Below are 57,671 nucleotides of genomic sequence, written 5' to 3'. Positions count from 1 at the left end.
TTGATACAATCAATAAAAACGTATAAAAAAGTCAACCATCAGGCAGCTATTAGCTGCATCTTGATGATTGACCTAAATATTATCTATCAGTACGGGTTGACGTAAAGCCTAAAAAAAAGAGGCTGTGACATAAGTCAGGCAACCTCTTTTAAAATCGAACAGCGCAGTAATCAAATGGGCTCGCAACGTCGGAAATCCGAACGCTGCGAGCCCTATTTTCGCTTCATTTTTAATGATATCGACGTGGTAACCGACTAGCAAAGCCCGTTAACACTTCATAATTAATCGTCTTTAGTTGATCAGCTAAATCGGTGGCCGTGATTTGTTCATCACCATCAACCCCCATTAGCGTCACCGGGGTGCCAACTGGTAATGATTCCGGCAAACGAATCATCATTTGATCCATGCAGATCCGCCCTAAGATGTCACAACGTTGGCCATTAACTAACACTTGGTAGCCGGTTAACCCACGAGCATAACCATCCGCATACCCAATCGGTAAGGTCGCCACCCATTCATCAGCTGCCGCTGTATAAGTAGCGCCATAACTCACCGATTCCCCGGCATGCAATTGTTTCACAAACGACACCGCCGTCTTAACACTCATCGCTGGATGCAGGGGCCGTGGTAATGATAAGCCCCGTCCGGATGGATTTAAACCATACATTGAAATCCCCATCCGAACCGTATTCGCCGTAATCGTCTCTGGATGCCACAACGCCGTGGCAGAGTTCGCCATATGCAAATATGGTGGTTGCTCCGTTAACGATGCCACCAATTGATTCCAGTGGTTCACTTGGCGTTCGAAGTAACTCGGATCCGCTTCATCGGCCGTCGCGAAATGCGTAAACATACCTTCAAATACAAACCCTGAATCTGCCAAGCAATCAACCATCGCCTGTAATTCAGCCGGCGTCCGAGCACCGAGCCGGCCCATTCCTGAATCAACGGCCACATGGACGGCTAATGGGCTCTTTACTAATGGCGCAATTTGGGTGGCATAAGCTTGCAACCATCCTGCGTCACTAACTGTTAATGATACTTGATGTTCAGCTGCCACCCCGGCTACTTCCACTGGGGTAACCCCAAGCACGAGGATTAGTTCTGTAATCCCCGCGGCGCGCAATTCAAGCGCTTCATCAAGGGTGGCCACACAAAAACCAGCCACTGGCACTTGCCGCAACGCTTGCGCCACTGCCACCGCGCCATGACCATAAGCATTTGCTTTCACCACGGCTAAAATCCGACTCTGGGCCGGTAATTGAGCTTGTTGTTCTTTGACATTTTGTTGGATCGCCGCTAGGTCAACTTCAACCCACGACGGTCGTAGATTAGCAATTACCATCTTCATCCTCCAAAATAATCTCAGTCATCACCAACGTCGCCGTATGACTAACACTGGCATGAGCATTGCCCGCAAAGACTGTTTGGGTCACTTCGGGTTTACCTAATTCATTATTGACGACACTGACATCTTGAAAATTAACTTGCGAACCGATTCCCGTGCCAAACGCTTGGCAAACGATTCTTTCAATGAAAACCGACTACTTAGATATTCCCAGTAGCGTTGTCCCGTTAATGCGGCCAGTTGTTGTTGTTCCGCCGGCGTTAACACTTTGGTAATAAACTGCGGATGCTTTTGAGCCGCCGTTTTGACCCGCTCAATTTCGGTTATATCAATCCCGATTCCCGCAATCATCGTTTATTCCCCCTTGTGATTAACCTTAAACCGCCGTTTGGCACCACCATTACTGCGGCGATTCCGATCACCACGGCCTTGGCCTTGCCCATGGCGCCGATTACCATTGCCACGATAGTTGCCATTCCGCTTGCCACGATGGAAGTTACCGCCATTGCTCCGACCAGACCGTTTCCGGCGTGGTAATGGTCGTTCTGGCGCAATTTTAACTGGCACTTCACTTGCATCAGCCTTCGTTAATTCATCTAACAAGGCTGCTACTAAATCAACGGCTTCATGCGTCGCTAATAATTCTTCCGCCGCCGCTAAGTACCGGGTTTGGCTGCCCGTCGCTAATTTAGCTTGGACATCACTAACGGCACTGGCTACTTGCCCCTTGAAGGCTTCTTCGGCCGTTGGTGGCTTGAGTGGTAGCATCCGCACCTTCGTTAACTTTTCAATTTCGTGTAAGTATTCCATTTCATTTGGCGTCACAAAGGTTAAGGATACCCCATGATGACCGGCCCGGCCTGTCCGACCAATCCGGTGCACGTAGCTTTCCGGATCTTGTGGAATATCGTAATTGTAAACGTGCGTCACTCCAGAAATATCAATTCCTCGGGCTGCCACATCCGTCGCAACTAAGATGTCCAACTGCCCATCTTTGAACCGTTTCATAATCTTAGAACGCCGATCTTGCGTTAAATCACCATGAATCCCGGCCGCATTGTAACCGCGAGCTAATAATCCCCGCGTTAATTCATCCACACGCCGCTTGGTCCGGCCAAAGACAATCGTCAAGTCCGGATCTTGCACGTCTAAGAGGCGCGTCATGTGATCAAACTTTTCGTAATCCTTAGCTCGAATGTAGTATTGATCCACTAAATCAGTGGTCAATTCCTTCGCCTTAATCTTCACGGTTTGTGGGTCTTGCATAAATTGCAACCCAATCCGCTTAATTTCCGGTGGCATCGTCGCTGAGAACAGCAATGTTTGACGACTGGCAGGCGTTTCATTAATGATGGCTTCAATATCATCTAAAAAGCCCATGTTTAACATTTCATCGGCTTCATCCAAGACTAAGGTTTGGAGCCGGTTTAATTGTAACGTGCCCCGTTGAATGTGATCGCGCAACCGACCTGGAGTTCCGACAATAATTTGGGGATTATTCTTTAATGACCGGATTTGCCGGCGAATGTCCGCCCCACCATACACGGCGTTCACCCGCACATGCTTTTCTTTCCCTAATTTGTATAATTCTTCTTGGGTTTGGATAGCTAATTCCCGCGTTGGTGAAATCACTAAGACTTGCACCGACCCGGATTGCGTATCTACCCGATCCAAACTTGGTAACCCAAAAGCAGCGGTCTTCCCAGTCCCCGTTTGCGCTTGACCAATCACATCGTGGCCCGCTAACACTAACGGAATCGTTTGTTCTTGAATCGGAGTTGCTTCTTCATACCCACTCCGTTGGACCGCCTTTAATAAGGGCTTTGATAAACCTAATTCACTAAAATACACTTTTTTTACCTCTATTCCGGGGTCGTTAAGTTAGCCAAAACGGTTTCTAAATGAATCCCATGACTAGCTTTTAAGACCACCATATCATCCGCTTGTAACACGGATTGCAGTTCTTGCGTCAAGGACGCTAAATCATCTTTGGCATACCAATGAACGCGCTCCATTGGATAACCATTGGTTTGCAGTTGTGCTTGCAAGGCACGCATTTCATCACCAACTAAATAAATTGCGTGGAATTTAATTGGATCAATCGCCGTAGCTAAACTCGCATGTAACGCCGCGGAAGCCGTTCCTAACTCGAGCATATCCCCGAGAACGGCAATTCGGTTCCCAGCAGTTGGTAACTGACTCACCGTTTGTAAGACTTCGCGCGCCGCCGTTGGATTGGAATTATAAACATCACTTAAAATGCGGGTTCCATTGGGAGCTGTCAGCCATTCTGACCGGTTCGCTGTCATCGCCGACGTTGCTAAGCCGTGCGCAATTTGTTCCCCACTAATTTGGAAGGCTTGACCAATTGTAACGGCCGCTAAGGCATTGCTGACGTTGTATTCACCAACCAACGGCACGGTCATGGTTAACTCCGGCCACGTATTCGTCGTAAACGATAACTGGGTTGGTTGCACCGTAACTTGGGTGGCATAAACGTCATTCGTAGCTTGGCGACCAAATTGTTTAACCGTTTGGCTCAGCGTGGCGGCCCGGCTAGTTAATAGTGGTTCATCACCATTAATGACTAACGTACCGGTCGCGGGCATGCCCGCCACAATTTCCATTTTGGCGTCAGCAATTTTATCCCGCGTGCCGAAGAATTCAATATGGGCTTCCCCAATCATGGTAATTACCGCAAAATCTGGGTGCACCAACTGACTTAATTGTTCTAATTGCCCAAAGCGATCCATCCCCATTTCAACCACGAGCACTTCGGTCCCGTCATCCATGCCAAAAATGGTTAACGGTACCCCCAGTTCGTTGTTAAAGTTTTCGGGGGTTTTAGTAACCTTAAACTTGGTAGCTAATACCGCCGCAATCAAATCTTTTGTCGTTGTTTTACCATTACTCCCCGTCACCGCCACCACTTGGGGCTTGACTTGGGCTAAGTAGGCTTTCGCAATTGTTTGCATCGCTTCCAACGGATCTGCTACTTCTAACACCGGCAGCGTCGTTGGGACCCCCGCATGCCCACGTTGCCAGAGCGTGGCTTGAGCCCCATTTTCAATGGCGGCGTCAATAAAATCATGACCATCCCGCGCTCCCGTCAAGGGCACAAATAAACTCCCGGCCGTTAATTGGCGAGTATCAAACGCCACATCGGTAATAATGATTTGTTCCCACTCCGGCGTGGCGACTGGAATTTGTAATGCGGTCGCAATGGCCGCCAACGTCATTTTCATCGTTTTATCTCCCGTCTGCATCAACTTGCTAAGCTTTCATTATACACGCATTCGCGCCTTAACGATAGGTTAAACAAAAACCGTGATTATTAAACAAGAATAATCACGGCCATATTTACATCTGTTTTAACCGGTCAATCCTGGCCTCTAGTGGCGGGTGCGTCGCAAATAAATCACTAAACTTCCGCTTCCGGCCGGCTGGATTCGTAATATACAAGGCCGCTGAATTTTGATCATAGGCTTGCATTGCGGGCGCGGTTTTTAACTTTTCCAACGCACTAATCATCCCTTGGGGGTTCCGCGTTAATTCCACGGCCCCGGCATCCGCTAAGTATTCACGGTTCCGCGACAGTGCCATTTGGGCAATTGTCGCCGCGAGGGGAGCTAAAATCACCAATAAAATGGAACCAAAAATCGCAATGACATTCACCCCATCGCGGTCGTCATCATCATCACGACCCCCGAGCCACCAAAAGTTGCTAAAGAAATTCACTAACACCGAAATGACCGTTGCTAGAGCTAAGGCAATCGTTTGCAACCGAATATCATAATTCCGTACGTGCGTCATTTCGTGGGCCATCACCCCTTCTAACTCGGAGCGGTCCATGATTTGTAATAATCCGGTGGTGGCCGCCACCGCCGCGTGAGCCGGATCATTACCCGTCGCAAAGGCATTTGGACTCGGATCATCAATAATAAAGACCCGTGGCATCGGCACTTTAGCAACCAGCGCCATATCTTCAACGATATGCCATAATTCCGGTGCTTGCTCAGCGGATTTAATTTCATGGGCGTGATTCATACTCATCACACATCCGTCGATTGCCCAATCATCATCACAATATAAATCAGGCTAACACCAAGGAAATGATAATCCCGCCCATGGCACTGCCAGCCCACAAATAACCAACGGCCGCGCCGACTAACGCCACTAACAAACTAAAACCAATAATGACATAAATCGTCCGTCGTTTATTTTGCGCAATTTGTTGATATAACATTCCTCATTCACCAACTAGTCAAAGGAAACCTTTGGCGCTTCCTTCGCACTTTCCGGCACTTGTAAGAATTCCATTGGCATGAAGTGATGGAACTTAGCCACAATATTAGCTGGGAAGGATTGAATCCGCGCATTTAAAATTGAGACCGTGCTGTTGTAAAGTTGGCGCGCGTAAGCAATCTTATTTTCCGTATTGCTCAATTCTTCCATTAATCGTGAGTATTCTTCACTCGCCTTTAAGTCAGGATAATTTTCCGCTACCGCATATAAATTGTTCAAAGCCCCGGATAATTGATCGGCGGCTGCCATTTTGGCTTGGTGGTCGGTCGTCGTCTCCACTTGTTGCCGCAATTCCGTCACAGCAGTTAACGTGGACGCTTCGTACTTTCCGTACCCCTTCACCGTTTCTAACAGGTTCGGAATTAAATCGTTGCGCCGTTGTAATTGAACATCAATTTGACTCCACGATTCTTGTCCTTGCATCCGTAGCTTCACTAACCCGTTGTAGGCCGCAATATACCAAATTACAATCACCGCAACTACGACGGCAATAATTATCATCGTCATTTTTGATTCTCCTTAAAATTCTATTTGATTAATTATACCATTGCCAGAAAACTTGCTATACTAATATTTCATAATTTAAAATAGTCTTAAGAATTTTAACCGGAGGCATTTATCATGCACGTTATTTTTGTTTGCTTAGGCAATATTTGTCGTTCCCCGATGGCCGAAGCAATGTTTCTCAAGGAATTGCAACAGCACCAATTAACCGATCAAGTTACCGTCGCCTCCGCGGCTACAAGTACGTATGAAATTGGGAATCGGCCCCACCCGTTCCCAAGCCATTATGCAAAAGTATGACCTCGATGATCGTGGGCACACCGCCCGCCAAATCAATTCAATCGACTTTGACCACGCTGATTTAATTATTGGCATGGATGATCAAAATTTAGTCGATTTAAAGCGGATGGCGCCCCAACAAGACCAACACAAAATCCATGGTATTAACGAACTCGTCGCTGGCAAGGAACATGAACCAATTCCTGACCCTTGGTACACCCACCGGTTCCAAGATACGTATGATGATTTAGCTCTCGCGATTCCAACGTGGATTGAATATGTTAAACAACAATTAAATCAATAGCAAAAGACCGTTCAGCATTTACTGAGCGGTCTTTTTAGGTATGCTACGGTTACCAAACCACCATTTAAGTTTTGAAGTTCTAAGGCAACTTAGTAACTTCGTTCGGCGGACAACCGCCTACGGCAGCATTGTAACTTCGTTCGCCGAGCAAGCTACTAGGACTAACTGAAAACACCCCTCGACGTGTTATCACGTCAAGGGACATTTCCAAGTTAGCCTAACGTCGCTTTTAACGCTCGGCTCACGACCTGGATGTAACTACGTTCGCCACGCGGAAGCCTAGTGCCTAACTATGACAAAGGCGCTGACTCTAGCATAGCTAGCGCCAACGCCTTGTCTACGTTAGTCCACGGCTTCCTTAATGCGTGGCTCACGACCTATTTATTCGTATAATTACTATCCAACGCCTTTTTCACCGCTGTTGGGGCATCGTTAATTGGATAGGACTTTTCATAGTTCCCACGAATCATCAACCGGCGTGAACCATCGCTATTACACGTGATTAACGTGATAATCTTTTCCGGCGTATCATTAACGACCTCCACCTTCGTAGCGGGAATAAAGGTCCGTTCTGACACTTCGTATTGATAAACTTTATCCATATCCGTTAAATAAATCTTTTGCCCGACCTTGGCGTGATAATACAACGGTGAGAATAAAATTTTACTCCCGTGTGCCATGTTATGACCAGCTAAGGCATAATTTCCTTGCCCCATTTGTTGATCCGGGCGCATCGTCCCGGCTGCTAAGGCCAGCGTGGTATTATCAACCCCCTTGGCAATCGGAATCGTCATGTTAATTTCAGGCATCGTAATGACCCCGATTACCTTCACGGCGGATTTATTGGCCCGAGCTTTCGCTACTGTTTGTAAGTTTAAATCATTAACATCTTTAAAATCAAAATTTGCATCCTTTGTTTGATTTTGCTTAATCGTTTGTTTCGTGACTGTTGGATGATAGTCATGCACTAAATAATCTTTGACCTGTTGATTAAAGATTAAGACTAAACTCACGGCTAATAAAATCACCACCATGACCCAACGTAAAATTTCGCGTCCCTTCATCAAATTACTCCTCATTCATTATATTAACTTGATTGTACAAAAAAAACTGGGCCAACGCCCAGTTTTGTTTGAAGTATGACTACTTGAGACCGTACTTCTTGTTGAACTTGTCCACAGCCCCATCGACTTGCGTAAACTTTTGCTTACCAGTGTAGAATGGGTGTGAGTCTGACGTAATTTCAACCCGGATTAATGGGTATTCGTTACCATCTTCCCACTTCACCGTTTCCTTTGAAGTGGCCGTAGAACCTGAGATAAATTGCTTACCAGTAGCCGTGTCTTGGAACACAACGTAGTGGTAATCTGGATGAATTCCTTGCTTCATAATAAATACTCTCCTTTGCCATGAATCATCGGCTGAATCATAGTTAATTTAACCGTTTAAGTTTATCATTTTTGGACTTAAAGCGCAAGCACTAATCGTCTTCTTCAATGGCGACGTTTGCGTTCAAGCGATTCAGTTTCCAAACAATCCGGTCATAGCCGCGTAAAATATGGTCAGCGTTATGAATAATCGTTGTCCCGTCGGCCATTAATCCAGTAATCATTAACGAAGCTCCGGCCCGAATTTCACTAGCTTGGACTTCAGCACCGGTAAAGTTAGCGGAATGATTAATTAAAATTTCCCCGTCACCAGCTTCAATTTGCATCCCGAGCTTTTGTAATTCTGGAATGTGCTTAACCCGCTTTGGATAAATTGTATCCACGACTTTACTTTGCCCATTAGCTAACGCCATCAACGGGGTTAATGGTTGTTGTAAATCAGTCGCAAACCCTGGATATGGCATCGTTTTAACAATCGTTGGTTGTAATTGACCGATGGCCGGTACATAAATCCGATCCACCCCGATTTGTAAATCAACGCCCATATCCATCATCTTACTCGTGAAGGCTTCCATGTGTTCCGGAATGACATTATTAATCATCACCCCATCACCCATCGCCGCTGCCAACGACAAGTAGGTCCCCGTTTCAATTCGGTCGGGGATAATCGTGTGCGTGTTCATCGATTGTAAGGTTTGAACCCCCGTAATCCGAATCACGTCCGTCCCAGCGCCACGAATCTTAGCCCCCATATTGTTTAAGAAGGTGGCTAAATCGACAATTTCTGGTTCCCGAGCTGCATTTTCAATCGTCGTGACCCCCTCAGCGCGAACGGCTGCCAAAATGGCATTAATCGTCCCCCCAACTGAGACCATGTCCATGAAAATCCGGGCCCCATGTAGCCCTTCCGGCGCATTCATATGGACGGTTCCATTTTCCTCGGTCACCGTCGCCCCAAGCGCCCGGAAGGCTTTGATATGTTGATCAATTGGCCGTGGTCCAATGTTATCCCCACCTGGGAATGTCACCACCGCCCGATGGAAACGACCTAACAAGGCTCCCATAAAGTAATATGAAGCCCGCAAACTCTTAATGGCTTGACTTGGTAATTCGGCTTCCACAATTTGGGTTGGATCAATATCTAATACCCCATGGGTAAAAGTCGATTTTACATTCATCGACTCCAAAATAATCATCAAATTGTGAACATCCAAAATATCTGGCACCGTATCAAATTGGACGGGCGTATCCGCTAAAATCGCCGCTGGAATTAATGCGACCGTACTGTTCTTTGCCCCACCAATCGTGACTTCACCAGCGAGTCGGTTGCCTCCTTTAATAATCATTTTTTTTCATGGTTGTATCCTCATTCCTAATTAAGCGTTACGTTAAAACGCCGAATTTAACTCAAGAATAATAATAAAGAAAAAACGGCCAAATTACAAGTTATATTTCGCCGTTTTAACTTTGTTAAATTATTCAGTTACCGCTGCCTTAACAAATGCCGCAAAGAGGCCTTCTGGACGGTTCGGCCGGGATAAAAATTCAGGGTGATATTGGGCCGCCACGAAGAACCGATTTTCCGGAATTTCTACGACTTCAACCAAGTTTCGTTCTGGGTTAACCCCTGAAATTACTAACCCGTTGGCTTCTAATTCTTCCCGGAAGGCGTTATTAAATTCATACCGGTGGCGATGGCGTTCGCTAATCATCGTTTGGTTATCATAAGCCGCTGCCGCCTTCGTACCAGGGACTAATTGACACTTGTAAGCCCCCAACCGTTGCGTCCCACCAAGATCATCTAAGTTTTGGTCCGCCATCAAGTCAATTAAATTGTGTTCCGTATTTGGATCAAATTCCGTGGAGTTAGCATCCGCATACCCAAGCACGTTACGAGCATATTCAATCACGGCCGTTTGCATCCCTAAACAAATCCCCATGTAAGGCACATCATGCGTCCGGGCATACTTGATTGTTGTAATCATTCCTTCAACCCCTCGGGAACCGAACCCACCAGGCACTAAGATACCATCATAGGCCCCTAAGATCCGTTCAGCGGCTGCATCGTCAACGATTTCTTCAGCGTTAAAGTGATCAATCTTAACTTTGGCATCAACTAAGAATCCAGCATGACGGAGAGATTCGTTAACCGAAATGTAAGCATCTTGTAAGTCAGTGTATTTGCCGACCATCGCAATCTTAACTTCCTTCGTTAAGCCGTGCTTAATGTGGTCAACCATGTTCGTCCATTCGCGCATATCTGCTTGTGGCACGTCTAAGCCAAAGTGATCAACAACTAATTGATCCATCTTTTGTGCTTGGAGCATCATTGGCACTTCGTACAATACCGGTGCATCCATGGATTCAATCACTGCTTCTGGTTCAACGTCACAGAAGTCAGCAATCTTAGCCCGCATTTCATCCGTAATATGTGCTTCAGTCCGTACGACTAAGATATTTGGTTGAATCCCTAAGCCCCGTAATTCCCGCACACTGTGTTGGGTTGGCTTCGTCTTCATTTCACCGGCCGCCCGTAACATTGGGACTAAAGTCGTGTGGATGTAAAGGACATTTTCAGCCCCCATATCCTTCTTCATTTGCCGAATGGCTTCCATGAATGGTTGTGATTCGATATCACCAACCGTTCCCCCAATTTCCGTGATAACCACTTCAGCGTCCGTACTTTCGCCGGCCCGTTGAATCTTTTCCTTAATCATGTTCGTGATGTGCGGAATCACTTGCACCGTCCGGCCAAGATAATCCCCACGCCGTTCTTTACGTAAGACTTCTGAGTAAATCTTCCCCGTGGTTACGTTGGAGTACTTGTTTAAATTGTTATCAATAAACCGTTCGTAGTGTCCCAAGTCAAGGTCCGTTTCCGTCCCATCATCCGTCACAAACACTTCCCCGTGTTGATATGGACTCATCGTCCCGGGATCGACGTTGATGTATGGATCGAATTTTTGAATGGCAATCTTTAAGCCCCGGTTCTTTAATAACCGACCTAAGGATGCGGCCACAATCCCTTTTCCTAAAGATGAAACAACCCCACCAGTTACAAAAATATACTTCGTCATGCGCTTATCTCCTTCGTTTTTTAAATGCAGCAAGGGGAAAATCAAAATAAGAAAGCTCCCTATTACTAAGAATAGGGAGCTTAAATTTGATTATTTAATCGTTGTTCCCAAGAATGGGAGCCCAATAAAAATAATACCGAGTCAACCCTTACTCGTCAAGTAAGAATTAACTAATTTTCTTCGTCTTCCAAGCTATCATCACGAAATTCAGATAATTGGTCTTCGATGTTGTGATCTTGATCATCATCTTCATCGGGGTTATCTTCATCGTAATCATCGCCGGTCGGATCCGTGTCTTCTAAATCATCATCTTCCGGATCGTCGTTATCGTAATCAATCACATCATCGTCATCACCTTCGGCTTCAGCGATAAAGGCGTTAACCTTACGTGACTTCTTAACTGGACGATCTTCTTCGTCATCGGCTTCCCCAATCGTAGCTTCATCGATTGATTCGTATGGGTACCAAGCACGCAATCCCCACGTGTTATCCCCTAAGGAGATGAAACTCCCATCAATGTTGAGGTCCGTGTAAAATTGTGACAACCGCGCCCGAATTTCTTCGTCGCTCTTGTCGAGATATTGTTGGATTTCGTTCGTTAAGTCGCAAAAGCCATTGCTTCACCATGATAAGACAAAATCGCATGCGCCACTTCAATCATTGAAAGTTCTGACTTTAATTGGCCGTCAAAAACACTTAATTCCACTTCGTGCACATCCCTTCAAAAAGTTTACTCTTTATAATACGATATTATGCTTGAAATTGCAATGTTAACTGGTACTTCCCCAGGCGGTGGCTTGATGATGTAATTCATACGCCAAGTTAACTTTCCCAATCGCATGTGTCCAATCAATTAGGGGCGCGTACGTGGTCGTCTTGACTTCTAAATTCAATTTTCCATACGCGGTTGGATATTGGACGGTCGCAGGTTGATGAGCATCAAAAATCAAAGTAGTTTGCGGATTTTTCCCGCGGGTCAACACAATTTGTTCGTCATCAAAGCGAAATTGGACCGGACTCGCCACCCCATTTTGGTGTTCCGTATAACGTAAATACCAACGGCCATTTTGTAATTGTGCTAATTGCCCCGGTTCTTCAAAGCTATATTGATCGTGTTCATCCCCAACATGTAACTTCGTTGCCAATTTTACCCGAACTGCTCGTGTTTCAACCATTTCAAAATCCTCTCTATCGGTGCATTTAACCTATTTATCCGTTATAATATAGCATGTTTAGTGGTGAAAGGGGGCGCATAATATGACATTTATTACTGAAAATTTAGCTAAAGAAAAAAAGTTTCCGGGACCCAATTCACGGTTCCATTGTCGTTGATAATCAAATTATCCTCGATCTAATTAATACACCTGAGATGCAACGTTTACGCCGGGTTAAGCAACTCGGGACAACGTCCTTAGTCTTCCACGGAGCCGAACATTCCCGGTTTGGCCATAGTTTAGGGGCTTACGAACTCGCCCGCCGGATTTGTAATCATTTACAACGAAACTATCCCACCCAAACCCCTGGGGACGGCTTATGGGACGAACACGAACGGCCGGTCGTGTTGTGTGCTGCGTTGCTCCACGACTTAGGTCATGGCCCGTATTCGCATACCTTCGAACACATTTTCAACACTGATCATGAACAAATCACCCGGCAAATTATTACTGGCTCAACTCACGTCAATCAAATTTTACGGCGGGTCAGTCCAACTTTTCCGGACCAAGTTGCGAGCGTGATTGATCATACCTATCCTAATCCGCAAGTTGTCCAACTGATTTCAAGTCAAGTTGATGTTGACCGGATTGATTATTTACAACGCGATGCTTATTATACCGGCGCAAATTACGGACTTGTTGACTTAGATCGATTGCTTGAAGTAATGCACCCATACGCCGGTGGCATCGCCTTTGAAATGTCTGGCATGCACGCAATCGAAGACTATATTGTCAGCCGGTTACAAATGTACTTACAGGTATATTTCCATCCCGTTACTCGGTCGCTCGAAGTGATTCTAGATCATCTCTTAATGCGCGCTCGGGAACTATACGAAGATCCGCAAGTACAAACCAGTTTCGAACCCGAACTTTTGCGACCTTTCTTCAATAATGATTTCACCCTCGATGATTACTTGGCCCTCGACGACGGCGTTTTAACCACGTATTTCCAACATTGGACCCACGCTAATGATCCTATTTTGCGTGATTTAGCTAACCGTTTCTTAAACCGGCAACCATTAAAATCCGTGGTTTATGATGACACCACTGCCTCGGTTTTACCAGTCCTCCGACAATTAATCGATGAGGCCGGCTTTGATAGTCATTACTATACTGATACTAATGCTAGTTATAAGCTACCTTACGACACTTACCGGCCGCTCGAAACCAATCCGCAAACCCAAATTGAATTAATCCAACCAAACGGTGAATTAGTTGAATTATCAACCCAAAGTCGGCTAGTTCAAAGTGTCAGTGGTCACAAACAAGGTGATATGCGCTTCTTCTTCCCCAAAGAACTGCTCACGACTGATAACCAAGGGGAATTATTCGATCCCATCTACACTGCTTTCCAAGCCCACCTACAAAACAATACCATTATTAAGTAACAAGGAGTTTTCCCATGAGTATTAAATTAATCGCTATCGACATCGACGGCACGTTAATCGCTGACGATCACACAATTACCCCGGCAACCAAACAAGCCATTCAAACTGCCACCCAACAAGGGATTAATATCGTCTTATGTACGGGACGCCCATTAACGGGAGTTACTAGCTATTTAGACGAACTAGGGCTGAACCACCAAAATAATGAATACGTCATTAGCTACAACGGGAGTTTAGCCCAAACAACCGCTGGGAAAACCTTAGCAAAGTATACCGTCCCCTTTGATGACATGATTGACCTTGGGGTATTTGCGCTCAAACATGGCTTAAAAATGATTTTAGAAACGGCAACTACGTTAATTGCAACGACGCAACAGATAGATCAATACGCCGTCCATGAATCAAAATTAGTCTCATTACCATTAATGTACCAATCATTAGACCAACTTGCCGCCCAAAAAGACCACTTAGAAATTAGCAAATTAATGATCACGGGTCCCAAGGACGATTTGGATCAAGTTTTGACTACCATTCCGGATGAACTTGCAGCTAAATTCAACATTGTACGGAGCGAAGATTTCTACTTAGAATTCATCAATCCGGCTGCTAGCAAAGGTAATGCCTTGCAATTAATGGGGACTGAATTAGGTATCGATCAAAGTGAAATGATGGCGTTAGGAAATGCCCAAAACGATGAATCAATGTTAGCTTACGCCGGCATTGGGGTCGCCATGGGCAACTCCATTCCAAGTACCAAGGCAGTTGCCGATTACTTGACTGATGATAATAATCACGACGGGGTCGGCAAAGCCATCGAAAAGTTCGCTTTAAACTAGGTCGCGCTAGGTCGCGAGCCACGCATTAAGGAAGCCATGGCCTAACGTAGACAAGGCGTTGGCACTAGCAACGCTAGGGTCGGCGTCTTTGTCATAGTTAGGCACTAGGCTTCCGCGTGGCGAGCGTAGTTACACCCAGGTCGCGAGCTCAGCTACAAAAGCGCCTGTTGGCCTAACGATACAAATGGCGTCGGAACTGGCATCGCCAGGTTCGGCGTCATTTTGAGTTAGGTCCGAAGGCGCTGCTGAGCGAACGTAGTTACAAAATAGGCCGCGAGCCCAGCGTAAAAGACGCCGGTAGGCTAAGCACAAATAGGGTTTGACGTGGCACACGTCGGAGCCTATTTGTGCTTAGTCCTAGGCGTCTGCTGGGCGAGCGAAGTTACAATGCTGCCGTAGGTGGTTGTCCGCCGAACGTAGTTAATTCCAGGTCGCGATGCGGACGTTAAAACACCAGCTAACAAACAAAGCCACTGAGCTCTCTCGCAATTGCGAGTATGCCCAGTGGCTTTTTATTCACTAATTAAGCAACTTGCGTCACTTCACCAGTCTTATTATTGTATTCGTAAATACCGATTAAATTGGCGACCGTGTTGTCATCATTACTTTGCCGAACTTCAAACCGGTAAACATCACCAGTTTGAGAAACGGGAATAATCCCATAACCTGACTTATTAAAGCCCAGCTTCGTAGCAAACTTTTGAATTACTGATTCACTCGTTGCCTTTGCGGCTGAAACATTAGCCGCGGTACCGGATGAACTTGGATTGGTCGTTGCAGCTGATTGGCTTGACGCACTACTCTTGGTAGCACTTGATTTCGTGCTAGCACTGTTCTTTTTCGTGCTACTTGTAGAACTTGCTGCTTGACTACTACTTTCGTCACTAGCTGATTTGGCGGCAGTTTGATCATCACTCGTCGCTTGCGCAATCTTGACCCGAATTTTTTGGTAAGCGGTTTGCATTGATTCGTTCCCAGACTTACTCGTTGAAAGACTCGTCAAGGCTTGGTCATAGTTTCCCTTGTTGTAAGCCGTCTTGGCCGCTAAGTAGTTTTGTAAATCACTGGCTAAGACTTGACTCTTTTGGGATGAGCTATCCGCATCATTTAACGTCTTTAAAGCTTCTTGATAGTGACCTTCTTTAATCTTCGTTGTGGCTGCTTCATATGGTTGGTGGCTTGCACTTTCCTTGGTTGTACTCGTGTTACCACAGGCTGCTAAAGCTAAGGCCGTCATGGCCGTGGCCATTCCAGCTAACATCTGTTTCTTCATTTTGACACTCCTCCTCAATCGTCGGACTTCCTACTAGTGCATATTTTAGCACATTCTTAGTCAAGTTACCAAAACAGGCCTACAAAACCCATGCTAATGCATGATTCTGTAAGCCTGAATCATTATTTCTGAACTACTTGTTCGAACCGTTGTCGGAACAATGGGCTCACCGCCCGATTTTCATTAATCCGCTTAATTGCATCTGCTAATAATGGTGCAATTGAAACTTGCTTAATCTTATCAATTTGCTTGTCGGCTGGTAATTGAATCGAATCCGTAACCACTACTTCTTTAATCGGCGCTTGTTCTAAGCGTTCAACTGCCGGCCCTGAAAGAACCGCATGCGTTGCTGATACATAAACTTCAGCCGCCCCTTTATCCATTAAGGCTTGGGCCCCTTTTGAAATCGTCCCGGCGGTGTCAATCATATCATCAAGCATGATACATTTCTTTCCTTTGACATTCCCGATGATATTCATAATTTGCGCCACGTTAGCTTTCGGACGACGCTTATCAATAATCGCAATCGGTGCCTTCAAGAATTCCGCTAAGGCCCGCGCCCGCGTCACCCCACCGTGATCAGGTGACACAACTACCGCATCCTCAGCAATTCCTTCTTTAATAAAGTAATCAGCTAATAATGGCGCCCCCATTAAGTGGTCTACTGGAATATCGAAGAACCCTTGGATTTGAGCTGCATGCAAGTCAAGGGCCACGACCCGAGTAACTCCTGAACGTTGCAACATATTAGCAACTAACTTCGCCGTAATTGGTTCCCGCGAACGCGCTTTCCGATCTTGCCGGGCATAACCATAATAAGGCATCACCACGTTAATAGTCCGAGCACTAGCCCGCCGCAAGGCATCAACTAAAATTAACAACTCCATCAAATTATCATTTACCGGTGCTGAAGTGGATTGAATAATGTAAACATTATCCCCCCGCACACTTTCATCAATATTAATTTGAATTTCGCCATCACTAAATCGATTTACCGATAACTTTCCTAATTCCATACCCATTTCGGCCACTACCTTTTCGGCTAAAGGACGATTTGAGCTCAATGCAAAAATCTTTAAATGATCATCAAAGTAACGTTCCGCCATGATTTCCTCCGGATATTGATATGGTTACTACCTGTTATTTATTGTATTGATTCTGCCAATAAATCTCAAGTTTGAAATCGTTACCAAGGCAAGAATTTAGCATAATTTTCCTTATTTGTTTGTCGTTCCCGCGCAATTGCTAAGTCATATTCATTCGTATCCTTAGTAATCGTCGAACCAGCGGCCACAAATGAGTTACTTGCCAGGTTAACGGGTGCCACTAAATTACTGTTACTTCCAATAAAGACATGGTCACCAACATTGGTATGCGCTTTATTCGCACCATCATAGTTGACGAAGATAACCCCACAACCAATATTGTTATGCTTACCAATTGTGGCATCCCCAACGTAAGACAAGTGTCCCATCTTCGTTCCTTCACCAAGATATGCATTCTTAACTTCACAGAAATTACCAACGTGAACATTAGGGCCTAATTCAGCGCCCTTCCGCAAGTGCGCATTAGGACCTAAATCGCTCCCCGTGTGCATTTCAGCCTGTTCAATCGTTGAGGAAATAACCTTCACACCATCATGCAAGTTCGCATCTTCTAACCGCGAATGTGCCCCAATCAGACAATCCGCCCCAATCGTGGTGTGTCCCTTAATCACGACGCCGCCTTCAATTACCGTATCATTACCAATTTTAACATCGGCATCAATATACGTCGTCGTCGGATCAATTAAAGAAACCCCATTCATCATATGTTGCTTGTTAATCCGTGCTTGCATCACCCGCCGTGCTTCGGCCAATGCTACCCGATCATTAACACCCATCGATTCGGAGAAATCCGCCATTTGATAAGCCGTTACCACTTCATTTTCTTGCTTCAAAATTTGAATGGCATCCGTCAAATAGTATTCACCTTGGGAATTATGATTATCAATCTTGCTTAAGGCTTCAAATAACTTATGATTGTCGAAGCAATACACCCCCGTGTTAATTTCATGAATGGCTTGTTCTTCCACCGTTGCATCCTTTTGTTCCACAATCCGTTCAACTAAGCCGACTTCATTGCGGACAATCCGACCGTAACCCGTTGGATCTGGTGCCTTAGACGTTAAAATCGTCACGGCCGCGTGCCGTTGTTCGTGGAAATCAAACATCTTCTTAAAGGTTGCTGCCGTAAATAATGGGGTATCACCACTTACGATTAACGTTTCACCATCAAGGTCTTTTAAGAGACTTTCCGTTTGCATTACCGCATGCCCCGTCCCTAGTTGTTCTTTTTGTAAGGCATACCGGACCCCGTCACCTAACGTGGCTTTCACTTCATCTGCCCCGTGACCAATTACCGTGACGATATTATCAATTCCGGCTAATGATAATTGATCCCGCACATGTTCGACCATACTTTTACCACAAACTTCATGTAACACTTTGTGAAGTTTGGATTTCATCCGCGTTCCCTTACCAGCTGCTAAAATAATTGCATTCCGTGATGTCATAATCTAAGTTCCTTCTTATTGCTTGTAGAATACTTCGTCTAAATAATTACCTTCGGACCGTAAAATGGTCATGGGAGCTATCAACATTTAACAAGGCCGTACAATTTTCAACGACCCGATTGCCTTCAAATTGTCCGGCTGCAAATACATTCATCCCAACAACTTTCGCTCCAAATTCGGCCACTAGTGAGCGCATCCCATTCAATGAGCCGCCCCCCTTCATAAAGTCATCAACAATCAAGACATTCGCCCCCGGTTGAAGCGAGCGCCGCGACAATTCCATCTTTTTAATTTGTTGCGAAGAGGCCGTCACATAATTCACACTCACTGTCGAACCTTCTGTAATGTGTGAGCTATTCCGAACAATTACAAATGGGCGGTTTAAATACATCGCCACGGCTTGGGCCAAGGCAATCCCCTTCGTTTCAATCGTCATCACCACGTCAATCTTTTGATTAATATATTGAGTCGCAATTAATCGTCCGACCTTGCGTAAGACATCTGGATTGCCTAACAGATCAGACATGTAGACATACCCGCCCGGTAATAACCGCGTCTCATCATCAACTAAATGCACGAGTTCTTCAATTACTTCCGTCGCCCGAATTTCATCATAGGACGGCACTAAAAAGGCGCCGCCACTAGCCCCTGGGACGGTTTCAATTTTACCAACTCCCCGTTCGGCAAAGGTGTCGCGAATAATGCCTAAGTCTTCGCTAACCGATGACTTAGCCACGCCATACCGATCACCAAAATAATTTAATGAAATTAATTTATGTGGGTGAGCGATTAAATACCGTGTCATATCAACTAAGCGATGGCTGCGTTTTTACTCATCGTAAAACCTCATTTCCCCTTTAATTACATTAGCAGTATAACACGAACGTTCGGATTTTCCTATGGACAATCCAGCCGGACATTTAGATCCCCAACAAAAAAGGTCGCCGTAAAGCTATCACTTTACGCCAACCTTAAAATCAATTATTTAGTTGTTAACTGCCGGTTTAATAACGCTAGCAAATAAATCACTACTTCAATCGTTGCGATGAAAAAAACTGACCGGCCAATTAGTAATGTAACTTAAGTATAATCCTACCCACGTCCCTAATAACGCAAAGAGGATGGCAAGGCCAATCATCTTGGCTACCCCAGTCGTAAAGTACTTGGCACTGGCAGCTGGTAAAGTTAATAAAATAAAAATTAATAAAGACCCGACAATTTGAGCCGTTACACTCACACTTACCGCGAGTACCAGTAAAAAGATAATTGAAATAGCCGTTTCATTAATCGAGCTCACTTGCGCTCCCACACGGTCAAACGAAGTAAATTTAAGCGCTCGATACAAAATAACGAGGATGCCTAAAATCAGCACCGATAAAATTACTAATTGGTTAACTTCGGCCGCACTAATTCCGACCACACTTCCGAACAAAATCCCAGTTGCTGAACTTGCCGATTGACTGCTTAATGATAGAAATAAAATTCCTAGACCAATAAATAGCGCCGAAACGGCACTAATCACGGCCTCACGCCGCGATTCTTTTACACTCAAGCGCCCGACTAGAACGGAACTTAAAATCGTAAACAACATCATCCCATGCAACGTTGACCACCCGGCGAAGACCGCAAATGAGCCCCCAGCAAACCCGATTTCTGATAACGTGTGCGTCATAAATGACATTTGCCGCGCCACCACAAAGACGCCAATTACTCCACATAAAATGGCAATCAAAGTTCCGGCTACAAAAGCATGCCGCATAAAACTTAAAGCAAACATTTATTTTCCTCCCAAGTGTTGATCGAGTTCAGCAATCGGACCATTGCGGTAACAACCAGCATCCATATGTAAGAAATGGGTCCCAAATTGACGCGCTAAGTCCCAATCATGAGTCACAAAAATAATCGTCAACCCCTCGGTTTGTAATTGCTTCACCAGTGATAATAATTCAACTTTACTATCAGGGTCTAAACTAGCTGTTGATTCATCCAAGATTAATAAGTCCGGGGACGCTAACAAGCTTTGTGCTAAATAAGCCCGTTGCTTTTCCCCTCCCGAAGCTAATCCCAATGGCCGGTCAGCCAAGCGGGTTAAATTCGTCTTCGCTAACACGGTTTCGACTTGCTGCCGCTCAACCTGCGTTAACCATGGTCGCCACGTTGGTCGCACATTTAAAGCCACAAAATCTCGAATCGATAACGGATACTCACTATCTAAATTACGGAATTGCGGCACATACCCGATTTTAACGCCATCAGCAATCGTTAATTTTCCTGCATGCGGTGCTAATTGACCTAATAACGATTTAATTAACGTGGTCTTACCCACCCCATTTTCACCAACAACCACGAGAAATTCTCCCTTAGCGATGGTTAAATTTAAATCACTAATGACGCCCTTGCTACCGTATCCGAGCGACAAATGGTTTAACGTAATCATAATTATTTTATTCACCCCGTTGAATTTTAATTAATGCTTGGTATTGTTTTGTCATCCAAGAAACATAATCTCCCCCGTCCGGCTTCGTTTCGGTTACGCTAAGCACCGGTACGTCATTTTCATGTGCTAGCTTAACTAAGTTCTTCACCGTTTGATCTGATTCTTGGGCATTATTAACAAAAAAAATGCAATCCGATGGTTTTTGATATCATCCCGTAATTGAGCAATATCATGCGGGGATGGATCATTATTATCTTCCACCGCCTTTTCAAAGTGGGGATTAGCAATTTCGTAGCCTAAGTTACTTAAGGCATAATCAAACACCGGTTCACTAACGGCCACCCGATTATTTGATCCCACACCGGCTTTAGCTGTTTCAATCACCGAATTTAACTTATCCAAGCGCTTTTGATAGGCTCGCGCATTCGCTTGATATTCATTCTTATGTTTGGGATCAAGTTTGCTAAAATCAGCCGCCAATTGTGTGGCTAATTTTTGCATCGTTGCTGGTTGGTACCACACGTGTTCGTTATCGCCGGCATGTTTTTGAGCAACGTCTTTAGCAACATTGACAACTGTCAATTTATGATCTGTCGCCTTCACCATCTTATTCATCCACTGATCATACCCCAACCCATTTTCAATCGCCACATTAGCCGTGGCCAATTGGCGGGCTTGCTTAGCGGTTGGTTGATAATCATGCGTATCAACCGCTGAACTGTCAATTAACGAAGTCACTTGTCCGTGCTCCCCCGCCACGGCTTTGGCAACTTCACCATAAAAGTTTAAACTCGTCATCACTCGAATTGGTTTCGCTGACTTACTTTGTGGCCGCCAATCCGTAATCATCAATCCTAAAAAGCCACCTAATACTACAACTAATGCGATTAACTTCCAATACTTCTTGACCATACTTGCCTCCTTTAGCAACTGCTTCTTTTTCGCTATATAGTAATGATTACTATTTGAACAGAAGTATATTACTAAAAAGGATCCCCAATTGCAACCATCAATTTAAAAAAAACGTTAGGTTTTAGCGCCCAACGTTTTTTTTATTTATAGTAAAACAACTTGGTAAACTTCGTCACAAAAACCTTTCATACTATTGTAAACGCGCTTCGCCCGCGATTCAGCATGACAAATTGCAAAGACAGTTGGTCCCGTCCCACTCATTTGCGCCACATCCGCCCCCAGTTGTAACATTTTATCTTTAATTCGTTTAATTTCGGTGTACATCTCTCCCGTCACCCCTTCGAGACTATTCCCCATATATTGAAACGTTTCTGACCACGCTTGCGCTTTAATTTTATCCACTAACTGGTTCGTTGGTGCATGTTGTAACGTTGCATAATTAATTTGTTTTAAGATGGCCGGCGTTGAAACGCTCACTTTTGGCTTCGCGACAATTACCCAATAATGCGGAAAATTGGGTAATGGCGTTACCAGTTCACCGTGCCCCGTCACATGGGCCGTATGACCGTAAACACAAAACGGGACATCAGAATCGATGGATAAGGCTAATTTAGCTAATTCATCAACCGAGAGGCCTAATTCCCACGCTTGATTTAAGGCCCGCAATACCGCGGCTGCATCCGATGATCCACCACCAAGCCCGGCCGCGACTGGGATATGTTTTTTTTATCCTAATCGTAACTCCATCGCTTTGATGAAACCGGGTTTTTAAAATATGCGCCGCCTGATACGCTAAATTCCGTTGGTCATTCGGGAGAAAACCACTATCCGTATAGACCTTGATTGTTTTCGGACTCGCATGCGTTTCAACCGCAACATAATCAGCTAAATCAATGGAACTCATCACCATATTCCACTGTGGCAATCCATCAAAATAGCGCATCGGGGTATCCAATGACAAATTAATTTTAGCGGGGGCTTTTTCCATAATTAACATGATTAAATTCCTCCTTTCATTAAAAGTCGTTATCCATCATTATACAGGGCGAAGGGAAGTGCTTTCAATAACCGCGAACCTAAAACCTTGCCTAGATAAAAAAAATCAGCGCCTCCGATTTCGTCAGCGCTGATTAATTATTTTCTACGGCAACCTGGTAACTTCGTTCGCCACGCGGAAGCCTAGTGCCTAACTATGACAAAGGCGCCGCCCCTAGCTTTGCTAGTGCCAACGCCTTGTCTACGTTAGGCCACGGCTTCCTTGGTGCGTGGCTCGCAACCTGGATGTAACTTCGTTCGGCGGACAACCACCTAGTCATAACGCAAAACTGACGCTGACGGATATCCTATCCGCCAACGCCAGTTTCAACGTTATGATACGGCGGTTTTAACGTCCGCCTCACGACCTATTTTGTAACTACGTTCACCGAGCAAGCGACTAGGACTAACTGAAAACAGACGCCGACGTGTGCCCACGTCAACGCCCGTTTCCAAGTTAGCCTAACGTCGCTTTTCTACGCTCGGTTCACGACCTGTTATTACCAAATCTCTCGTGCATGCATCGCATTCGCCAATTGAATAAATTGGTCCAATGACAATTGTTCGGGACGCGTTTGCGGGTCAATCGCTAGTTGTTCCAAGACTTCTGCCACAATGGCTAACTTGTCCTTATCATTCGTCAGTAAGGACTTTAAATTATTCCACAAACTCTTGCGTCGGTGGGCAAAACACCCTCGAATCAGACTAAAGAGGCGCTTTTTATCAAATGGTTCCACCGCTAACGGTTGCTTACGCGGCGTTAACACCACAATCGCTGAATCAACATTCGGTGCTGGCACAAATGAACGCCGGTTAACCCCAAAGGCCGTCTTGGCTTTCATTTGATATTCAATTGCCAAGGTTAATGATCCATAGGCCTTGGTCCCTGGTTTGGCCGTTAAACGATCCGCGACTTCTTTTTGCATCATCACACAAATTGCGTCCCAGTTAACTTGACTCGCCAATAAATTCATCAAAATAGGACTCGTAATGTAATATGGCAAATTAGCTACAACCTTGATCGGTTTCGTAGGGTCACTAAATTCCGTTTGAATCAATTCCGGTAAATTAGCCTTTAACACGTCTTGGTTAATGACTTTGACATTGTCATAGGGCGATAAAACATCATCCAATACCGGTAAAAGGTCGGTATCAATTTCTAAGGCTATCACCTCGCCCGCGGCTTTCGCCAACGGTTCAGTTAACGCCCCAATTCCGGGGCCAATTTCAATCACATTATCTTCTTTGGTAATATGTGCGGCTTGGACAATCCCATTTAACACGTTTAAATCGGTTAAAAAGTTTTGACCAAAACCTTTTTTTTGGCATGAATGCCATATTGATCTAAAATTTCCCGCGTGCGCCGGTAATTTCCAATCGCTTTTTTTGTTCATTATTATTCTTCCTCGTCTAGTTGGTGAATCGCGGCCACTAAGGCTTCGGGCGTAATTTGAAACATCGCTAACCGGCGCTTTAATTGCTTCCCATTTGTATAGCCAATCCCTAATAGCTCACCCAAGCGTTCCCGACGTGCCCGGCACTCGGATGCCCCAACAAGCGCGCTTGAAGCAACACCCCCGTTGGAATCTGAGGAACTTGAGCTCCCTTTTCATGACTGACTTTGGCCGTGGTTAAAGCCGTGGTTAAAGCTTCCTCATTGGCATGTTCAACCCCTAAGCTACCGCCTTTTTTTCTTTGGTACCCCCGCTTGCCGTGGCAAAAAGGCATGCTTAGCGTCCGGAATGGCTTGCGTAATAATCTTGCGAATCCGCTCCCCATTAAAATCAGGGTCCGTAAAGACAATTAACCCCCGCTTGGCCTGTAATTGTTTTAATTGCGCCAAATCAGTTTGGTTAATTGCCGATCCGTTGGTTTCAAACGTATCCACCGTAAAAAAATCGTTGTAAATTTTTCGTATCATCCTGACCTTCAACCACGATGACTTCTTTAATCTTTGGCATTGTCTACTTCCTTACAAAATAACCGTCGGGCATTGGTGGTTGTTAACTCAGCGATTGTCGCTAAATCAGTTTGCCGTAATTCCGCCACCGCTTGAGCAACTAAATTCGTGAAGCCTGGTTCATTTTGTTTGCCCCGGTATGGCATTGGCGTCAAATACGGGGCATCCGTTTCCACAAAGAACCGATCCGCTGGCACTCGTTGCGCCACCGCATGCAATTCAGTGGCTTTATGAAAACTCGCCACACCACTAAACGAGAGATCAAACCCGAGCGCTAAGAATCGTTTCGCCCAAGCCCAATCACCACTAAAACTATGAATCACCCCACCAGCCATCACTGGATGTGATTTTAAAAATTCATATGTTTCCGCTAATGCTTCTCGCGTATGCACGACAATCGGAAGCTTAAATTGATTAGCCAGTTCGATTTGCGCCGCCAATAATGCTTGTTGCTCACGCTGATGCGTTTGATCCCAATAATAATCGAGCCCAATTTCACCAACCGCTACCACCGTTGGATCCGTCAATTGTTGGGCTAATAAATCCAACTGCTCTTGCGTGGCCTGCAAAACTTCTTCAGGATGCCACCCAATCACAGCATGCAACCCCTCATACGTCTTCGCTAGCTCCAGCGCTCGCTGATTCAATTTCGTATCGGAACCAACAATATTCATTTCCCGCACATCATAGTGGTGCGCCCGCGCTAAATACGCTGGAATATCGTTGTAAAAGACGTCATCGTTTAAATGCGTATGAGAATCATAAATGGTGGTCATCATTCTTAGCCAACAATTGCGCCCGATACCATTGCCGGTGTATCTGGTAAGGTAATTAATTCAACTTGTCCATCATGTTCTGATGATAAGAGCATCCCTTCACTCATTTCTCCCCGCATCTTCCGTGGCTTCAAGTTGGCAACAATTACCACCTTCTTCCCCACTAATTCACTTGGGTTTGGATACCATTGTGCGATACCGGACAGAATTTGGCGCCCTGTGGCCGAACCATCATCTAATTGGAACTTCAATAATTTATCAGCCCCTTCAACATGATCAACCGCCTTAATTTGCGCAACCTTTAATTCCACTTTATCAAAGACATCAAACCGAATTTCTTTTTTAGCATTAGTAGCTTCCGTTTCTGCAACTTGAGCTTCTTTAGCCTTCGCCATTGCTTTGCGCCCCTTCGCTTTCGTGTTGGCCGTCATTTGCCCCTTAATGAATTCAACTTCTTGTTCTACATCCAAGCGTGGGAAAATTGGCGTCCCCTTCGCTACAACTTGCGCAGTAGCTGGGAAGTCATCAAAGGCTAACGTACTTAACGTTAAATCAGTTCCCGTTAAGCCAAGTTGGTCCACAATTTGTTGTGGCGCATTTGGCATCACTGGTTGAATCATTGCCGCAATCACCCGTAAGGACTTCGCTAAGTTCGTCATCACGGCTGATAAAGTAGCTGCTTGACTATCATCCTTGGCCAAAATCCATGGTTCGGTTTCATCAATGTACTTGTTAGCTCGCGAAACAAACTTCCACACCGCTGCTAAGCTTTCTGCATACCGCGTTTGTTCCATTAAGCCTTGGTATTCATCAAAGGCCGTCGCAAACGTGGCCTTTAAGTCCGCATCAAACGGTGTCGTAGTCGTTACTTGACCATCTAACTGCCCGCCTTGGTACTTGTTAACCATGGCCACCGTCCGGTTCAACAAGTTCCCTAAATCATTGGCGAGGTCATAATTAACCTTGTCAACAAAATCTTCGGGACTAAAGATCCCATCATTACCAAATGGCATTGCCCGTAATAAGTAATACCGCGTGGCATCAAGGCCGTAACGATCAACTAACACTTCGGGGTAGATGACATTCCCCTTGGACTTACTCATCTTCCCGTCTTTCATCGTTAACCAACCATGACCAATCACATGCTTAGGTAATGGTAAGCCCAGCGCATGTAACATAATTGGCCAGTAGATTGTGTGGAAGCGTACAATTTCTTTCCCGACCATGTGGACATCCGCTGGCCAGTACTTCTTGAAGTTTGTGTCATCATCTGAGCCGTATCCAAGCGCCGTAATATAATTTGACAACGCATCAATCCACACGTAAACCACGTGCTTTGGATCATTAGGTACTTTAACCCCCCAATTAAATGAGGTCCGCGTTACCGCAAGGTCTTCTAACCCTGGCTTTAAGAAATTGTTAATCATTTCATTCATCCGCGATTGAGGTTGAATGAAGTCCGGATGGCTTTCGTAGTAATCAAGTAACCAGTCCGCATACTTGCTCATCTTGAAGAAGTATGATTCTTCTTTGACTAATTCAACTTCATGCCCCGATGGTGCCTTCCCCCCGGTCACGTTCCCTTGGTCGTCACGATAAACTTCGGCTAATTGACTTTCCGTGAAGTATTCTTCGTCATCAACTGAATACCAACCAACGTATTCACCTTTGTAGATGTCACCTTGGTCTAATAATTGTTGGAAAATCTTTTGGACTGCTTGCTCGTGTTCATCATCCGTCGTCCGAATAAACTTATTGTTCGTAATTGCTAATTGCTTCCACAGGTCCTTAATCCCCGCGGCCATTTCGTCAACGTACGTTTGGGGATCCTTACCTAATTTTTCCGCTTTTTGTTCAATCTTAAGCCCGTGTTCATCCGTTCCCGTCAAGAAAAAGACATCGTAGCCTTGGAGCCGCTTGTATCGCGCCATCGCATCCACGGCCACCGTGGTGTATGAGTTCCCGATATGTAATTTACCAGATGGATAGTAAATCGGTGTCGTGATGTAATATGTTGGTTGTTCTTTAGCCATATGAGGCCCTCTTTTCCATTAAATATTTTTACATTTTAGTATAACAAAAACGGGACTGATTTTAAAATATCAATCCCGTTAATGACTATCCTGCTTGACTTTGAACCCGTTGCTTGGAGAAAACAAACGTAGTTAATAAAGCCAGCATAATAAAAACAATTGAAACCCAGTATGGGAACCGCGGATTAACGTCAAATAACCCGCCCGCTAATAATGGTCCTAAAATATTTCCGACACTTGTTAGCGAAGTATTAATCCCGTTTAATAACCCTTGCTTGTTGCCTCCAAGCTTAGTCATTAACGTCGTGATTGCTGGTCGAACTAAATCAAATCCTTCAAACACAAGTAGTGTTGCAACCATAATCACCCATTCGCCATGTAAATACATCACCATCCAAATCCCGACAATGGCTAAGATAAACGTTAATCGAATTACTCCAATTTCACTTAACACCCGGGTCATCCAATCAAACATAAAGACTTGTAAAATCAACGAGATAATCCCGTTCAAGGTTAAGACTAATGCGATTGCTTGCAAACCAAAGCCATGTTCTTGGTTCACATATAAACTATACACACTTTCAAAGCTTGTCAGTCCAAATGCCGTGATTAAGATTAAGATACACAATACTACCATCACCGGCGTCATTAATTGTTTTACATCTTGCCACGGACTTGTTTTGGCGTGCGGTTCTGACGCCGTTGCCGTTTTAACTTGCTGATCATCACTGGGTAAATAAGTAGCTAAGAAAATACAACTAATTACCCCAAGGATTCCCGCAACCCAAAATGGAAACTTATAATCAACATTCGCTAAGAGTCCACCTAGCCCGGTCCTAAAATCAACCCGCCACTAAAGGCCGCCGATAACCAACCAATCACCTTCGCCCGATCTTTAATCGAGGTAATATCCGCTACCAAAGCCATTGAAGCGGGCACAAACATCGCCGCTGAAACCCCATCAATCGCCCGCGCTAGATCAAACCAAAATAAATTATTCCCAGCCGCGAAAATAAATTCCCCCAGGGCAAAAACGATCAACCCCCATACCATCATTGGCTTCCGGCCTATTTTATCCGACCATTGTCCCGCAATTGGTGATAAAACAAACTGACACAAAGCGAAAATTGAAGACATCGTCCCCATATCAAACGCCGTTAAATGGTACTCCTTTTGAATGAATGGTTGAACGGGAAAAATCAAACTCATCCCGAGCATAATCAAAAATTGACTAATTAATAAAATTAAAATCGTTCGTTTCGTTTGCTTACTCATTATCGTCTCCCTTCGAATCATTAATTTTAAACTTGTAAACTAGCAAAATAGGTAGTGGCATCCCCAATGTAATCAAGCGTGGCGCGTGATAATGTCAACGGTTCTTGATTTACAACAATGACAGGCGTTTCCTGCGACACATAATCCAATAATCCCGCAAACGGATACACGCGCATGGACGTCCCCACAATCACCACTAAATCAGCTTGGGTGACGGCTTGCACAGCTGCTTGGGCCGCCTGACTTGGAATTGGTTCATCATACAAGACAATCCGGGGGCGAATCTCACCGCCATCCACTTGATGCAATCGCGTAGTTTGATATTCAGCATACGAAATTGCTTGCTGGCACTTAGTACAGTACAAATCATATAAATTCCCGTGGAAATTAATTAAGTGGTGCGCATCCGCCGCTTCATATAAATTATCAATGTTTTGCGTCACAATCGTGGCCCGATTTTGCTGCGTGAACGCGGCTTGTTTCACGTGAATCACGTTTGGTTGTGCCTCTGGAAAGTATAAATTTTCTTGACAATAATCATAGAAAACATCGGGATGTTGCACCCAAAAATGATGACTTAAATACTCTTCTGCGCGGACATTTTGATTGTATAATCCCGAGGCCGAGCGAAAATCCGGAATCCCCGAGGCCGTCGAAACCCCCGCCCCAGTTAAAAACACGATCCGTTGTGCATCATCAAATAAAGTTTGGTGTGGATTTATCATGAGTCATTACTTCCGGACGATATACGGAATGCTGTTTTGATCGAGGAAATCTTGGACCGGCATATCATATAACCGAACAAATTTTTCGGGTGACCATTCGACTTCGGCATCGAGCACGAATGAGTTTGATGATCATTCCGCCGGAACCCAACATATGATTCAGACTTATGTTCCCGGTTCTTCATTTCAGAGTGGAAAATTTCAAAGACTTGCTTGACCTTTAACCGTAATTGCCGTTCACTTAACGCTGGTGACAACGTTGTGTATTCCGCATTATGTAATGCTGGTAAGCCCCAAGCTTGCATTTGGGCATCAAAGGCGTTAAATAACTTCACCACTTGCCGCCGGAGCGCAAATGGTGATTCCGGTGCCTTGGCAAAAACATCCGCATGTAATTGTTCGGCCGCGGCAACGCAACTGGATACCGCGTGGTTAAATCAGCCCGGACTTGGTCAAGGTGATCCCCAAAGAAGACTATTGCATCGAGCAACGTTAACAACCGTAATGTCCGTTCATCATCGTCACCCGTTTGTTCATCCGTCAACGTTGCGTGAATCCCGGCCAAATATTGTTGTTCCGTTTGTTCATCAATCAAGCCATGTTCACGTTGTTCCGCCACAATCACTTGATGCATCGCCACGTTATACAAATCTGTTGCCATAATCATCATTTGTTCATCCAATTGATCATCACCTAAGGATAATTGGAAAAAGATTTGCGGAAAACCACGTAATAACATTAATAAGTGGAGTAATTCATGCGACGCCGTGTAGTCCGGGTTAGTTAAATCCGTTAACGTAATAACTAAGCCCCCCGCTAATGATGTTTGCCGGGCTTGATCATGCCGGACATACCCAACTTGATCGCCAGTAAAGTCTAAAAAGACGCTCCCTTGTGGATACAACGCATTCACTTGATCTAATAAGTTTTGAGTTGCTGGTTTTAATTCAACTGCTTTTCCTGCCATGTTATTCACCTCTTAATTGTGCTAATAATCTTTCCGCCACTCGCGTATCGACTTGTGGCGTAGCGCGTAATAATTTAACTAATGGTTCAATTTCCGCCGTGGTGGCCCCAACTTGCATAGCTAGTGCCCGATATTGCAATTGCATATGGCCCGCTTGAATTCCAGTTGACGCCAACGCTCGCAGGGCCGCTAAATTTTGGGCTAATCCCAAACTCAAAATCACACTTGCTAATTCTGCCGCGGTTTGAATCTGACTAAGTTGATAATTTAACTTTGACTGAGGCAACACTTTAATCGAACCGCCAACGACCCCAACTTGCAGGGGCATCGTTAACGTTCCCACTAATTCATCCCCCTCAAGTTGCCATTGGCTTAAGCCACGGTATTGGCCCGAACGACTTGCATACGCATGCGCAGCGGCTTCATTCGCCCGCCAATCATTGCCACTTGCTAACAATGCCGCATCAATTCCATTCATAATCCCTTTATTATGGGTAACCGCTCGGTACACATCCACTTGAGCTAAGGCGCTTAAATCCGCAATTCGGGTAGCTACTTGCTGCCCGTCCATCGTCATCGTTGCTAAGTCCCGCACGTTTACCCGCGCCGTAACCGTTTGAACACTATCTTGGCCATTGTTACTTAAAATTGCTGTCAAAACTGGCAAGTCTTGTTCCAGCAACCATTGTTTAACGGCTTCCGCCATTGTATTGACACTATTAGCGCCCATCGCTTCACTCGGATTAATTAATAAATCCACGCTTAAAAAGTCATCCATCGACCGGAAACGAACTTCCATAACCCCACCACCACGTTGTACGAGTGATGGTTTGGCAGCATTGGCAATTGCTTTAATCGTCGCTTGTTGCGTTTGCAACCACTGCACTTGTGAACGCGTCATCGCTTTAAGGACAACTTGACCAACAACTAAGCGTGGTTGCATCGTCGTGATAAAGCCACCGTTTTTGGCCACCCGTTGGGCCCCATTACTAGCCGCCGCAATCACTGACGGTTCTTCGGTTGCCATCGGCATCAAATATTTTTTTTCCATTGACCACGAGGCCCGTTGCCACACCTTCCGGCACTTGATAATTAAAGACATAATTTTCCACTAACTGATTCCCAGTGTCATCTGATTGTGAAAAAAGAAGCTGACTTTGTTCCTCAGTCAGCCCCCGATATTTCGCCAATAATTGATGACGCTGATTAACCGAGCGCTTGTAGAAACCATGTTCCCACGATTTACTCATCTCGTTTACCTCGTCCCTGAATATATTCGGTAATAATGCCTTCCCGGACACCACTTTCCGAAAAAAATCACCCGACCGTCACTATTCCGTTGCAACAAACAAATCAACGGTAATAAGCCACCAACAATAATATCGGCGCGATCAGTTTCTAACCCCGGTAATTTCTTCCGTTGGGCTAAATTCCGCCCTAACATATCTCGATACAGTGAATAAACTGCCCGATGCGATAATTTATAACCATGAATTGAATGTGGACGTTGTTTATGCCGGAGTTGCGCCATGCGGGCCAACGTCCGATTAGCACCACCTAATAAGACAATCGGCGTCCGCGTTGCAAACCGCAACCACGGAATGCGATTCAAGCGTTCCGTCACCATCGACTGAGCCCGAAACAAATCGTGCGCCCGCACAAACCCACTTAATTTAAATTGTTCTGATAAATTCACCGCCCCAATTGGTAACGAAATCATATCTCGGGCTTGCTTACGTTGCACTAAAATCAACTCCGAACTAGCGCCACCGACATCTAAAATTAAGCAATGATCCATTTTTAGTGTCCGTTCAACCCCAAGATAGTCATAATAAGCTTCTTGACGCCCAGACAGAATTTGTAATTCAAGGCCGACTTCTTGCTTGACCCGATTTAAAAAGACTTGTTGGTTGGAGGCTTGTCGAACGGCGGCCGTTGAAATACAACGAACCGTTAAGTTAGGATAAGTCGTATAAATTTGTTTAAAACGTTTCATCGCCGCAATGGTCCGATCCATAGCCGGCTTGCGGAGCTTCTTTTCTGGCCCCATTCCTTCTGATAACCGAGTATTTTCTTTCACCCGTTTAACTTCCCGGAAGCTACCATCATCTTCAATGCGGGTAATTGCCATCCGGGTGGAATTCGAACCTAGATCGACAATTGCTAAATTTTCCACGGTCGTCACCTCCTTACAATATTTTTTCTCAATCCTTACTATCTTATCATTTTCATAACTAACTAACATTATTTTTAGCGCAAAAAAAACCGCCGATTTTTCGGCGGTTTTTCATCACTAATTGTTTTACTTTCGATACTTCCGAGTATTTTCGGCTAAATGGACTAAATTCCGTAAAAAAATCATGGGTGCTAGCTTCATAATTATATTGTTTCCCCAGGTCGTAAATGTAACCGTTAATGTAATCGACTTCCGTTGGCCGATCCTTACTCATATCTTGATACATCGATGGGTAATGCAACGGACTTGTGACGGCACTGACATACTGAATCGTGTCCCATTCTTCTTGGCGGGTACTCAACAATTCGATTCCCGCCCGTTCAGCGACGTCAAATGCTTCATTAATCAGTTGCTTCCCTAATTTTTCAGCGCCGTCATAATCAATGAATTGACCCATTTGGATTTCAAAGAGGGTACAAATCGTATTGATCACTGAATTAAAGACCACTTTTGTCATTAACGTCCCTAAGAAGTTGTCATTTAAGTTCGATTGAATCCCGGCTGCTTCAAAATCAGCTACTAACGCTTGCACCGTTGCATCGGCAGGACCCACTTGTGGGGCTAAGTTAATTGAACCCGCGCCCGCTTTACCGATAAAGTCCACGTCCCCAGCCCGATTCAAGACCGTCCCAATTAAACACGTTCCAGCCACGACATGCTCCTTTGGGAAATATTGATTAATTTTTTTCAACATGACCCATCCCATTCATCCCCGTAAAGACGTATTGATGTTTTGGATCAAAGAAATGTTCACTCCGCGCTAACAGATCCGCTAACGTCATTTGTTTAGCAAAGACAATTAACACATCCGGATGCCCATGGTAATCTTCGGGGCTATAAATATTAATTGGCACTAGATGACGATTTTCGTGATCGCGCGAAACATAAACCCCACCTTGTTGTTGGATTGTTTCAACTTGCGGCGCCCAATTATCAACAAAATCAACTTGCACGCCGGCGGTTTCTTGAAGTAAGACCCCAAAGCGAAACCCCATCGCACCGGCACCTAACACAGCATAACTTAAACTCATGAGCTAATCCTCCTTATCAAATAAATGTAACTTCCCAATTCGTTGTACGGCTTCGACTAAGCGCTCCGGTTCCATCAATAAACCGATCCGCACATAGCCTTCACCATGATCACCAAAGCCATTACCTGGCGCCACAGCCACCCCGGCTTGCTCGAGTAGTAAGTCGGCAAACGATTCACTCGTATAACCGTCTGGCACCGGCATCCAAGCATAAAACGTGCCTTTAGGGCTGGCAGCGTGCCACCCAATCTTAGCTGCGGCTGCTAGAAAGGCATTCCGCCGTCCTTCGTATCGTTGCACGATTTGGGCGATGGCACCATCTCGCTTTGGATCCGTCAACGCCGCCACCCCAGCTTGTTGCAACGCGGGAAATAAACTAACAAACAAGTGATCTTGTAATAAATTAAGCGCAGCAATGATTGACGGATTCCCGACTGCAAACGCAATCCGCCACCCCGCCATATTAAAGGTTTTAGAAAACGTATAAAATTCCACGCCAACGGCTTTCGCCCCCGGGGTTTGTAAGAAACTGACGGGCTGTTGCCCATCAAATCCCAGCGCCCCATAAGCAAAATCACTAATAATCCCAACTTCATGTTGTTTGGCCCACGCAACTAATTGTTCATAAAATTCAGGCGTGGCAACAGCCCCCGTTGGATTATTCGGATAATTGAGGTAAAAGAATTTCGCACGGTCAGCTACCGCCGCCGGAATCGCCGCTAAATCAGGCAAGAAGTTGTTTTCCGCTAGTAATGGCACTGTTTCAAACTTCACTTGCCCGAGCGCTGCCCCGGAAAAATAATCCGGATAGCCGGGATCTGGTAATAAATATGTATCCCCCGGATTCATCAATGCCCAGGGCAACTCAACGAGTCCTGTTTTCGAACCGCCTAAAATGGCTACTTCACGTGTTGGATCAAGTTGTACCCCGTATTGTTCATGATAAAAATCGGCCGCAGCTTGCTTAAATTCCGCCAATCCCCGAAATGGTGAATATTTATGCGTGGCTGGATCTGCCACCGCTTGTTGGGTGGCTTTCACAATATAATCCGGCGTTGGTTGATCCGGATTCCCTTGGCCCAAGTTAATCACATCCACCCCGGCTGCCGTTTTCTGATTCACCTTAGCAACCAACGTGGCAAAAAACTGGGTTGGTAGCGTCTTTAATAACTCTGATTGTTCAAATTCCATTTCATCTTCACCTGCCTTTTTTTGCCTAACGATATAACGCCGGACGCCGATCAGCAAACACCGGAATCGGTCCCCGGACGGTTTGTAATTGAGCTAAATCCAGGGTCACGATTTGCACTTGCTCAGCTTCCCCAGCATCAGCAATCACTTCGCCCAACGGATCAATTACTAGCGAGTGCCCATTGTAGTGATTATCCGGATCATCGCCGACCCGATTTACCCCTACGACAAAACATTGATTTTCAATTGCCCGCGCTTGTAAAAGTCGTCGCCACTGCTGAATTCGGGTAGCTGGCCATTGAGCCACAAAGTACATCACATCCACCCAGTCGTTCCTAGCGTCCGCATCCATTCCGGAAAACGAAGGTCGTAACAAATAAAACCAGCACTCGGCACTTGTTGCAATTCAAACCGATTCGTCGTTTTCCCCGCACTCAAATATTGGTCTTCCTTCATCAGCCCAAATAAATGGACTTTATCATACGTGCCAATCACTCGGCCGGTGTCATCAACGACATATGAGGTGTTAAAAAAATTCGCCGTGGCGCGCGGTGGCTACCGAACCGCCGACAATCCCAAGCTGGTGCTGTCGAGCAAGGGTGGTTAGTAGTTGCTTGGTCTGTTGCCCGGCTGGATCCGCTAAGGTTGCCAACTGATTTAAGGCGTAGCCAGTATTCCACATTTCTGGTAATACGACGACGCTTGCACCTTGCAACGCGGCCGTTTCAACCGCCGCTGCGACGCGAGCAAAATTCGTGGCCGGTTGCGCAAATGCCACTGATAATTGAGCTAAAGCAATCGTTAATTTCATCTAAAACGCCCCCTTTAAAAAAACTCATCCTAATTGTGCTTCAATCAGGACGAGTTTCCCCGTGGTACCACCTTAATTTATTGTTAGCTCACGCTTAACAACCTCATGGAGTGCAAATTGACTCCCGTCTGTTAACGGGCGACGTTCCCGATTGCACGCTTTCATTGAATCACGTGAATAAGTTTAACTACAAGACCATCTTCACCACGCGGCTTTGCTTACTTCCACCACCCGTAAGCTCGCTGTTGAAAGCGAAACGTGTTACTCATCTTGCCTCTTTAGATTTAACGTTGACCGTATTCTAATCTTTTTCTAATCAAACGTCAATCTTTTTTAATTAAAAATAAAAGCCGTCTTGGCAGACGACTTTTTAACTAACTTAAGCAGCTGGTGTAATTTTCTTTAACGCATGCTTTAATACGAACGGTGCCAGCAAGGTTGCCAACACAATCACCGTAATAATGTCGGAATAGTAAGTTTCTGAGATTAAATGAGCCCCATAACCAATTTGGGCGGTAATTAGCGCCATTTCCCCCCGCGCAATCATGCCGCTCCCGACGACATAACTACTGTTGAAATCAAAGCCGAGCATCCGCGCGCCGGCTCCGGAACCAAATAGTTTCGTGATAATTGCTAAGAAGGTCATCACTACAATTAACACAATTGAATCCCAGAAATGATCTAAACGCATACTTAGACCAACATTAACAAAGAAAATTGGGATAAACATCGCATACCCAATCGGAACAAAACTCCGATTAATCGTTTCTTTTTTATGCGTATTCGCAATTGCGATACCGGCAAAAAACGATCCCACGGCCCCGCTTAAACTCACTGCTTCGGCCGCCGTGGCCATTCCTAAGCAAACAATCATCGCCATAATTGAACTTGAGGCAACTGGAAGCATTTGTTCACTTATCTTCATTAATTTAGGGGCTAACCAACGAATTAAGAAATATGACACTACAAAGAAGCCAGCTTGTAATAATAAGGTTAACCATAATGGTAGTGAGCCGTGGCCACTATTGGGAACGTGTTCCCCACGTGAATTCATCATACTAATCATAATACTTAGCATCATCACCCCGGCAATATCATCCGCCACGGCGGCCCCAAGAATAGTGGCTCCTTCTTTGGAATCCAACTTCTTAAACTCGCGCAACACCGCCACGGAAATACTAACAGACGTGGCTGAGAAAATCACCCCGATGAAGAAGGCTTCAAACGGATCAATCCCAAATAAATATATGCCCCGCCCATGATCACAATTGGGAGAATCATCCCCCCAGCGCCACTGCTAAGGCCGGCTTTAAATATTTCTTTAAGAGGCTTAAATCACTTTCTAACCCTGCGATAAACATTAAAATGATCACCCCAATTTCTTGGAATTGTTCAATCATTGCCGTTTGTTGGAACCATCCTAATAATGCCGGTCCACAAATGACCCCCACTAAAATTTGTCCAATCACGTCGGGTATTCCCCACCGACCAAAAAGTTGGGAAACTACTAACGTAATTACTAATAACAAAGCTAACGTGCCAATAAATGACATAGCGTCCTCCTTCCAAATGAAATATAACTAATTAGTTTTAATTGTATCAAAATTTGATTGAATTCGCTGAGATTAACTAGTTATACTAGGCAAACGAGCCCTTTTTTTGTTATACTAAGTGTAGTTAGATTTTATTGAAGGAGAATTATAATGAAAAAAAGCAACTGCATTGATCGCAACGGCTGCCTTGGTCTTACCTTTAGCTGCTTGTGGCTCAAATTCAGCCAAAGAAACGGCAACTAAGCCAGTCGCTGTGAAGGTTCAAAAGACCAACCAAGCCAAGGTATCCAACGAAGATGCTGCTTTAATGGCTTACATGGCCTTAAACCACAAGACGATTGACGATTTATCAGCCAACGTTGACTTGATGAACTGGGAAAACCCAAGCAAGAACACTTACAAGATTGACTTTGGTGGGCAACCAACAACTATGACTGTCAGCCAAAATGACGTCAAGGTAACATACACTGATGCAACAACTGGCGCTACTAATGCAACAAAGACTTTTACTAAGTCCGCATTAATCAAGCAATACAAGGATGATAAGAGTGCAATTAACGACTTATTAGCCGATGTCAAGAATGACACCGCCGCTAAGGAAAGCAGTAGCGATAACGCTAAGTCATCTAAGGTATCTAAGGCAACCAAATCATCAACAAAGGCAACTAAAACTTCTAGCAAGTCATCTTCATCATCAACGAAGAATGATATGACTGACGAAGAAGCTTCATCAATGAGCCAAGCCGACAAAGCCAACGCCACGCAAACCGTTTCATTTGCTGGTCACTCATGGCACACATCCAAGATCGGCGGAACCACGGTCTTAGTTGGTAACAACGGTGAAGGTGAAGTTGGGGAATGGTTAGCTAACACATCTGAATTAACCGATGCCCAAAAGCAAGCCTTATTACCACAATTACAATCAATTCGGGCTAGCTTAAACTAAGCATTGCCTCCCAAAAGACGGTCAGAGAAATTATCTCTGACCGTCTTTTTTTTGTTTGGGTTAATTTTGCAGACTGGATTGTTTCTACGGCAACTTTGTAACTACGTTCGCTCAGCAGCGCCTTAGGTCCTAACTCAAAATGACGCCGAACCTGGCGATGCCAGTTCCGACGCCATTTGTATCGTTACGCCAACAGGCGCATTGATAGCTGAGCTCACAACCTCATAATGAATCGTTGATAAATCTCAATTGCTTGATAATATTCATCCAATGGCAATGATTCATCAACTTGGTGCGACTGCGCTTCATCCCCGGGACCATAAATCACAACCTCCAACGCAGGATTACCAATCACATAGCGCGATGCATCCGTGGCACCATTAGAAATTGCCAACGGAGGTTGCACGCCGGTAACCGCTGCCACCGCTTGTTGCATCTGTTGAACTAATGGGTTCGTCGGCGCGGTCACGACTGGAGCAAAGTCTGCGACCACCGATAACGATAAATTAACGCCTGGTTGTTGATTTAACTGGGTAATTAACCGTTCAAAACCCGCTTTCGTTTGTTCATTATCAAACTCCGGAATCGTCCGCACATTTCCTTGTAGGTAAGCTTGATCCGGAATTGAATTCAATTGTTCCCCACCATGAAAAACGGTTACACTGTGAATCACTGGGCCTAACACCTCACTCACAGGAGCATTGGCGAAGACAGTCGGTTCTTGATTAATGAATTGAACTAAATTCATCACCGCGTTTACTCCTAACTGCGGTTGCGAACTATGTGCTAACTTACCAATTGAAGTCACTTGATAATCAAATGAACCATTGTGCGCATACTGCACTTCCCCACTGGTTGCTTCGCCAATTACAACCGCCACGACATCCTTTAAATGCCCTGTTGCAACTAATTGCGCTGCCCCAAGTCCGCCGACTTCTTCATCAGTTGACACAATTAAGCGCACCCGCACCGGTAACGAACTTTCCTGCTCATGAAGCGCTACCACCGCACATACCATCGCTGCTAAACCGCCTTTCATATCAACGGCGCCCCGCCCATAAATCCGCTTGTTAGCAACCGTGGCCGCAAATGGCGGATATTGCCAATTATCCGCTTCACCCACTGCGACCGTATCAGCGTGGGCTGCTAAAGCCACGACCGGCCGGTTTTGCGGTCCAATCTCAGCCACTAAGCCCGCGCGCCCGGGAGATAATTCAATCAACTCACTCGTAATGCCATGATTAGCTAGGAATTCGGCCAGGTATTCCGTTACCCGCCGTTCATCACCATTCACACTCGGCCGTTGTAACAACGCTTGTAATAATTCCAACTGGGATGTTTTTTGCATCATTTTCACCTCAATTCAAATTCAATTTCATCTATCATACGAGTTTTCCACTTTTTCCGCAAACATAACTTAGATTGTTCGTTAATTACCGTCGATTAACGAACGAACAATCATCTAAATAATTAAATTCCTGATTTTCACGAACATTAATTGTTAATTCGTTTCTAAAGTATGGTAAAATTAATTCGTAATAAGCACTAAGCTGATAAAGGAGTTACTCATGTACCAAGATTGCGAACAAATCCTGTTCACCCCGGACGAAATCGCCACGCGGGTCGCTGAGCTCGGCGCCGAATTAACTAAAACCTACCACGATCAATACCCCGTCATTGTAACCGTGATGACCGGAGCCGCCATTTTTACCGCCGACCTCATCCGACAACTAAACTTCCCAATTTCACTCGATTACATCGACATTGCTAGTTACGGTTCTAGTTCAACGAGCCACAACGTGCGCTTACTCCGTGATTTAGCAACCGATATTACTGATCGTCCCGTCATTATCGTCGAAGATATTATCGATACTGGGAATTCACTGCAATTTTTACTGCAACACTTTGCTAATCGTGGCGCTAAAAGCATCGTAACTTGCGCCATGCTTGATAAACCTGGTCGACGCGAAGTTGACCTAGAAGCAGATTATGTCGGTTTTAAAGTTCCCGACGAATTCATCGTTGGCTACGGGCTTGATTACAATCATCAATACCGGAATTTACCGGCAATTGCGATTTTAAAACACGAAATTTATGATTAATAAAAAAGGAGGCATTTGACTGCCTCCTTTTATTAATCGTTTAAGCCACCTGGCGGACTCGAACCGCCGACCTCATCCTTACCATGGACACGCTCTACCTAGCTGAGCTAAGATGGCATCTTTAGCTTATCAAATCTCATTTCATCCGGCAATATCGAAAGTAACCTAACATTACGCTTTCGCTTGAAAATAGCGTATACTATGATTAAACATTTTAGGAGGTGCCCAGATGGCAATTGAACACTTATATACCGCTTTTCAACCAAATAATTACCAGTTAAAAATTATGGTTGATCGCGCTAGCAAATTAATTTCGGGTCAGGCGACCATCACCGGTCACGCCAGCCAACCAACCTTACAACTCCACCAAAAATTCATGACCGTAAGCGAAGTCTTAGTTAATGATCAAGCAGTTCCATTTACGGTCAGCGATGAAACCGAAACAATTAACTTCACCACCCCCACAACTGGTGAAATCACCGTCGCTGTTACCTATACTGCCCCATTAACCGACACGATGATGGGTATTTACCCGTCTTATTACGAACTAAACGGTGAAACCAAGCAAATTATCGGGACGCAATTCGAAACCACCTTTGCTCGGCAAGCCTTCCCATCGATTGACGAACCAGAAGCCAAGGCCACCTTTGACCTGGCTTTAAAATTTGACGAACAACCCGGTGAAACGGTGCTGGCTAATATGCCGGAAACCAAGGTTGTTGATGGGTACCACTACTTTGAACGCACCGTTAAAATGTCAACGTATCTCGTTGCCTTCGCCTTCGGGGACTTACAAAGCAAATTAACCGAAACCAAGAGTGGCGTTAAAGTCGGTGTCTTCGCTACTAAGGCCCACCAAGCCAAGGAACTCGATTTCGCCTTAGATATTGCGAAGCGGGCGATTGAATTCTACGAAGACTTCTATCAAACGCCATACCCATTACCACATTCATGGCAATTAGCCCTGCCCGACTTCTCCGCCGGGGCAATGGAAAACTGGGGCTTGGTCACTTACCGGGAAGCCTACTTAACGCTTGATCCAGATAACACCCCACTCCGCACAAAGCAAATCGTGGCAACCGTAATTACCCACGAATTGGCCCACCAATGGTTTGGGGATCTCGTCACGATGAAGTGGTGGGATGAATTATGGTTAAATGAAAGTTTTGCCAACATGATGGAATACCTCGCCCTTGATGCCCTCGAACCAACGTGGCAAGTTTGGGATCTCTTCCAAACCAGCGAAGTGCCAAGTGCCTTAAACCGGGATGCCACTGACGGCGTGCAATCCGTCCATGTCGCTGTTAATGACCCGGCTGAAATCGACGCATTATTCGACGGGGCAATTGTTTACGCTAAGGGATCACGAATGTTAGTCATGGTTCGCTCCTTAATTGGTGACGATGCCTTACGCGCCGGCTTAAAGCAATACTTTGCTGCTCATCAATACGGCAACGCCACTGGGGACGATTTATGGCAAGCCTTAGAAGCCGCTTCTGGCATGCCAGTGGGGCAAATTATGCATTCCTGGCTCGAACAACCAGGTTATCCCGTTGTTGAAGCTAACCTTGTCGATGGCGACTTAGTCCTCAGTCAACACCAATTCTTTATTGGTGAACACTCAGATCAAAACCGCCAATGGCAAATTCCGCTCCACGCTAATTACCCAGAAATTCCAGCCTTAATGACAACACCGACGTTAAACCTTGGTAATTACGAACAAATGCGTTCGCAACATGACCAACCATTATGTTTAAACCAGTCCGCTGCCAGCCACTTTATTGTGAAATACGACCAAACCTTACAAGCAGATCTGTTAAATAATTTAGCAACCCTCAACGCTGCTGACCAACGGAATTTATTGGAAGATATCCGCCTCTTGGCCCAAGCCCAACAAATTCCATACGCTGACATTGTTAAATTATTACCACAATTCGCACATAGTGAGGCTTACATTGTTAACGATGTCTTATTTGCCTTAGCTGGTCAATTAAAACAATTCGTCCAACCAAATAGCGACGCCGAAGCTCAATTACACCAACTTTACCGGGAATTAAGCCGTCCCCACTTACACAACCTTGGTTGGCACGCTAACGGCACTGATACAGTGGACCAAACGATGTTACGCCCAATGGCTATTGGGCTGGCATTGGCTGGTGAAGACGACGGGGCCATCAAGCAAGCCCATGAATTTTTCGAACTTCATCAAGATGATTTAGAAAATCTCCCCGCTGCCATCCGGACGAGCGTCTTAAAGAATGAGATGAAACATTACCCTAGCACGCAATTATTCCATCAATTCTTAACCATGTATCAAAAGACGGCAAATCCAAGTTTCAAGAGTGGCTTACAAGCCGCCTTGGTGAGTGTTAAAGATCACACCTTAATCACTGGCTTATTAAAAGAATTCAAAAACGCGGCCGTGATTAAACCGCAAGACTTGCGGGGCTGGTACTATGGCCTATTAGCTAATGATAGCGCCAGCGATGAAGCTTGGAACTGGTTAGTAACCAATTGGGACTGGCTCGAAGCAACTGTTGGTGGCGATATGGAATTTGCCACTTTCATCACTGTAACGTCCCGTGCCTTCAAGACGCCAACTCAATTAGCTAACTTTGACCGTTTCTTTACTCCAAAACTCGATACGCCTGGTTTAACCCGGGAAATCAAGATGGACTTAAACGTCATTCAAAGTCGGGTGGCCTTAATCCAAGCACAACAAGCAGCCGTCTTAGCTGCCTTAGCTGAATTATAATCCGATACTAAAAAGCACCTCGCAAAACATTTTGCGAGGTGCCTTTTAATTATTGTAAGGCTTCCTTACTTTCAGCGTACTTTTGCTTAATGAAGTCGGCTGAGGCTTGGAGCTTCTCTAATTCTTCAGGGGTTAAGTCTAGTTGTAATTGTTCCACCACGCCGTCGTTCCCAACGACTGCTGGATATGACAAATAGATTCCGTATTCTTCACGGAAATTTGAAACTGGCATTTCCGTTAACGAATTGGACATAATCGCCACGGCTAACTTAACTGCCGAAGTTGAAACCCCATAATTCGTATACTTCTTGCCCCGGAAGACCGTATGACCACCAACTTTTGCTTCATGGTCAAGTTCGGCTAAATCAAGTCCCCGGGCCGCTGCAATTTCGGTAACCGGCTTACCTAACACCCGGACCGTTGACCAAGCGGTAAATTGTGAGTTCCCATGTTCACCAAGGTTGTACCCCGTGACGGACCGCGGATCCAAGCCTAATCGGGAGGCCACCGCCCGCTTCATCCGCGCTGAATCCAATAACGTCCCTGTCCCAATGACATGGTTCTTTGGTAGCCCGGTTACTTCTTGATAAATCGAAGTAATGACATCAACCGGATTGGTGATTACCACTAACTTACCATGGAACCCGGATGCCTTAATTTTTTTCGGCCACTGCCCGCACTTCCACCCGGGTAAATGGCAATTCCGCAAACCGATCATCACCGGCATTATCTTGTAATTTAATGTTTCCCAGGGCTGAAATGACCACATCGGCATCCGCTAATGCAGCATAATCATTGACGGTAATCTCCGTGTGGTGCAACAAGTTAGCCATCGCATCTTCAAAGTCTAAAGCATCCGCTTTAACCTTGGCTTCATTCTTGTCAATTAATACTAATTCATCCGCAAAGCCACTCGCCACGATATAATGCGCAGCCGCTGCACCCACATTTCCCATTCCAATGATTCCGACTTTTCGTGTCATATTCATCCCTCATTTCCTTTTAATTTTCTAATTGAATTGTCATTATTATACTTCCTCTCACTTAAATTGCACGCCCCAATTTTAATTTTTTTCTGGTTAATCCCCAAACAAAAGCCCCTCACCATGGCTCTGGCGACGGGCTATCGTTTTATCTTTGCACATGCTCCCAGCGGGCAGTTTGATCTTGATTCCGAACAATCGCGCGCCATTTCCGTAGACAACGAATTAAACAAATCCAGTCCACCACATTAATTACGTATAAAATAAAATATGTTAGCGGCGCCACGAGCAATAACTGCAAACGCTCAAACGGTGATAAATCTTCAGGAATAAAGGTTGCCAATGCAAACACCGTATAGAGTACCAAAATTGAAATAATTGTCGTTGGATCTAAGTAAGCAATGGCAATCCCGATAATCCACAAGATTAAAACCGGTTCCAAGAGCATCATTAATTCCTCACCATATACTTTCGGTAATTTCCACCAACTCAACGTTTTCGTGTACTGTCCCGTGGTACTGAAAATTAATTGGCGATACTTAACTAACGCCTTAAACCGCCCATACTTCCACCGCAATCGTTGTCGGATTAATTCGATAAACGTCTGTACCGGTGGTGTATACGCCATCACGTCATTGGCGTAACCAAACCGCCAGCCCCGATTTCCAAAAGCCGTAATCAACTTCAAAGTAAAATCAATATCTTCCGTTACCGAATCCGTATCATATCCGCCCACTTTTTGCATCGCTTGGCGACGAAACGTTGAGCCAACTCCTCCAATGATATACTCCAGTCCCAACGATTCTTCCGATCCCTTTAAGCGATACCCCAATAAATATTCAATTTTTTTTGCACCCATTCAATCCAATTCAACGGACGGGTAATCCGAACATTCGCACTCATCCCAATCACCTGCGGATCAACAAAATGCTGACTCATCGTCATTAAGGCTTGCTCCCCTAAATAAGAGTCCGCATCTAAGACCATTACCAATTCTCCCGTCGCCTTGGCTAAACCATGATTAATCGCCCGTGATTTCCCTTGATTATTTTGATGTAACACGACTAACTGCGGATATCGTTGGCCCATTTTATCAAGCAAAATCCCCGTATGATCCGTCGAGCCATCATCAACCACAATCACTTCAAACTGAACCCCAGTTTGCCTCAAGACTGATTTTACCGCTCGTTGAATATATTTTTCTTCATTGTAGCTGGAATAATCACACTCATCGTTGGCAACGACCGAGGTAACTTCCGCCGCTGGCGATTTAAATGTCGCAATTGATGCCAATTAGCTAAAGTTAACCCAATTAATAAGCGACTAACATTAAATACAACCAAGATTGAAAATAAAATTAAAATAAATCGATTAACTGATTCCATTAATCATCCTCACGTTCTAATTGCCGTTGTTTAATTTTAATCATGATTAATGAAACGACTAGCATTAACATTAACACCCCAAAAATAACACTTACCACCTGACTTAAGGTCGCCCCCGTCCGCGGCAAAATCGTCGCAACTGGTAGAGCCATACTACTTTGAACAACTCGTGAGTACATAAAGAAACCTCCTGATAAATCAATGCTACTTAACTACAACCCCTAGCTTAACAACCAAACCTTAGAAAATCATGTAAGGGGTTACAAGGATTAGTTAAGATTCATTAAACATTCCTTTAAACCGTGAATTTAAAACTTGGTCAAAAAAAGGTCAAAATAATTAGTTCACATCTGTGAAATAGTGGTAAGATATAAGTGTAAAGAAAATCAATCACAAGAAAGAAGGAATCAATATGGCTCACGAATTACAACGGCGCAATGATTTATTTGGAGATGTGTTTGATTTACGCAATTGGATGAATGATAACTTCTTCGCGCAAACCACGCCAACTTCAATGAAGACTGATATTGCCGAAACGGAACATAGCTATCGGTTAAAGATGGATTTACCAGGTTTTCCTAAGGATAAGATTCATGTTAACTACGCTAACAACATCTTAACAGTGACGGGAACGCGTGATTCATTTGCTGACGAAGCTGATCACGAAGGTAACTTACTCCACAGTGAACGGCACTACGGGCAAATGAGTCGGGAATTCCGCCTTCCTGACGTTGATATTAATAACGCCAAGGCGAAGTACGAAGACGGGGTCTTAATTTTAGACTTACCTAAGTTAACTGACCAAGCCAATAACCAAACGAGCATTAGTATCGATTAAACTAAAGCAGCTGGTGAAAACAAAATTCGTTTTCACCAGCTGCTTTTTACTTGCCCCATAAAAATTTAATTAATTGTCGATTCACTTGCCGGTTATGATGTAACCGACTATGTTGTGCTTGTCGACCCGTAAATTTAACTTCTTGATATGATTTTGCCCGCGAACCAACTAAATATTTTAACGCCCGGGCGGAATTAACTGTAACCGAACCATCGGAATGGCTACCATCTTGAAGATCACCGTAAATATTTAACACGCGGGTTTGCGGATCAAATTTTTGTCGCAATGGCAATAAGCTTGATAACTCGGGGCCATCCAATCAGGTTTCCCCGCAGCGTCTACCGTCGCCCGTTTAACCGCCGCATTTTGCATTGCTAGACCATTGTAATGACCGGCAATCGCCACTAAATGGCGCACCCGCGGAAGGGAATGATCAGTCGCATTATCATTCAAATAATTAATAATCTCTAAGTTTCCCATTGAGTGACCCACAAAATTAATCCAAGCGTAATGGTGTTGCCGTTCTAAAGCGCGGACTACTTGGAGAATATACCAACCACCTCGATGATAAGCACTCACTCCACCATCTTGCTGGCGTTGAAACGCCATTAATTTATTGTCAGCCAAATTAACTTCAACAATCGGATTCCGTGCCCCCTTGGGAATGGGATGGTTAAACGTTACCTGCCCATGTCGATCAACCTGGGCTTGCACCACCGTTTTTGTCACGCCAGCTTGCACCGCCCCCTGGGTCATATAATGTTCCGCTTTGGCACTACTCCCCCAACCATGAACAAAGATTGTAGGCGTCGTAACGTTGATCCAATTGGCTTGCGCTGCCGGTCGCATTAGGAACCAGCCACCAAGAATGATCCCAATCATTCCCAAGCTGAACCACCAGGCGCTTAGTTTAACTTTCATCAATTCACCTCAAGCTTACGCTAATTTTTGTTGGGCGAGCCACGTACTTAAATCTTGCTCATTATGCAAAACCGCGCCCTGGTTTATGATCGCCGTATAACCATTTTCTTTAATGGTCCGTTCAAAGAATGATTGACAACGCGTGTAGCCCGAACCACCCGAAGTTGCAAAGAACGCCACGTGCTTACCGTTTAAGTCTAATTGATCAATCAAGCTTGCAAACATCCGTGGTGGAATCGCCCACCAAATTGGATGACCAATTACAACATTGTCGTAATCAGCTAACGATGGTAAATCATCCTTAATTGCTACCCGACTTTGACTCGTATGTTGTTCAATCGAGGTCCGACTTTGCTTGTCATGCCAATTTAAATCCGCCGCCGTATATGGTTGTTCGGGGTATACGACCGCTAAATCCGCGGTTAAGTGCGCTGCGACTTTTTCGGCCATCGCTTTCGTGGTGCCCGTATTAGAATAATAAATTACTAATGTCTTACTCATCAGCTTCCCTCCTTGTTAACCTGCGTTTAATCATATTAAACGACCGTTCTGACACGATGTCAACCAATCTGCTTTAAAAATCAGGACTGCTCCTGATTAATTCAACTATTTAATTTGTTGCAACCACGCAAATAATTCTTGGGCTATCAAACGTTGTTGGGTCGCATTAGTAATCGTCGCGGTCCGATCACCTTGTTGATGTCCATATGAACCAAAGTTACCATGATTTCCACCTTTAATCACAACATACCGCGTCATCTTGGGCTGGTAATGTTTTCCTTGGCGATAACGAGCCCACTTTAAGACGCCATCACGACTACCAACGATTGATAAAACTGGTAATCGTTGGTGATCTAAGCGTCCCTTCGCATCCGGATACGATGCAAGGAAAAAGACTCCTTTTAAATTCCGTGGATGATGTTGGTGAACCGCGCGCGCCGCCATCGCCCCGCCTAAAGAATGCCCCCCAATGACATACTTTTCATGCTTGCCCACAACTTGTTGAACGGCTTGCGGTTTAAAAATCGCTAAATTCAATGGAAAATGGACAATTTTAACCGTGTACCCTTGCTTAGCAACCTGTTGCGCCCAAATTGAGTAAGCGGCTGGTTTAACTAATGCGCCCGGATACAACACTACGGTTAACTGAGAATTCCGGGCGAGAAAAGTCGTGACTTGGCGCGTCTGCTTTGCTTGCGCAGCTACCTGTTGGGCAGGGCGACTCGGTTGATAAGTCGCCTGATGTAGCCATCCCCAACCCCCGATTGCAAGTACAACTATTATTCCCAATAACCATTTAACTAATCGCTTCATCTTAACCCTCACTTGAACTACTGTTAAAACTATCGTACCGCGATTATCACCAAAATAAAAGCACCCTCTTTTGCGAGCGTGCTTGTAAACATTTATTTTGATCCTGGACGTTGCTTTTTCGCAACTTTCTTGCCCATTACCATTTGATCATTGTATCCCCAGAACCAGGTTACGAGGAAACTAACTACAATCGAAACTAAACTAGCTAATAAGAACGCATAGAAACTATTCAATTCCGTTGGATGGGCTGGATTAAAGAAGCTGGAGAAACCAATTAAACCACCGGTGAAACCAAACATCGTCCCATGCATCCAAACGAAATCACGAGATAATTCGCGGACTCCGATGCACTGGGACGATAGTCAATACGCCGGCTTTAGCGATGTCAAACCATGGTTAATACCAACTGATCAACAAACGATTAATGTAGCCGCCGAACTTAATCATGGCCAAATTTTCAATTACTACCAACAATTAATCGCGCTCCGGAAATCAGAACCGTTAATTTCAGCGGGACAAATCGAAATGTTCTTAGATGATGATCCGCAAGTTCTCGCTTACCGGCGTTTTCTTCCTGATCACCATCAACAAATCCTCGTCTTGACTAATTTCTACGGTCAAGCGCATCAAATTAATTTAAACCAATGGCAGGGATTACCGTATGAAGTGGTCATTAGTAATTATCAACGAACAAATGATACCGTAGCTGCTACTTTAACCTTACAACCATACGAAGCCCTCGCTATTAGGATTAACGCTTAACCAAAATAAAGGCGTGCTGACCAAATCGTCGGTCAGCACGCCTTTTCGTATGTTTTAGTCTAATTCTTCCCCGTTACTTTGAATCACCTTTTGGTACCAGTAGAACGAGTCCTTTGGATACCGGGCTAGTGTCCCCTTGCCTTGATCATCACGATCAACGTAAATGAAACCGTAACGTTTTGACATTTGGCCAGTTCCGGCTGAGACACAGTCGATACAACCCCACGTCGTGTACCCGCGGAGGTCAACCCCGTTTTCAATGGCTTTGTCCATGGCTTGAATGTGTTGCCGTAAGTAATCAATCCGGTAATCATCATGAACCGTACCGTCTTCAAACTTATCAACTTCACCGAGCCCATTTTCAACGACCATCATTGGTAAATGGTACCGGTCATACATCGTTTCCAAGTAGTATTGGAGCCCCGTGGGATCCGTTGCCCAGCCCCATGCAGAGTATTGTAAGTACGGATTCTTCGCCCCGGCGGTAAAGTTCCCGCCGACCTTGTCATCCGTATCATGCGTCGTCACCATGTTGGACATGTAGTAAGAGAACGTGTACATATCAACAGTGCCGGCTTTTAATTCAGCTCGATCTTGGTCGGTAATATCTAAGTGCACATTGTGTTCCGCCCATAACCGCTTGGCAAAAGTTGGGTATTCACCCTTACATTGTGCATCACTACAATAAAGGATATTTTGTTCCCAATTGTACCGATTCAACATAATATCTTGCGGATCAGGTGAACCGGGGTAGTAAACAATCCCACAAATCATGTTCCCAACGACATTTGCTGGATCAATTTCATGCGCGATTTGGACTGCCCGCGCTGAGGCGACGAATTGGTAGTGTAACTTTTGGTAAGCGTGTTGATAATCAGCATCATCGCCACCATCGCCAAACGTTGACATCATCAATAAGGCCGAATTAATTTCATTAAATGTTAACCAGTACTTTACTAATCCCTTGTATTCCTTAAACAACGTCGTGGCATATTTTACGTAAGCATCAATCATGCCCCGATCTTGCCAGTCATTGTACTTTTCGCTTAATGCCAAGGGGTCTTCATAATGCGAAATCGTGACAATTGGCTCAATGTCATACTTCCGCAATTCTTCAAACACCCGCCGATAAAAGTCTAAACCAGCTTGGTTCGGTTCGCTTTCGGTACCATTAGGAAAAATCCGCGTCCACGCAATTGAGAGCCGGTACGTTTTAAAGCCCATTTCGGCAAATAATTTAATATCTTCCTTGTACCGGTGATAGAAATCAATTGCGACATGGTTCGGGTAATATTCATCCGCTAAGACCGTTCCCTTCGCACCAGCTGGTAATCCACCACCGGGCATCGAAACACTTTTATGAACTTCACCATTAAGGGTATAAGTTAAGTACCGTGGTGTAGCAACACTCCCAGCGGTTTGAATATCAGTTACGGATAAACCCTTACCACCTTCGTCAAAACCACCTTCAACTTGGTTAGCCGCCGTAGCGCCACCCCATAAAAAGTCATTGCTAAAATTAGCCATTGTTCATTTCCTCCTAGTCTAATGTTAACACGGTATCCGTCGTGGTGACGTTACCTTGAGCAACGGGCGTGATTTCGTGATATTGATTGGAATTCGTAATTACCATAATCGTCGTTGTTTCATACCCGGCTTCTTTAATCACTTGCAAATCAAATTTAACTAACGGGTCACCAGCTTTCACAACTTGATCTTTTTCAACCAAGGTTTCAAAGCCTCGCCCTTCTAAGTTCACCGTATCCATCCCGATATGCATTAACACTTCAGCACCAGCATCGGTATTCATCCCCACGCATGGCCGGTTGGGAATACGAGCGCAATCTTCCCATCAGCGGGTGCACGAAGAATCCCATCGCTTGGTAAGATGGCGATTCCTTGGCCCATCGCCCCACTGGAGAAGACTTCATCCTTAACTTCAGCTAACGGTACTACTTGGCCACTGACTGGAGCATTTAATTGCGTCGCTGCTTTATCCGCCGCCATGGCCGCTTGCACTTGTTGCTTAACTGCTTGTTCTTTTACATTGGCTGCTTGCGCCCCAACTTCGGTTACGGCATCCGCTTGTAACTTCGCTAATTCTTCCGGCGTATCAACCGCACTCTTGCCGAACAGTAATTGTAATGATAAACCAGCCACGTATGAAACAATCACGGCTGCTAACCACCAGATCAAGGAACTCGTAACATTCGTTTTACCAATCACCATTGGGAAGGCAAAGACTCCCATCCCCGCCATGGAGAAGCTTTAACGCCACCAAGTGCAAATGGAACGGCCCCAATTGCTCCCCCGAGACAAGATAAAATAAAGGAACGTTTCCGTGGTAACGTCACCCCATAAATAGCTGGTTCCGTGACCCCAAAGATTCCGGAGATTAGTGCTGGCACCGCAATTGCCTTGGTCTTGGGATTCTTCGTTTGGAAAATAATCGCCGTTACCACCCCAATTTGCGAGAAACACACGGCGACTGAGAACAAGAACATTTGGTCCCAACCTTGCGTTGATAATTCGGTGTAAAAAGCAGCCACAATCCCCCAGTGCACCCCGAACATCACTAAGATTTGCCAGAAACCACCAACTAAGAGGGCGGCCACGACTGGACTAAAGTTAATGACGGCTTGAATGATAGCCGCAATTAAATCGGCGGCCCACGTTGCAACTGGTCCAATCACTAAGAACGTGACGGGCACGGTAATTAATAACACCCCAAATGGTACTAAGAATAATTGCACCACGCCAGGAATTAACTTCATCATCAACTTTTGCACATAAGAAGCAAACCAGATGGCTAAAATAATCGGAATCACCGTTGAGGAGTAATCCATTAAAATCACTGGAATCTTAAAGAACGTCGCATGAATTGGTGATGCCAAGACACTTCCTTTAAATAACGTCATTAAGACCGTTTTAGAATTGTACAGGGCTAAAATCTTTGGGTAGACCATCGCCCCCCCAATTGCCATGCCGACAAATTCATTGACGTTAAATTTCCGGGCAGCCGTAATCCCTAGCACTAATGGTAAGAAGTAAAAGAAGGCATTCCCGGTCCCGTAAAGAATATTATAGGTCCCCGAATTTTGTGAAATCCAGCCAAATGACCCCATCGCTGACGTTAGCCCTTGAATCATCCCGGCCGCGGCCATCACACCTAAGAACGGGGTGAAAATTCCTGAAATTAAATCAATGAAGCGATCCACTAAGGACATATTTTCCTTATCTTCATAGTCATCAGCCACTTGACCGCCACCACTAAGGCCCCCAACGGCTAAGACGTCATCGTAAACCTTATCAACATGGGTGCCAATCACAACTTGATATTGTCCCCCGGCTTTAACCACCGTCACTACGCCGTCATTGGCCTTCAAGCATCATCATTCGCCTTTGCTTCATCCTTTAATTTAAATCGCAACCGCGTCGTACAGTGTACAACGGATACAATATTACTTTTACCACCCACATTGTCGATGATAAATTGTGCTAAATCACGATATCCATGATCTGCCATAATCCTAATCCTCCTTATTACTATCCATGGCAAACAAAAAACCTGAGTCGCCAAAATCAGTCGACTATCATGCAATAATCAACTCATTTTGACTGCTCAGGTTCATGCCATCTAATCAGATGTTACACACCCACTCATTATTCACCTTGATAATGAGTTACACGCCAAACATGTAATATTAAAAAGACGCGCTCATCGGCTGAAATTTCCCAGCCCATTTACTTGTTTAAAAAGACCGCAAACCGATCAACTGTTGCCACAGCATCGGGATACTTTTCATTAATTAATTGAACTAACGTTGTATCTAATTGATCTTCTGCTAGTTTCGTATTAGTTAATTGCCGCACCATAAACGCCCGTAAGTGACCAATAAATCGGGTATAGTTAAATGAATTTCGATCCAATTCAATTTTATATTGATACTGCAAAATATCAATTAGCCCTTTAATCAACCGAGATATCTTCAAAGTATCTTGAATCGTCGCCCCTTGATCCCCCGCATTAATAAAATGCTGCGCAATCATCACGCTTCGCTTTCTTCCAAGCCGGCCCCAGTCATCCCATTAATTAAACGAACCGCTTCTTTAGCCGTTTGAAACTCCGCTGGGAATAACCGGCTCATTTCCCAACTAACCGTTGCCGAATCAAGGTGCAAGCCATCTTGCGTGCGTTTAATCGCAAATTCAATATGATCAGCTAGCGATAAATATTGATAATCATCAAATTTTACTTGGAGTTCATCATTGACTAAGCGTTCAATTTGATTAACCACTTCCACAATTTCTGGCGAGATATTCACTGCTGTTTCCACTACATTTGCTGGCGAATCATCAGCTTTAAATCGTCGTTCAATCTTTTGGTCATCAATTACTTCGCACGGATGCTTACCAAAGCTAATTCCTTTGCCAATTACCACCCATTCATTATCACAATCATCCTTTACTAAGGCGGCATTGTTATTAAAATTCTTAATTAATTTCATCGTCGCCCGCTCCTTTTGAATAAAAAAGCCCACAAATCCATAAAAGATTTGTAGGTTCATGCCTGATCGAATCAGTTACACGCCTTATTACAAGTATTATGTTAACACCTCGTGTAAGCGCTGTCAACGCAGGCTTGTGATTTTTTAATTTATTAATTTAATTAAATTACAAAATCAAACTTTCACTTATTTATCCATAACTTATAATTGTAGTGTTATTACATTAATTCTACTTTCTAGAAAATACCGTATTCAGCAATATAAAACTAATCAAAATATTTAACATAATAATAATTAATGTAAGCAAGGAATATAGGTATAAATAATGATGATGATTTAAATACGGATACATCATGCTAATACAATACAGTGAACTAATGATTCCACTTAATAAACCTGGAGAATAACTTTTTTAACAATAAAGTCTGAAACAAGTGAACAAAAATATGATATATATACGCAATTATCACCGTATCGTAAAACATAAAATTATTATATTTAATACTAAACATCAATATGGTAAGTAACAGTAAAAATTCCTCTAAAACAACCACATTGAACTTAAATGGAGTATAAAAATCCTTTATAATATTTTTTTTCTAACTTACTTGGAACAAATTTTGGCATTAAAATAATTTCTTCCATTTCATGAATCATAAATAGGCTAGGAAAAATTAATAAAAAACTAAGTTGATTCACTTCTCTCCCCCTTTAACGAACTCCGATATTTTCCCAAACAGTTTATTTAAATATCTGATTTTCAATTCACCTAATAGCTTTTTGATTTTCTATCTGTCATCAACGATAATGGTAGGCTGACTAAAATAATAATTGCTGACAACTTAAAGACCTTAGAAAAGGCATTTGAAAGCTCTTTATTTTTATTGACCTTAATAATATGAAAGGCTTCAGATAATTCTCTTTTCTGAGCTAAAAGTTTTATTCCCATTCCTAATTTATGCTGTCCCAATAATACAGGTTCTGTAATGTTTGATAATAATGGATTTTCTCCTAATGAAAGCATTCCTTTACTTAAGTGATCATTAGCAACGTAAAGATTATAGTAGTCACTATCATGCTTAGGAATCGGCAGTCCATTCCCTTGTTTAGCGGCTTCTATAATTTGATGTTTCATTTTTTTAGAATTACCACCACTAACATTGGTATTTTTAGAATTACTAAAAGTTACCTTGATTTGTTCTCTAGATACTTTTTTAACATGTTGAGAAAGCACCCGTTCATTAATCTGATTATAAGCAATAGTACGAATATTATTCTTAGCTGTTATTACGTTATGATTCAAAATGGTAACTAATAATGCCATTCCAAGTGCTTGACCGACATATCGAGATGCATTAACTACCCCAGATCCGATTCCGATTTTATCAACAGGTAAAAATTTAACTGACGATGTCGTAGCAATCGCCGTAAACCCAAGTCCAAGACCAATAATAATATTGCAGCACACAATAATTTCCGAACTGGTACTAGTTTTTAGTAATCCTAACATGTATAATCCACCCGAAGTAATTACTAACCCAATACTAATTAATAATCGAGAACTAACCGATTTATACATCCTTGTAGCTAAAGGCATCCCCACTGCAATAGCCAAAGAAGTTGGAATGATTAAATATGCGGAATATAGTGCTGAATAACCTTTAACATTCTGTAAAAAAATAATTTAGGATTAGCGAGGGGTCAATAATAGCAAAACCAAATACCATGTATATAAAACATGAAGAACTAAAAGTTTTCTCTCTAAATAACTTTAAGTTTATAATTGGTGACTTTACCTTAAGTTCAGCTATTACAAATAAAATAAGCGTTATACCACTAACAACAAAACTAGTAATTATCATACTAGATGTCCAACCATATTCGCGTCCTTCTAATAATCCAAAGCATAGCATCCCTAAAAAGATGGTTAATAATAGTACACCTGCCCAATCGATATATTTTTCAATCGATGAATCGTAAGACTCTTCTGTTCCAAAGGCAACCATCATAAATGCAACAATCGAAATTGGGACATTAATCCCAAAAATCCAATGGTAATTTGAATAATTAATAATAAATCCACCAATCGCTGGACCGCTTGCTGCTGCTAATGCACTAAATGCACCCATACAGGCTGTAATTTTACTAGTATTTAACTTACCAAATAACTCTACTCCCATTGGTAAAATAATTGGGGTTAAAATAGCTCCGCCAATTCCTTGAAAAGCTCGATAAATAATTAAGAACTCTAATGTTTTAGCTGTCATACATGCAAACGAAAAAGCACCAAACAAAACAATCCCAATTAACATAACTTTTTTTCTTCCAAAAATGTCAGCTAATTTAGCAGCAGTTATGATAAAAGAAGCCATTGCTAAAACATAAATAGTTGCAACCCAACTTGTATTTGTTAAACTGGACCCTAAATCTTTCATGATATCAGGTAGCGCAATATTTACAATTGTTGCATCGAGCGACCCCATAAACATAGCTAATATTAATCCGATAAAACCAATAATTTTTCTTTTTAGTTGCATTTTTTTTCTCCTTTCACTAATGGATAATTAGATATATCTCATTATTGACACACGTGTCACTGACATACTAATATAATAAAAAATTTATATTTAATTTCAATACATTGAGCGCAATCTTAATAAACGACACATATATTAGTTTTGTGTCACAGTAAGGAGAATTAACTTATGAAAAACAGAATGTCACTGCAAACTAAGTCTAGAATTTTAAAAAGTTTTTTTTAACTTACTACATACTTCTTCATTCGATGACATCACCGTATTAAATATCGCAACTGAAGCTGAAATTTCTAGAAATACTTTCTATCGATATTTTAATTCTAAAGATCAATTATTTAACGAATACTTAGATCAACTAATGCACGAATGGATTAATTACATCAGCGAAAAACAACCAAAATCAAATCCTGAATTAATTGATTTATTATTTAACTTTTGGAAAACCTACTCTTACGAATTCAAAGTTATGATTAACGCTGAATTAAACGCACGAATACTAGAAAGATTCAATGAAATCTTTCCAAATTATTTCATTCAATTCCGTAAAGGTGAAGACCTTTCACCAAAAGAATCGGTAGATTTAAAATATATTTCCTACTTACGATTAGGGGGTATCTGGAATGTCTTTAGCAATTGGCTTATTCATCCGAACGAAATTACGTTTAATTCTTTGTTAGACATTGTAAAAAGTGAATATCAATAATGTAGTATTCCACGAAGGGTGAAATACAAAATTAATAAATGTTTAACTTGATTAAATAGGCTAGGCACAAAAGCCCAGCTTATCAGCTATATACAATCGGTTCTTGCTACAAAACCTTGCGCACAGCATTCCTGTGTGCATTATTATTTTTAATAAAGAAAAAAAGACATCCACCTTAACTGGTGAATGCCTTATTACTTGCTGTGGCATAGTCGTTTTTTTCGTCCTCACTTATCTGTAAAACCATGTCTATATATGATTTTAACAAAAGTAAGAATGCGGTTATATCAACGTTTTGAACGCCTATGAACATGCTTAAACATGTTAAAAATGCTGATTATAGGATTCGAACCTACGACCTCATCATTACTAGTGACGTGCTCTGCCAACTGAGCTAAATCAGCATAATGCTTAATCTCAAGCACAAGAACTATTATATCAATTAATCAAGTTAATATCAATCGTTTTTTTCAAACAAATTAATATTAATTTCGATTAATAAAAA

The 57,671-nt window shown here is 43.9% G+C and carries 35 protein-coding genes, 2 tRNA genes and 22 pseudogenes; 10 read left to right on the top strand and 49 right to left on the bottom strand.

What is annotated here, in order from left to right; translation table 11 throughout:
- Positions 1–229: 229 nt before the first annotated feature.
- The 6 genes and pseudogenes from alr to JCM14505_RS05335 all read right to left on the bottom strand — a co-directional run bounded on the left by alr (position 230) and on the right by JCM14505_RS05335 (position 6,160).
- On the bottom strand, positions 230–1,345 hold the full coding sequence (alr, locus tag JCM14505_RS05360) for an alanine racemase (RefSeq protein ID WP_054653382.1): 1,116 nt from the start codon (positions 1,343–1,345) through the stop codon (positions 230–232).
- Positions 1,332–1,699: pseudogene (acpS, locus tag JCM14505_RS05355) on the bottom strand (holo-ACP synthase). The gene alr and the pseudogene acpS overlap by 14 nt, the downstream one beginning before the upstream one ends.
- Before the next feature lie 3 nt (positions 1,700–1,702).
- Entirely contained in the window at positions 1,703–3,199 is a 1,497-nt protein-coding gene (gene cshA, locus JCM14505_RS05350; protein WP_054653381.1) for a degradosome RNA helicase CshA, read from the bottom strand.
- 11 nt (positions 3,200–3,210) lie between these two features.
- Positions 3,211–4,593, bottom strand: a complete 1,383-nt coding sequence (locus JCM14505_RS05345) for a UDP-N-acetylmuramoyl-tripeptide--D-alanyl-D-alanine ligase (protein WP_054653393.1) — start codon at positions 4,591–4,593, stop codon at positions 3,211–3,213.
- A gap of 115 nt (positions 4,594–4,708) precedes the next feature.
- Positions 4,709–5,594, bottom strand: a pseudogene (gene htpX, locus JCM14505_RS05340) (zinc metalloprotease HtpX).
- Between the two features lie 14 nt (positions 5,595–5,608).
- Positions 5,609–6,160, bottom strand: a complete 552-nt coding sequence (locus JCM14505_RS05335; RefSeq protein WP_054653380.1) for a LemA family protein — start codon at positions 6,158–6,160, stop codon at positions 5,609–5,611.
- A gap of 114 nt (positions 6,161–6,274) precedes the next feature.
- On the opposite strand from JCM14505_RS05335, the pseudogene JCM14505_RS05330 reads away from it, so the two are divergent.
- Positions 6,275–6,740, top strand: a pseudogene (locus JCM14505_RS05330) (low molecular weight protein-tyrosine-phosphatase).
- A gap of 377 nt (positions 6,741–7,117) precedes the next feature.
- Here the strand turns inward: JCM14505_RS05330 and JCM14505_RS05325 are convergent.
- The 6 genes and pseudogenes from JCM14505_RS05325 to JCM14505_RS05300 all read right to left on the bottom strand — a co-directional run bounded on the left by JCM14505_RS05325 (position 7,118) and on the right by JCM14505_RS05300 (position 12,380).
- Positions 7,118–7,819: a class A sortase gene (locus JCM14505_RS05325; protein WP_054653379.1), complete on the bottom strand. Its 702-nt coding sequence runs from the start codon at positions 7,817–7,819 to the stop codon at positions 7,118–7,120.
- Positions 7,820–7,883: 64 nt separating this feature from the next.
- Positions 7,884–8,129 carry a type B 50S ribosomal protein L31 gene (locus tag JCM14505_RS05320; RefSeq protein WP_054653378.1) on the bottom strand — a complete coding sequence of 82 codons (246 nt, stop codon included), beginning with the start codon at positions 8,127–8,129 and terminating at the stop codon, positions 7,884–7,886.
- 91 nt (positions 8,130–8,220) lie between these two features.
- On the bottom strand, positions 8,221–9,474 hold the full coding sequence (murA, locus tag JCM14505_RS05315) for a UDP-N-acetylglucosamine 1-carboxyvinyltransferase (RefSeq protein ID WP_054653377.1): 1,254 nt from the start codon (positions 9,472–9,474) through the stop codon (positions 8,221–8,223).
- Between the two features lie 129 nt (positions 9,475–9,603).
- Positions 9,604–11,205: a CTP synthase gene (gene pyrG, locus JCM14505_RS05310; protein ID WP_054653376.1), complete on the bottom strand. Its 1,602-nt coding sequence runs from the start codon at positions 11,203–11,205 to the stop codon at positions 9,604–9,606.
- A 170-nt stretch (positions 11,206–11,375) separates the two neighbouring features.
- Positions 11,376–11,911: pseudogene (rpoE, locus tag JCM14505_RS05305) on the bottom strand (DNA-directed RNA polymerase subunit delta).
- Positions 11,912–11,975: 64 nt separating this feature from the next.
- Complete coding sequence (locus JCM14505_RS05300) at positions 11,976–12,380, bottom strand: YwiB family protein (RefSeq protein ID WP_054653375.1); 405 nt, start codon at positions 12,378–12,380, stop codon at positions 11,976–11,978.
- Positions 12,381–12,574: 194 nt separating this feature from the next.
- On the opposite strand from JCM14505_RS05300, the gene JCM14505_RS05295 reads away from it, so the two are divergent.
- Complete coding sequence (locus JCM14505_RS05295; protein ID WP_156249847.1) at positions 12,575–13,807, top strand: HD domain-containing protein; 1,233 nt, start codon at positions 12,575–12,577, stop codon at positions 13,805–13,807.
- Between the two features lie 14 nt (positions 13,808–13,821).
- Positions 13,822–14,643, top strand: a complete 822-nt coding sequence (locus tag JCM14505_RS05290) for a Cof-type HAD-IIB family hydrolase (RefSeq protein ID WP_054653374.1) — start codon at positions 13,822–13,824, stop codon at positions 14,641–14,643.
- Positions 14,644–15,166: 523 nt separating this feature from the next.
- Here JCM14505_RS05290 and JCM14505_RS05285 read toward each other — a convergent pair.
- The 21 genes and pseudogenes from JCM14505_RS05285 to JCM14505_RS05185 form a co-directional block, all read right to left on the bottom strand.
- Entirely contained in the window at positions 15,167–15,916 is a 750-nt protein-coding gene (locus JCM14505_RS05285; RefSeq protein WP_054653373.1) for a hypothetical protein, read from the bottom strand.
- 122 nt (positions 15,917–16,038) lie between these two features.
- On the bottom strand, positions 16,039–17,022 hold the full coding sequence (locus JCM14505_RS05280) for a ribose-phosphate diphosphokinase (RefSeq protein ID WP_054653372.1): 984 nt from the start codon (positions 17,020–17,022) through the stop codon (positions 16,039–16,041).
- 80 nt (positions 17,023–17,102) lie between these two features.
- Entirely contained in the window at positions 17,103–18,470 is a 1,368-nt protein-coding gene (gene glmU, locus JCM14505_RS05275; protein ID WP_054653371.1) for a bifunctional UDP-N-acetylglucosamine diphosphorylase/glucosamine-1-phosphate N-acetyltransferase GlmU, read from the bottom strand.
- Positions 18,471–18,516: 46 nt separating this feature from the next.
- A complete protein-coding gene (gene purR, locus JCM14505_RS05270; protein ID WP_225352281.1) occupies positions 18,517–19,275 on the bottom strand; it encodes a pur operon repressor in 759 nt (252 codons plus the stop codon).
- A gap of 176 nt (positions 19,276–19,451) precedes the next feature.
- A pseudogene (locus JCM14505_RS05265) lies at positions 19,452–20,247 on the bottom strand (metal ABC transporter permease).
- A complete protein-coding gene (locus JCM14505_RS05260; protein ID WP_054653392.1) occupies positions 20,248–20,913 on the bottom strand; it encodes a metal ABC transporter ATP-binding protein in 666 nt (221 codons plus the stop codon).
- A gap of 1 nt (position 20,914) precedes the next feature.
- A pseudogene (locus JCM14505_RS05255) lies at positions 20,915–21,819 on the bottom strand (metal ABC transporter solute-binding protein, Zn/Mn family).
- A 144-nt stretch (positions 21,820–21,963) separates the two neighbouring features.
- Positions 21,964–22,816: pseudogene (gene ispE, locus JCM14505_RS05250) on the bottom strand (4-(cytidine 5'-diphospho)-2-C-methyl-D-erythritol kinase).
- A gap of 538 nt (positions 22,817–23,354) precedes the next feature.
- Positions 23,355–24,232, bottom strand: a pseudogene (gene rsmA, locus JCM14505_RS05245) (16S rRNA (adenine(1518)-N(6)/adenine(1519)-N(6))-dimethyltransferase RsmA).
- An 18-nt stretch (positions 24,233–24,250) separates the two neighbouring features.
- A pseudogene (gene rnmV / locus JCM14505_RS05240) lies at positions 24,251–24,815 on the bottom strand (ribonuclease M5).
- Positions 24,802–25,593 (bottom strand): TatD family hydrolase, encoded by a 792-nt coding sequence (locus tag JCM14505_RS05235; protein ID WP_054653370.1) that lies wholly within the window; start codon positions 25,591–25,593, stop codon positions 24,802–24,804. Before JCM14505_RS05235 ends, rnmV begins: the two are co-directional and overlap by 14 nt.
- A gap of 2 nt (positions 25,594–25,595) precedes the next feature.
- The gene (metG, locus tag JCM14505_RS05230; RefSeq protein WP_054653369.1) at positions 25,596–27,623 is read right to left on the bottom strand and encodes a methionine--tRNA ligase; all 2,028 of its coding nucleotides are present in this window, start codon (positions 27,621–27,623) and stop codon (positions 25,596–25,598) included.
- 85 nt (positions 27,624–27,708) lie between these two features.
- A pseudogene (locus JCM14505_RS05225) lies at positions 27,709–28,898 on the bottom strand (MFS transporter).
- Between the two features lie 26 nt (positions 28,899–28,924).
- Positions 28,925–29,623: an NAD-dependent protein deacylase gene (locus JCM14505_RS05220; protein ID WP_054653368.1), complete on the bottom strand. Its 699-nt coding sequence runs from the start codon at positions 29,621–29,623 to the stop codon at positions 28,925–28,927.
- A gap of 6 nt (positions 29,624–29,629) precedes the next feature.
- Positions 29,630–30,590: pseudogene (locus JCM14505_RS05215) on the bottom strand (IpaB/EvcA family protein).
- A gap of 1 nt (position 30,591) precedes the next feature.
- Positions 30,592–31,840: pseudogene (locus JCM14505_RS05210) on the bottom strand (hydroxymethylglutaryl-CoA reductase, degradative).
- Positions 31,833–32,766 (bottom strand): annotated as a pseudogene (locus JCM14505_RS05205) (Ppx/GppA phosphatase family protein). Before JCM14505_RS05205 ends, JCM14505_RS05210 begins: the two co-directional pseudogenes overlap by 8 nt.
- 126 nt (positions 32,767–32,892) lie before the next feature.
- Positions 32,893–33,857 (bottom strand): annotated as a pseudogene (locus tag JCM14505_RS05200) (ketopantoate reductase family protein).
- Positions 33,858–33,860: 3 nt separating this feature from the next.
- Entirely contained in the window at positions 33,861–35,048 is a 1,188-nt protein-coding gene (locus tag JCM14505_RS05195; protein ID WP_054653367.1) for a pyridoxal phosphate-dependent aminotransferase, read from the bottom strand.
- Between the two features lie 25 nt (positions 35,049–35,073).
- Positions 35,074–35,859 (bottom strand): annotated as a pseudogene (locus JCM14505_RS05190) (carbon-nitrogen family hydrolase).
- 379 nt (positions 35,860–36,238) lie between these two features.
- Positions 36,239–37,412: pseudogene (locus JCM14505_RS05185) on the bottom strand (cation:proton antiporter).
- Between the two features lie 169 nt (positions 37,413–37,581).
- On the opposite strand from JCM14505_RS05185, the gene JCM14505_RS05180 reads away from it, so the two are divergent.
- A complete protein-coding gene (locus JCM14505_RS05180) occupies positions 37,582–38,358 on the top strand; it encodes a hypothetical protein (RefSeq protein WP_054653366.1) in 777 nt (258 codons plus the stop codon).
- Between the two features lie 214 nt (positions 38,359–38,572).
- On the opposite strand, the gene JCM14505_RS05175 is transcribed toward JCM14505_RS05180, so the two are convergent.
- Complete coding sequence (locus JCM14505_RS05175; protein WP_225352280.1) at positions 38,573–39,709, bottom strand: ArgE/DapE family deacylase; 1,137 nt, start codon at positions 39,707–39,709, stop codon at positions 38,573–38,575.
- Positions 39,710–39,926: 217 nt separating this feature from the next.
- Between JCM14505_RS05175 and hpt the strand changes: the two genes are divergently transcribed.
- On the top strand, positions 39,927–40,460 hold the full coding sequence (gene hpt / locus JCM14505_RS05170; RefSeq protein WP_054653364.1) for a hypoxanthine phosphoribosyltransferase: 534 nt from the start codon (positions 39,927–39,929) through the stop codon (positions 40,458–40,460).
- A gap of 43 nt (positions 40,461–40,503) precedes the next feature.
- On the opposite strand, the gene JCM14505_RS05165 is transcribed toward hpt, so the two are convergent.
- Positions 40,504–40,577, bottom strand: a tRNA-Thr gene (locus JCM14505_RS05165).
- 112 nt (positions 40,578–40,689) lie between these two features.
- Between JCM14505_RS05165 and JCM14505_RS05160 the strand changes: the two genes are divergently transcribed.
- Positions 40,690–43,215, top strand: coding sequence for a M1 family metallopeptidase (locus JCM14505_RS05160; RefSeq protein WP_054653363.1), 2,526 nt, complete (start codon positions 40,690–40,692; stop codon positions 43,213–43,215).
- A 49-nt stretch (positions 43,216–43,264) separates the two neighbouring features.
- Here the strand turns inward: JCM14505_RS05160 and JCM14505_RS05155 are convergent.
- From JCM14505_RS05155 to JCM14505_RS05135, 4 genes and pseudogenes are all read right to left on the bottom strand, one after another.
- Positions 43,265–44,198 (bottom strand): annotated as a pseudogene (locus JCM14505_RS05155) (L-lactate dehydrogenase).
- 148 nt (positions 44,199–44,346) lie between these two features.
- A complete protein-coding gene (locus JCM14505_RS10045; protein ID WP_082405634.1) occupies positions 44,347–45,057 on the bottom strand; it encodes a glycosyltransferase family 2 protein in 711 nt (236 codons plus the stop codon).
- Entirely contained in the window at positions 45,015–45,491 is a 477-nt protein-coding gene (locus JCM14505_RS10040) for a glycosyltransferase family 2 protein (protein WP_082405633.1), read from the bottom strand. Before JCM14505_RS10040 ends, JCM14505_RS10045 begins: the two co-directional genes overlap by 43 nt.
- Positions 45,492–45,582: 91 nt before the next feature.
- Positions 45,583–45,762, bottom strand: a complete 180-nt coding sequence (locus JCM14505_RS05135; RefSeq protein ID WP_054653359.1) for an LPXTG cell wall anchor domain-containing protein — start codon at positions 45,760–45,762, stop codon at positions 45,583–45,585.
- 233 nt (positions 45,763–45,995) lie between these two features.
- On the opposite strand from JCM14505_RS05135, the gene JCM14505_RS05130 reads away from it, so the two are divergent.
- Complete coding sequence (locus JCM14505_RS05130; RefSeq protein WP_054653358.1) at positions 45,996–46,421, top strand: Hsp20/alpha crystallin family protein; 426 nt, start codon at positions 45,996–45,998, stop codon at positions 46,419–46,421.
- Positions 46,422–46,467: 46 nt separating this feature from the next.
- Here the strand turns inward: JCM14505_RS05130 and JCM14505_RS05125 are convergent.
- The 4 genes and pseudogenes from JCM14505_RS05125 to JCM14505_RS05110 form a co-directional block, all read right to left on the bottom strand.
- Positions 46,468–47,270: pseudogene (locus JCM14505_RS05125) on the bottom strand (alpha/beta hydrolase).
- A gap of 87 nt (positions 47,271–47,357) precedes the next feature.
- Positions 47,358–47,843, bottom strand: a complete 486-nt coding sequence (locus JCM14505_RS05120; RefSeq protein ID WP_054653357.1) for a flavodoxin — start codon at positions 47,841–47,843, stop codon at positions 47,358–47,360.
- A gap of 105 nt (positions 47,844–47,948) precedes the next feature.
- Positions 47,949–48,656 carry an alpha/beta hydrolase gene (locus tag JCM14505_RS05115; RefSeq protein ID WP_054653356.1) on the bottom strand — a complete coding sequence of 236 codons (708 nt, stop codon included), beginning with the start codon at positions 48,654–48,656 and terminating at the stop codon, positions 47,949–47,951.
- A gap of 92 nt (positions 48,657–48,748) precedes the next feature.
- Positions 48,749–48,967, bottom strand: a pseudogene (locus JCM14505_RS05110) (PTS beta-glucoside transporter subunit EIIBCA); the annotation flags it as partial.
- A gap of 34 nt (positions 48,968–49,001) precedes the next feature.
- Here JCM14505_RS05110 and JCM14505_RS05105 point away from each other — a divergent pair.
- Positions 49,002–49,418, top strand: a complete 417-nt coding sequence (locus JCM14505_RS05105; protein ID WP_054653354.1) for an alpha-glucosidase C-terminal domain-containing protein — start codon at positions 49,002–49,004, stop codon at positions 49,416–49,418.
- A gap of 54 nt (positions 49,419–49,472) precedes the next feature.
- Here the strand turns inward: JCM14505_RS05105 and JCM14505_RS05100 are convergent, their stop codons facing one another.
- The 5 genes and pseudogenes from JCM14505_RS05100 to JCM14505_RS05080 all read right to left on the bottom strand — a co-directional run bounded on the left by JCM14505_RS05100 (position 49,473) and on the right by JCM14505_RS05080 (position 56,463).
- Entirely contained in the window at positions 49,473–50,945 is a 1,473-nt protein-coding gene (locus JCM14505_RS05100; RefSeq protein ID WP_054653353.1) for a glycoside hydrolase family 1 protein, read from the bottom strand.
- 13 nt (positions 50,946–50,958) lie between these two features.
- Positions 50,959–52,944, bottom strand: a pseudogene (locus JCM14505_RS10565) (beta-glucoside-specific PTS transporter subunit IIABC).
- Between the two features lie 218 nt (positions 52,945–53,162).
- Positions 53,163–53,468, bottom strand: coding sequence for a PRD domain-containing protein (locus tag JCM14505_RS08705; protein WP_082405632.1), 306 nt, complete (start codon positions 53,466–53,468; stop codon positions 53,163–53,165).
- Positions 53,468–53,926 carry a CAT RNA binding domain-containing protein gene (locus JCM14505_RS08700; RefSeq protein ID WP_162200494.1) on the bottom strand — a complete coding sequence of 153 codons (459 nt, stop codon included), beginning with the start codon at positions 53,924–53,926 and terminating at the stop codon, positions 53,468–53,470. The genes JCM14505_RS08705 and JCM14505_RS08700 overlap by 1 nt, the downstream gene beginning before the upstream one ends.
- A 769-nt stretch (positions 53,927–54,695) precedes the next feature.
- Positions 54,696–56,463 (bottom strand): annotated as a pseudogene (locus JCM14505_RS05080) (DHA2 family efflux MFS transporter permease subunit).
- A gap of 238 nt (positions 56,464–56,701) precedes the next feature.
- Between JCM14505_RS05080 and JCM14505_RS10445 the strand changes: the two are divergent.
- Positions 56,702–56,794 (top strand): annotated as a pseudogene (locus JCM14505_RS10445) (TetR/AcrR family transcriptional regulator); the annotation flags it as partial.
- 27 nt (positions 56,795–56,821) lie between these two features.
- Positions 56,822–57,166 (top strand): hypothetical protein, encoded by a 345-nt coding sequence (locus tag JCM14505_RS05075; RefSeq protein ID WP_054653352.1) that lies wholly within the window; start codon positions 56,822–56,824, stop codon positions 57,164–57,166.
- A gap of 331 nt (positions 57,167–57,497) precedes the next feature.
- On the opposite strand, the gene JCM14505_RS05070 is transcribed toward JCM14505_RS05075, so the two are convergent.
- A tRNA-Thr gene (locus tag JCM14505_RS05070) sits at positions 57,498–57,570 on the bottom strand.
- Between the last annotated feature and the right edge of the window lie 101 nt (positions 57,571–57,671).

Origin of the sequence: Limosilactobacillus equigenerosi DSM 18793 = JCM 14505 (assembly GCF_001311375.1) — a bacterium.
In the GTDB taxonomy this organism is placed as follows: domain Bacteria; phylum Bacillota; class Bacilli; order Lactobacillales; family Lactobacillaceae; genus Limosilactobacillus; species Limosilactobacillus equigenerosi.
This window is presented reverse-complemented; position numbering and strand designations above follow the sequence as displayed.

Excerpts from the sequence above, each read along its gene's own strand:
- alr (WP_054653382.1), bottom strand. The coding sequence starts at position 1,345 with ATGGTAATTGCTAATCTACGACCGTCGTGGGTTGAAGTTGACCTAGCG.
- JCM14505_RS05345 (WP_054653393.1), bottom strand. The coding sequence starts at position 4,593 with ATGAAAATGACGTTGGCGGCCATTGCGACCGCATTACAAATTCCAGTC.
- JCM14505_RS05335 (WP_054653380.1), bottom strand. The coding sequence starts at position 6,160 with ATGACGATGATAATTATTGCCGTCGTAGTTGCGGTGATTGTAATTTGG.
- JCM14505_RS05325 (WP_054653379.1), bottom strand. The coding sequence starts at position 7,819 with ATGAGGAGTAATTTGATGAAGGGACGCGAAATTTTACGTTGGGTCATG.
- JCM14505_RS05320 (WP_054653378.1), bottom strand. The coding sequence starts at position 8,129 with ATGAAGCAAGGAATTCATCCAGATTACCACTACGTTGTGTTCCAAGAC.
- murA (WP_054653377.1), bottom strand. The coding sequence starts at position 9,474 with ATGATTATTAAAGGAGGCAACCGACTCGCTGGTGAAGTCACGATTGGT.
- pyrG (WP_054653376.1), bottom strand. The coding sequence starts at position 11,205 with ATGACGAAGTATATTTTTGTAACTGGTGGGGTTGTTTCATCTTTAGGA.
- JCM14505_RS05300 (WP_054653375.1), bottom strand. The coding sequence starts at position 12,380 with ATGGTTGAAACACGAGCAGTTCGGGTAAAATTGGCAACGAAGTTACAT.
- JCM14505_RS05295 (WP_156249847.1), top strand. The coding sequence starts at position 12,575 with ATGCAACGTTTACGCCGGGTTAAGCAACTCGGGACAACGTCCTTAGTC.
- JCM14505_RS05290 (WP_054653374.1), top strand. The coding sequence starts at position 13,822 with ATGAGTATTAAATTAATCGCTATCGACATCGACGGCACGTTAATCGCT.
- JCM14505_RS05285 (WP_054653373.1), bottom strand. The coding sequence starts at position 15,916 with ATGAAGAAACAGATGTTAGCTGGAATGGCCACGGCCATGACGGCCTTA.
- JCM14505_RS05280 (WP_054653372.1), bottom strand. The coding sequence starts at position 17,022 with ATGGCGGAACGTTACTTTGATGATCATTTAAAGATTTTTGCATTGAGC.
- glmU (WP_054653371.1), bottom strand. The coding sequence starts at position 18,470 with ATGACATCACGGAATGCAATTATTTTAGCAGCTGGTAAGGGAACGCGG.
- purR (WP_225352281.1), bottom strand. The coding sequence starts at position 19,275 with ATGACACGGTATTTAATCGCTCACCCACATAAATTAATTTCATTAAAT.
- JCM14505_RS05235 (WP_054653370.1), bottom strand. The coding sequence starts at position 25,593 with ATGATGACCACCATTTATGATTCTCATACGCATTTAAACGATGACGTC.
- metG (WP_054653369.1), bottom strand. The coding sequence starts at position 27,623 with ATGGCTAAAGAACAACCAACATATTACATCACGACACCGATTTACTAT.
- JCM14505_RS05220 (WP_054653368.1), bottom strand. The coding sequence starts at position 29,623 with ATGATAAATCCACACCAAACTTTATTTGATGATGCACAACGGATCGTG.
- JCM14505_RS05195 (WP_054653367.1), bottom strand. The coding sequence starts at position 35,048 with ATGGAATTTGAACAATCAGAGTTATTAAAGACGCTACCAACCCAGTTT.
- JCM14505_RS05175 (WP_225352280.1), bottom strand. The coding sequence starts at position 39,709 with ATGATGCAAAAAACATCCCAGTTGGAATTATTACAAGCGTTGTTACAA.
- hpt (WP_054653364.1), top strand. The coding sequence starts at position 39,927 with ATGTACCAAGATTGCGAACAAATCCTGTTCACCCCGGACGAAATCGCC.
- JCM14505_RS05160 (WP_054653363.1), top strand. The coding sequence starts at position 40,690 with ATGGCAATTGAACACTTATATACCGCTTTTCAACCAAATAATTACCAG.
- JCM14505_RS10045 (WP_082405634.1), bottom strand. The coding sequence starts at position 45,057 with ATGGGTGCAAAAAAAATTGAATATTTATTGGGGTATCGCTTAAAGGGA.
- JCM14505_RS05135 (WP_054653359.1), bottom strand. The coding sequence starts at position 45,762 with ATGTACTCACGAGTTGTTCAAAGTAGTATGGCTCTACCAGTTGCGACG.
- JCM14505_RS05130 (WP_054653358.1), top strand. The coding sequence starts at position 45,996 with ATGGCTCACGAATTACAACGGCGCAATGATTTATTTGGAGATGTGTTT.
- JCM14505_RS05120 (WP_054653357.1), bottom strand. The coding sequence starts at position 47,843 with ATGAGTAAGACATTAGTAATTTATTATTCTAATACGGGCACCACGAAA.
- JCM14505_RS05115 (WP_054653356.1), bottom strand. The coding sequence starts at position 48,656 with ATGAAGCGATTAGTTAAATGGTTATTGGGAATAATAGTTGTACTTGCA.
- JCM14505_RS05105 (WP_054653354.1), top strand. The coding sequence starts at position 49,002 with ATGCACTGGGACGATAGTCAATACGCCGGCTTTAGCGATGTCAAACCA.
- JCM14505_RS05100 (WP_054653353.1), bottom strand. The coding sequence starts at position 50,945 with ATGGCTAATTTTAGCAATGACTTTTTATGGGGTGGCGCTACGGCGGCT.
- JCM14505_RS08705 (WP_082405632.1), bottom strand. The coding sequence starts at position 53,468 with ATGATTGCGCAGCATTTTATTAATGCGGGGGATCAAGGGGCGACGATT.
- JCM14505_RS08700 (WP_162200494.1), bottom strand. The coding sequence starts at position 53,926 with ATGAAATTAATTAAGAATTTTAATAACAATGCCGCCTTAGTAAAGGAT.
- JCM14505_RS05075 (WP_054653352.1), top strand. The coding sequence starts at position 56,822 with ATGCACGAATGGATTAATTACATCAGCGAAAAACAACCAAAATCAAAT.